This is a genomic window from Lacinutrix sp. MEBiC02595 (assembly GCF_053601555.1).
Genome location: NZ_JBSHNU010000222.1, coordinates 1 through 56,712 on the forward strand (window position 1 = coordinate 1; position 56,712 = coordinate 56,712).

61 protein-coding genes (1 of these 61 only partly in view) are annotated in these 56,712 nt (G+C 32.6%); 35 read left to right on the forward strand and 26 right to left on the reverse strand.

The features are described 5' to 3' along the window. Nucleotides 1-311: 311 nt before the first annotated feature. The gene (locus ACVCZW_RS09810) at nt 312-776 is read right to left on the reverse strand and encodes a DUF1569 domain-containing protein (RefSeq protein ID WP_452232317.1); all 465 of its coding nucleotides are present in this window, start codon (nt 774-776) and stop codon (nt 312-314) included. A 712-nt stretch (nt 777-1,488) separates the two neighbouring features. Continuing rightward, on the reverse strand, nt 1,489-2,805 hold the full coding sequence (gene ahcY, locus ACVCZW_RS09815; protein ID WP_452229204.1) for an adenosylhomocysteinase: 1,317 nt from the start codon (nt 2,803-2,805) through the stop codon (nt 1,489-1,491). A gap of 133 nt (nt 2,806-2,938) precedes the next feature. On the opposite strand from ahcY, the gene ACVCZW_RS09820 reads away from it, so the two are divergent. From ACVCZW_RS09820 to ACVCZW_RS09855, 8 genes are all read left to right on the forward strand, one after another. Then, nucleotides 2,939-3,568, forward strand: a complete 630-nt coding sequence (locus tag ACVCZW_RS09820) for a 4'-phosphopantetheinyl transferase family protein (protein ID WP_452229205.1) — start codon at nt 2,939-2,941, stop codon at nt 3,566-3,568. After that, nucleotides 3,569-4,291 (forward strand): geranylgeranylglyceryl/heptaprenylglyceryl phosphate synthase, encoded by a 723-nt coding sequence (locus tag ACVCZW_RS09825; protein WP_452229206.1) that lies wholly within the window; start codon nt 3,569-3,571, stop codon nt 4,289-4,291. A gap of 6 nt (nt 4,292-4,297) precedes the next feature. Then, the gene (locus ACVCZW_RS09830; protein WP_452229207.1) at nt 4,298-4,558 is read left to right on the forward strand and encodes a hypothetical protein; all 261 of its coding nucleotides are present in this window, start codon (nt 4,298-4,300) and stop codon (nt 4,556-4,558) included. Further along, on the forward strand, nt 4,542-5,174 hold the full coding sequence (gene pnuC, locus ACVCZW_RS09835; protein WP_452229208.1) for a nicotinamide riboside transporter PnuC: 633 nt from the start codon (nt 4,542-4,544) through the stop codon (nt 5,172-5,174). The genes ACVCZW_RS09830 and pnuC overlap by 17 nt, the downstream gene beginning before the upstream one ends. After that, complete coding sequence (locus ACVCZW_RS09840; RefSeq protein WP_452229209.1) at nt 5,135-5,704, forward strand: AAA family ATPase; 570 nt, start codon at nt 5,135-5,137, stop codon at nt 5,702-5,704. Before pnuC ends, ACVCZW_RS09840 begins: the two co-directional genes overlap by 40 nt. Next, nucleotides 5,701-7,257, forward strand: coding sequence for a DUF4301 family protein (locus ACVCZW_RS09845; protein WP_452229210.1), 1,557 nt, complete (start codon nt 5,701-5,703; stop codon nt 7,255-7,257). Before ACVCZW_RS09840 ends, ACVCZW_RS09845 begins: the two co-directional genes overlap by 4 nt. Then, on the forward strand, nt 7,257-7,664 hold the full coding sequence (gene arfB / locus ACVCZW_RS09850) for an alternative ribosome rescue aminoacyl-tRNA hydrolase ArfB (protein ID WP_452229211.1): 408 nt from the start codon (nt 7,257-7,259) through the stop codon (nt 7,662-7,664). The genes ACVCZW_RS09845 and arfB overlap by 1 nt, the downstream gene beginning before the upstream one ends. A 282-nt stretch (nt 7,665-7,946) precedes the next feature. Then, complete coding sequence (locus tag ACVCZW_RS09855) at nt 7,947-10,130, forward strand: TonB-dependent receptor (RefSeq protein ID WP_452232318.1); 2,184 nt, start codon at nt 7,947-7,949, stop codon at nt 10,128-10,130. A 314-nt stretch (nt 10,131-10,444) separates the two neighbouring features. Here ACVCZW_RS09855 and ACVCZW_RS09860 read toward each other — a convergent pair whose 3' ends face one another. Further along, nucleotides 10,445-10,681 carry a hypothetical protein gene (locus tag ACVCZW_RS09860; protein ID WP_452232319.1) on the reverse strand — a complete coding sequence of 79 codons (237 nt, stop codon included), beginning with the start codon at nt 10,679-10,681 and terminating at the stop codon, nt 10,445-10,447. 279 nt (nt 10,682-10,960) lie between these two features. On the opposite strand from ACVCZW_RS09860, the gene ACVCZW_RS09865 reads away from it, so the two are divergent. Beyond that, nucleotides 10,961-11,365, forward strand: a complete 405-nt coding sequence (locus tag ACVCZW_RS09865) for an RDD family protein (protein ID WP_452232320.1) — start codon at nt 10,961-10,963, stop codon at nt 11,363-11,365. Between the two features lie 117 nt (nt 11,366-11,482). On the opposite strand, the gene ACVCZW_RS09870 is transcribed toward ACVCZW_RS09865, so the two are convergent. Next, complete coding sequence (locus ACVCZW_RS09870; RefSeq protein WP_452229214.1) at nt 11,483-11,920, reverse strand: hypothetical protein; 438 nt, start codon at nt 11,918-11,920, stop codon at nt 11,483-11,485. 253 nt (nt 11,921-12,173) lie between these two features. Here ACVCZW_RS09870 and greA point away from each other — a divergent pair, with 253 nt between their 5' ends. Further along, the gene (gene greA / locus ACVCZW_RS09875) at nt 12,174-12,647 is read left to right on the forward strand and encodes a transcription elongation factor GreA (protein ID WP_452229215.1); all 474 of its coding nucleotides are present in this window, start codon (nt 12,174-12,176) and stop codon (nt 12,645-12,647) included. Between the two features lie 125 nt (nt 12,648-12,772). Further along, nucleotides 12,773-13,162, forward strand: a complete 390-nt coding sequence (locus tag ACVCZW_RS09880; RefSeq protein ID WP_452229216.1) for an HIT family protein — start codon at nt 12,773-12,775, stop codon at nt 13,160-13,162. Here the strand turns inward: ACVCZW_RS09880 and ACVCZW_RS09885 are convergent. Both ACVCZW_RS09885 and ACVCZW_RS09890 read right to left on the reverse strand, forming a co-directional pair. Further along, complete coding sequence (locus ACVCZW_RS09885) at nt 13,157-13,501, reverse strand: hypothetical protein (RefSeq protein WP_452232321.1); 345 nt, start codon at nt 13,499-13,501, stop codon at nt 13,157-13,159. The genes ACVCZW_RS09880 and ACVCZW_RS09885 overlap by 6 nt on opposite strands. 2 nt (nt 13,502-13,503) lie before the next feature. Further along, nucleotides 13,504-14,679 carry a sensor histidine kinase gene (locus tag ACVCZW_RS09890; RefSeq protein ID WP_452229218.1) on the reverse strand — a complete coding sequence of 392 codons (1,176 nt, stop codon included), beginning with the start codon at nt 14,677-14,679 and terminating at the stop codon, nt 13,504-13,506. A 157-nt stretch (nt 14,680-14,836) separates the two neighbouring features. Here ACVCZW_RS09890 and ACVCZW_RS09895 point away from each other — a divergent pair, with 157 nt between their 5' ends. The 5 genes from ACVCZW_RS09895 to ppk2 (ACVCZW_RS09915) all read left to right on the forward strand — a co-directional run bounded on the left by ACVCZW_RS09895 (nt 14,837) and on the right by ppk2 (ACVCZW_RS09915) (nt 18,516). Next, nucleotides 14,837-15,691, forward strand: coding sequence for a flavin reductase family protein (locus ACVCZW_RS09895; protein ID WP_452229219.1), 855 nt, complete (start codon nt 14,837-14,839; stop codon nt 15,689-15,691). A gap of 45 nt (nt 15,692-15,736) precedes the next feature. Further along, nucleotides 15,737-16,114, forward strand: a complete 378-nt coding sequence (locus tag ACVCZW_RS09900) for a DUF3127 domain-containing protein (protein WP_452229220.1) — start codon at nt 15,737-15,739, stop codon at nt 16,112-16,114. Between the two features lie 91 nt (nt 16,115-16,205). Then, the gene (gene aat / locus ACVCZW_RS09905; protein WP_452229221.1) at nt 16,206-16,832 is read left to right on the forward strand and encodes a leucyl/phenylalanyl-tRNA--protein transferase; all 627 of its coding nucleotides are present in this window, start codon (nt 16,206-16,208) and stop codon (nt 16,830-16,832) included. A gap of 56 nt (nt 16,833-16,888) precedes the next feature. Beyond that, a complete protein-coding gene (gene ppk2 / locus ACVCZW_RS09910) occupies nt 16,889-17,737 on the forward strand; it encodes a polyphosphate kinase 2 (protein ID WP_452232322.1) in 849 nt (282 codons plus the stop codon). Nucleotides 17,738-17,742: 5 nt separating this feature from the next. Continuing rightward, the gene (gene ppk2 / locus ACVCZW_RS09915; RefSeq protein ID WP_452229223.1) at nt 17,743-18,516 is read left to right on the forward strand and encodes a polyphosphate kinase 2; all 774 of its coding nucleotides are present in this window, start codon (nt 17,743-17,745) and stop codon (nt 18,514-18,516) included. 200 nt (nt 18,517-18,716) lie between these two features. Here the strand turns inward: ppk2 (ACVCZW_RS09915) and ACVCZW_RS09920 are convergent, their stop codons facing one another. Further along, nucleotides 18,717-19,280: a DNA-3-methyladenine glycosylase I gene (locus ACVCZW_RS09920; protein ID WP_452229224.1), complete on the reverse strand. Its 564-nt coding sequence runs from the start codon at nt 19,278-19,280 to the stop codon at nt 18,717-18,719. Between the two features lie 182 nt (nt 19,281-19,462). Here ACVCZW_RS09920 and ACVCZW_RS09925 point away from each other — a divergent pair, with 182 nt between their 5' ends. Then, entirely contained in the window at nt 19,463-20,059 is a 597-nt protein-coding gene (locus tag ACVCZW_RS09925; RefSeq protein WP_452229225.1) for a thioredoxin family protein, read from the forward strand. Nucleotides 20,060-20,230: 171 nt separating this feature from the next. Here the strand turns inward: ACVCZW_RS09925 and ACVCZW_RS09930 are convergent, their stop codons facing one another. The 5 genes from ACVCZW_RS09930 to ACVCZW_RS09950 all read right to left on the reverse strand — a co-directional run bounded on the left by ACVCZW_RS09930 (nt 20,231) and on the right by ACVCZW_RS09950 (nt 23,791). Next, entirely contained in the window at nt 20,231-20,926 is a 696-nt protein-coding gene (locus ACVCZW_RS09930; RefSeq protein WP_452232323.1) for a TonB family protein, read from the reverse strand. 69 nt (nt 20,927-20,995) lie between these two features. Then, nucleotides 20,996-21,688: a tRNA pseudouridine(55) synthase TruB gene (truB, locus tag ACVCZW_RS09935; RefSeq protein ID WP_452229227.1), complete on the reverse strand. Its 693-nt coding sequence runs from the start codon at nt 21,686-21,688 to the stop codon at nt 20,996-20,998. Nucleotide 21,689: 1 nt separating this feature from the next. Further along, on the reverse strand, nt 21,690-22,484 hold the full coding sequence (locus ACVCZW_RS09940) for an undecaprenyl-diphosphate phosphatase (RefSeq protein WP_452229228.1): 795 nt from the start codon (nt 22,482-22,484) through the stop codon (nt 21,690-21,692). A 59-nt stretch (nt 22,485-22,543) separates the two neighbouring features. Continuing rightward, nucleotides 22,544-22,813, reverse strand: a complete 270-nt coding sequence (locus ACVCZW_RS09945) for a DUF3098 domain-containing protein (RefSeq protein ID WP_452229229.1) — start codon at nt 22,811-22,813, stop codon at nt 22,544-22,546. 102 nt (nt 22,814-22,915) lie between these two features. Next, nucleotides 22,916-23,791 (reverse strand): cell division protein FtsX, encoded by an 876-nt coding sequence (locus tag ACVCZW_RS09950; protein ID WP_452229230.1) that lies wholly within the window; start codon nt 23,789-23,791, stop codon nt 22,916-22,918. A 244-nt stretch (nt 23,792-24,035) separates the two neighbouring features. On the opposite strand from ACVCZW_RS09950, the gene ACVCZW_RS09955 reads away from it, so the two are divergent. The 7 genes from ACVCZW_RS09955 (at nt 24,036) to ACVCZW_RS09985 (ending at nt 31,075) form a co-directional block, all read left to right on the forward strand. Continuing rightward, entirely contained in the window at nt 24,036-24,896 is an 861-nt protein-coding gene (locus tag ACVCZW_RS09955; protein ID WP_452229231.1) for a UbiA family prenyltransferase, read from the forward strand. Between the two features lie 178 nt (nt 24,897-25,074). After that, nucleotides 25,075-27,930, forward strand: a complete 2,856-nt coding sequence (gene leuS / locus ACVCZW_RS09960; RefSeq protein WP_452232324.1) for a leucine--tRNA ligase — start codon at nt 25,075-25,077, stop codon at nt 27,928-27,930. A 1-nt stretch (nt 27,931) separates the two neighbouring features. Next, a complete protein-coding gene (locus tag ACVCZW_RS09965; RefSeq protein ID WP_452232325.1) occupies nt 27,932-28,396 on the forward strand; it encodes a hypothetical protein in 465 nt (154 codons plus the stop codon). A 109-nt stretch (nt 28,397-28,505) separates the two neighbouring features. Further along, nucleotides 28,506-29,024 carry a hypothetical protein gene (locus ACVCZW_RS09970; RefSeq protein ID WP_452232326.1) on the forward strand — a complete coding sequence of 173 codons (519 nt, stop codon included), beginning with the start codon at nt 28,506-28,508 and terminating at the stop codon, nt 29,022-29,024. Nucleotides 29,025-29,058: 34 nt separating this feature from the next. Continuing rightward, a complete protein-coding gene (locus tag ACVCZW_RS09975; RefSeq protein ID WP_452229235.1) occupies nt 29,059-29,418 on the forward strand; it encodes a hypothetical protein in 360 nt (119 codons plus the stop codon). A gap of 143 nt (nt 29,419-29,561) precedes the next feature. Beyond that, a complete protein-coding gene (locus ACVCZW_RS09980; RefSeq protein WP_452229236.1) occupies nt 29,562-30,257 on the forward strand; it encodes a zinc metallopeptidase in 696 nt (231 codons plus the stop codon). Between the two features lie 92 nt (nt 30,258-30,349). Beyond that, complete coding sequence (locus ACVCZW_RS09985; RefSeq protein ID WP_452229237.1) at nt 30,350-31,075, forward strand: Bax inhibitor-1/YccA family protein; 726 nt, start codon at nt 30,350-30,352, stop codon at nt 31,073-31,075. Nucleotides 31,076-31,122: 47 nt separating this feature from the next. Here the strand turns inward: ACVCZW_RS09985 and ACVCZW_RS09990 are convergent, their stop codons facing one another. The 4 genes from ACVCZW_RS09990 to ACVCZW_RS10005 are packed head-to-tail and all read right to left on the reverse strand — an operon-like array spanning nt 31,123 to nt 33,659. Beyond that, entirely contained in the window at nt 31,123-31,800 is a 678-nt protein-coding gene (locus ACVCZW_RS09990) for a response regulator (protein ID WP_452229238.1), read from the reverse strand. Continuing rightward, nucleotides 31,793-32,596: a sensor histidine kinase gene (locus tag ACVCZW_RS09995; protein WP_452232327.1), complete on the reverse strand. Its 804-nt coding sequence runs from the start codon at nt 32,594-32,596 to the stop codon at nt 31,793-31,795. The genes ACVCZW_RS09990 and ACVCZW_RS09995 overlap by 8 nt, the downstream gene beginning before the upstream one ends. Then, the gene (locus ACVCZW_RS10000) at nt 32,563-33,222 is read right to left on the reverse strand and encodes a hypothetical protein (protein ID WP_452229240.1); all 660 of its coding nucleotides are present in this window, start codon (nt 33,220-33,222) and stop codon (nt 32,563-32,565) included. The genes ACVCZW_RS09995 and ACVCZW_RS10000 overlap by 34 nt, the downstream gene beginning before the upstream one ends. An 8-nt stretch (nt 33,223-33,230) precedes the next feature. Next, entirely contained in the window at nt 33,231-33,659 is a 429-nt protein-coding gene (locus ACVCZW_RS10005) for a hypothetical protein (protein ID WP_452232328.1), read from the reverse strand. 176 nt (nt 33,660-33,835) lie between these two features. Here ACVCZW_RS10005 and ACVCZW_RS10010 point away from each other — a divergent pair, with 176 nt between their 5' ends. Continuing rightward, on the forward strand, nt 33,836-34,363 hold the full coding sequence (locus tag ACVCZW_RS10010) for a phage tail protein (protein WP_452229242.1): 528 nt from the start codon (nt 33,836-33,838) through the stop codon (nt 34,361-34,363). An 89-nt stretch (nt 34,364-34,452) separates the two neighbouring features. After that, nucleotides 34,453-37,305 (forward strand): T9SS type A sorting domain-containing protein, encoded by a 2,853-nt coding sequence (locus ACVCZW_RS10015; RefSeq protein WP_452232329.1) that lies wholly within the window; start codon nt 34,453-34,455, stop codon nt 37,303-37,305. A 54-nt stretch (nt 37,306-37,359) separates the two neighbouring features. Here ACVCZW_RS10015 and ACVCZW_RS10020 read toward each other — a convergent pair whose 3' ends face one another. Together ACVCZW_RS10020 and ACVCZW_RS10025 are read right to left on the reverse strand one after the other, a co-directional pair. Beyond that, nucleotides 37,360-37,830, reverse strand: coding sequence for an Lrp/AsnC ligand binding domain-containing protein (locus ACVCZW_RS10020; RefSeq protein ID WP_452229244.1), 471 nt, complete (start codon nt 37,828-37,830; stop codon nt 37,360-37,362). A 218-nt stretch (nt 37,831-38,048) separates the two neighbouring features. Beyond that, nucleotides 38,049-39,413 carry a saccharopine dehydrogenase family protein gene (locus ACVCZW_RS10025; protein WP_452232330.1) on the reverse strand — a complete coding sequence of 455 codons (1,365 nt, stop codon included), beginning with the start codon at nt 39,411-39,413 and terminating at the stop codon, nt 38,049-38,051. A gap of 77 nt (nt 39,414-39,490) precedes the next feature. Between ACVCZW_RS10025 and ACVCZW_RS10030 the strand changes: the two genes are divergently transcribed. The 3 genes from ACVCZW_RS10030 (at nt 39,491) to ACVCZW_RS10040 (ending at nt 42,546) form a co-directional block, all read left to right on the forward strand. After that, nucleotides 39,491-39,883, forward strand: coding sequence for a DUF423 domain-containing protein (locus ACVCZW_RS10030; protein ID WP_452229246.1), 393 nt, complete (start codon nt 39,491-39,493; stop codon nt 39,881-39,883). A 63-nt stretch (nt 39,884-39,946) separates the two neighbouring features. Further along, nucleotides 39,947-41,560: a phosphoenolpyruvate carboxykinase (ATP) gene (gene pckA / locus ACVCZW_RS10035; RefSeq protein WP_452229247.1), complete on the forward strand. Its 1,614-nt coding sequence runs from the start codon at nt 39,947-39,949 to the stop codon at nt 41,558-41,560. A 92-nt stretch (nt 41,561-41,652) separates the two neighbouring features. Then, nucleotides 41,653-42,546: a T9SS type A sorting domain-containing protein gene (locus ACVCZW_RS10040; RefSeq protein WP_452232331.1), complete on the forward strand. Its 894-nt coding sequence runs from the start codon at nt 41,653-41,655 to the stop codon at nt 42,544-42,546. Between the two features lie 72 nt (nt 42,547-42,618). Here ACVCZW_RS10040 and ACVCZW_RS10045 read toward each other — a convergent pair whose 3' ends face one another. Both ACVCZW_RS10045 and ACVCZW_RS10050 read right to left on the reverse strand, forming a co-directional pair. Further along, complete coding sequence (locus ACVCZW_RS10045) at nt 42,619-43,368, reverse strand: uroporphyrinogen-III synthase (protein WP_452229249.1); 750 nt, start codon at nt 43,366-43,368, stop codon at nt 42,619-42,621. 23 nt (nt 43,369-43,391) lie between these two features. Further along, nucleotides 43,392-44,042, reverse strand: coding sequence for a DUF4271 domain-containing protein (locus ACVCZW_RS10050; RefSeq protein WP_452229250.1), 651 nt, complete (start codon nt 44,040-44,042; stop codon nt 43,392-43,394). Between the two features lie 107 nt (nt 44,043-44,149). Here ACVCZW_RS10050 and ACVCZW_RS10055 point away from each other — a divergent pair, with 107 nt between their 5' ends. Genes ACVCZW_RS10055 through ACVCZW_RS10065 form a run of 3 tightly spaced genes read left to right on the forward strand, consistent with a single transcriptional unit; the run spans nt 44,150 to nt 46,713 of the window. Next, on the forward strand, nt 44,150-44,872 hold the full coding sequence (locus ACVCZW_RS10055; RefSeq protein WP_452229251.1) for a polyprenol monophosphomannose synthase: 723 nt from the start codon (nt 44,150-44,152) through the stop codon (nt 44,870-44,872). Nucleotides 44,873-44,881: 9 nt separating this feature from the next. Next, nucleotides 44,882-46,228: a dihydroorotase gene (locus tag ACVCZW_RS10060; RefSeq protein WP_452229252.1), complete on the forward strand. Its 1,347-nt coding sequence runs from the start codon at nt 44,882-44,884 to the stop codon at nt 46,226-46,228. Next, nucleotides 46,228-46,713, forward strand: coding sequence for a DUF4296 domain-containing protein (locus ACVCZW_RS10065; protein WP_452229253.1), 486 nt, complete (start codon nt 46,228-46,230; stop codon nt 46,711-46,713). The genes ACVCZW_RS10060 and ACVCZW_RS10065 overlap by 1 nt, the downstream gene beginning before the upstream one ends. A 1-nt stretch (nt 46,714) precedes the next feature. On the opposite strand, the gene ACVCZW_RS10070 is transcribed toward ACVCZW_RS10065, so the two are convergent. After that, on the reverse strand, nt 46,715-47,776 hold the full coding sequence (locus ACVCZW_RS10070; protein WP_452232332.1) for an NAD-dependent epimerase/dehydratase family protein: 1,062 nt from the start codon (nt 47,774-47,776) through the stop codon (nt 46,715-46,717). Between the two features lie 33 nt (nt 47,777-47,809). Here ACVCZW_RS10070 and tyrS point away from each other — a divergent pair, with 33 nt between their 5' ends. After that, nucleotides 47,810-49,117, forward strand: a complete 1,308-nt coding sequence (tyrS, locus tag ACVCZW_RS10075) for a tyrosine--tRNA ligase (protein ID WP_452229255.1) — start codon at nt 47,810-47,812, stop codon at nt 49,115-49,117. A 286-nt stretch (nt 49,118-49,403) separates the two neighbouring features. Here the strand turns inward: tyrS and ACVCZW_RS10080 are convergent, their stop codons facing one another. From ACVCZW_RS10080 to ACVCZW_RS10095, 4 genes are all read right to left on the reverse strand, one after another. Further along, complete coding sequence (locus tag ACVCZW_RS10080; protein ID WP_452229256.1) at nt 49,404-49,844, reverse strand: YHS domain-containing (seleno)protein; 441 nt, start codon at nt 49,842-49,844, stop codon at nt 49,404-49,406. A 51-nt stretch (nt 49,845-49,895) separates the two neighbouring features. Next, nucleotides 49,896-50,876, reverse strand: coding sequence for a LuxE/PaaK family acyltransferase (locus ACVCZW_RS10085; protein ID WP_452232333.1), 981 nt, complete (start codon nt 50,874-50,876; stop codon nt 49,896-49,898). A gap of 127 nt (nt 50,877-51,003) precedes the next feature. Beyond that, on the reverse strand, nt 51,004-51,750 hold the full coding sequence (locus tag ACVCZW_RS10090; protein ID WP_452232334.1) for a T9SS type A sorting domain-containing protein: 747 nt from the start codon (nt 51,748-51,750) through the stop codon (nt 51,004-51,006). Nucleotides 51,751-51,904: 154 nt separating this feature from the next. After that, the gene (locus tag ACVCZW_RS10095) at nt 51,905-53,734 is read right to left on the reverse strand and encodes a T9SS type A sorting domain-containing protein (protein WP_452232335.1); all 1,830 of its coding nucleotides are present in this window, start codon (nt 53,732-53,734) and stop codon (nt 51,905-51,907) included. 260 nt (nt 53,735-53,994) lie between these two features. On the opposite strand from ACVCZW_RS10095, the gene ACVCZW_RS10100 reads away from it, so the two are divergent. Both ACVCZW_RS10100 and ACVCZW_RS10105 read left to right on the forward strand, forming a co-directional pair. Then, nucleotides 53,995-54,678: a response regulator transcription factor gene (locus tag ACVCZW_RS10100; protein ID WP_452229260.1), complete on the forward strand. Its 684-nt coding sequence runs from the start codon at nt 53,995-53,997 to the stop codon at nt 54,676-54,678. After that, nucleotides 54,678-55,721, forward strand: a complete 1,044-nt coding sequence (locus ACVCZW_RS10105; protein ID WP_452229261.1) for a sensor histidine kinase — start codon at nt 54,678-54,680, stop codon at nt 55,719-55,721. The genes ACVCZW_RS10100 and ACVCZW_RS10105 overlap by 1 nt, the downstream gene beginning before the upstream one ends. Here the strand turns inward: ACVCZW_RS10105 and ACVCZW_RS10110 are convergent. Beyond that, a protein-coding gene (locus ACVCZW_RS10110; RefSeq protein WP_452232336.1) for a glycosyltransferase crosses the window boundary here: on the reverse strand, nt 55,704-56,712 show its 3' portion. The gene runs 44 nt beyond the window's last position; 1,009 of the gene's 1,053 nt are visible here — the last part of the coding sequence; its start codon lies beyond the right edge, outside the window; it ends in the stop codon at nt 55,704-55,706. The two genes, ACVCZW_RS10105 and ACVCZW_RS10110, sit on opposite strands and share 18 nt — an antisense overlap.

Sequence of the window (56,712 nt, forward strand, 5' to 3'; positions counted from 1 at the left end):
TTTTATTGAGAGATAAAACTCGGAAGGTTTGTACTAAAATTAGTGAAGCATATCTTTTTTTAACTCCTCTTTCTTAAAATTTCTTAGAAGGAAATTTTAATTCATTCTCCTCTTTAAAAAAAAGAGGAGAGCAGGTAAAAATCAGCTTTTATATTTAGCTATAATATGCTTAGAAATCAATAATGCTCTCGTTTTGAATATAAGTGTATCAAGAAGTGCTCCTTCCTTTAGTTAAAGGAAGGTGGGTTTTATTGTAAAATAAAACTCAGATGGTTTGTAGTAAAATAAGCGAAGCGCATTTTATAAAACGATTACTTCTTCATAATATCCTCTATAATCTTCAAATGATGCGTGGTATGCAATACCAAAAATTTAGAAACTCTTTTTTTGTTTATATGTCCGAATAGCGGATGCTTAAAATAAGCGTTTTTGTCTAAGTCACCTATTATACTAACATTCGTTTTTGCTAGTTGTAATTGGGTAATAAGATCTTCTTTTAAAATGACTTCTGGTGGTTTTACATATTTTGGCGCTTTTGCTTTTCCTCTAGGGAAAAAACCAAGTGCAAAGAATACTTTTCCTAGAAAGCTAAAGTTGTTTTCAAAAGTATTCGGGTCTGATTTTTGAAGCGAGATAACAACGCTATTAATTACTTTTAGGCTGTGATCTATATGCCAAGCGATATCACTTTTAGAAACTTTTGGGTTAGAAATAGTGTGATTTTCTAGATGCGATTCTAAGGTGTTAATGGCAAGATTAATTTTTTCTAAAGGCATGAAGTTGTTATTTATAAATGGGAAGATACTTATTTAATAACTAAAATGTGAAATTAGGTATTGGATGTATGCTGTTTTTAGCAAGATGTTTATTCTTAGTGAGCTCTTTCCTTTAGGTAAAGGAAGGTTTGAATTAAAACAAACGAAGTACATTTTTTTAACTCCTCTTTCTTAAAATTTCTAAAGCGGAAATTTTAATTCATTCTCCTCTTTAAAAGAAAGAGGAGAGCCATTAAAAACTGACTTTTATATTTCGCTATAATGTTCTTAGAAATCAAGAATGCTCCTGTTTTAAGTATAAGTGTATCGAGAAGTGCTCCTTCCTTTAGGTAAAGGAAGGTGGGTTTTATATAATAAAACTCGGATGGTTTGTGGTAAATTAAGCGAAGCGCATTTTTAAGATTTAGAATGTTGCAAACAGATTGCCGTGTCGTTCCTCCTCGCAAAGACCATAAATGATTAGCCCGCAATAAGGATTGTAATGGCATCCTTTTTTGAGGCACGAGAAAAAGATATAGTGTAAAGCCTGGTTGGTTTTGGTTTTTTCGACCAAAAGCTAATTGCCCAACTTCTCGATACATCCCGATAAAAATCGGGACACTCGAAGTGACAGCAAAAAAAAATCCCAAACACGAATGCTTGGGATTTTAGAATTTAATTTCAAAGAATGAGATTGCCACGTCGCTAAAAAGCGCCTCGCAATGACATTTTTTTAGTATCTGTAATGCTCAGGTTTGTAAGGGCCTTCAACCGTTACGCCAATATATTCTGCTTGGTAAGGTTTAAGTTCTGTAAGCTCAACACCAATTTTTGCTAAGTGTAATTTTGCTACTTTTTCGTCCAAAGCTTTTGGTAACATATATACATCGTTTCCGTATGCTTCTTTGTTCGTCCAAAGTTCAATTTGCGCTAAAGTTTGGTTTGTAAAAGAGTTAGACATTACAAAACTAGGATGCCCAGTTGCACAACCTAAGTTTACTAAACGTCCTTCGGCAAGTAAGATGATATCTTTTCCGTCAATGTTATATTTGTCTACTTGAGGCTTGATAGTATCTTTTGTATGCCCATGCTTTTCGTTTAACCATCCTACTTGGATTTCGTTATCAAAGTGACCAATGTTTGCAACAATAACTTTGTCTTTCATTGCTTCAAAATGCTCAGCACGTACTATATCTTTATTTCCAGTAGTTGTGATAATAATATCTGAATTACCAACAACCGTTTCTAATTTCTTTACTTCAAAACCGTCCATTGCAGCTTGTAATGCACAAATTGGATCGATTTCAGTTACGGTTACAATACTTCCTGCACCTTTAAAAGAAGCAGCAGTACCTTTACCAACATCACCATAACCACAAACGGTTACACGTTTTCCTGCTAACATAATATCTGTTGCACGACGAATTGCATCTACTGCAGATTCTTTACAACCGTATTTGTTATCAAATTTAGATTTAGTAACAGAATCGTTAACATTAATAGCTGGCATTGGTAATGTTCCGTTTTTTACTCGCTCATATAATCTGTGAACTCCAGTTGTAGTCTCTTCAGATAAACCGTTGATTCCATCCGCTAATTCTGGGTATTTATCTAAAACCATGTTGGTTAAATCACCACCATCATCTAAAATCATGTTTAACGGTTTTCTGTCTTCACCAAAAAATAAGGTTTGTTCAATACACCAATCAAATTCTTCTTCTGTCATATCTTTCCATGCATACACAGCAGTTCCAGCAGCAGCAACAGCAGCAGCAGCTTGATCTTGTGTAGAGAAAATGTTACAAGAACTCCAAGTAACATCTGCTCCAAGAGCTTGTAAAGTTTCAATTAAAACAGCAGTTTGAATAGTCATGTGTAAACATCCTGCAATACGTGCTCCTTTTAATGGTTGCGTGTTTTTATACTCTTCACGTAAACTCATTAGTCCAGGCATTTCTGCTTCGGCTAAATCCATTTCTTTTCTTCCCCAAGCCGCAAGCGACATATCTTTTACCTTGTTAGGTACGTAAGCAACAGTTTTTGTACTCATATTATTTTTTATCTTGTTTTAAAATTGCACTTGCCTTTGGCTTTATGGCTTAAATAACTAAATTCGCTATATGAAAATTTGCCAAATTCGCTTTAGACGATGCAAAGATAATCAATAACTTTTAGAATATTAAATGCCTATTTATAAAACTCTTACACCAAACTCACAAACTACTGTTAAAATCTGGAAGATTACAGAGTCTTATGAAGATTTACTAGCGCCTATTACGTTGAATCCAGAAAGCATGCAACGGGTTTTAGGGATGAAAAGTGAATTGCATAGACGTGGTTTTTTAAGTGTGCGCCATTTACTTGCTGCTTTTGGTTATACCGATGCCGATTTAATTTATGATCCGAATGGAAAACCACATTTAAAGGATGGTAAGCATATTTCTATTACGCATTCGTTTACGTTTTCGGCAGTGGTAGTTAGTGATACTGTTGTTGGTATTGATGTGGAAAAGCAACGCGATAAAATTGGTGTCATTGCACATAAGTTTTTAGATTATGAAAATCTGTATTTAGATAAAGAGGCTTCCACTTATATAAATAAACTAACCGTTATTTGGTGTATTAAGGAATCGCTTTACAAATTATTTGCTACTCCGGGATTGAGTTTTTTACAGCATACGTTGGTTATTCCGTTTACCGTGGAAGAAGGAAGTACTATTGCTTGGATTGATTACGAAGGGAAAAAACATAGATACCAAACTACATTTTTTGAGTTTGAAGGTTTTACTTGTGCTTATGCATTACCAGCTTAGATGAAGATATATCAAGACATATTAGTTTCTATTGCTAAAGAGGAAAGGGGTTTAGCCGTTTTAATCGATCCGGATAAAACAAAACCGGAGGACTTAGGTCGTTTTATGCAAAGGCTAAACAACTCTATTGCAACGCATATTTTTGTTGGTGGAAGTACTGTGGAAGCATTTGTAACAGAAAACCTAGTTCTAGAATTAAAGAAACACACGCATTTACCTATTGTATTGTTTCCAGGAGATGTATCGCAAATTACCAATCATGCCACTGCTATATTATATCTATCTTTGTTGTCTGGTAGAAATTCGGAATATTTAATTGGAAAACACGTAGCCTCGGTATCTAAATTAAGAGATAGCCATTTAGAAGTGATTCCTACCGGTTATTTGCTAATAGAAAACGGAAAAGAAACAGCTGTACAGCGAGTAACACAAACGCAGCCAATGCCAATTAATAATGTACAAGCTATTGTAGATACTGCAAAAGCTGGAGAATTTCTTGGCATGCAGCTTATCTATTTAGAAGCAGGAAGCGGCGCAGAAAAAGCGATTCCTGCATCTATAATTAGTGCGGTAAAAAAAGATTTAAAAATTCCTTTAATTGTTGGTGGCGGAATACGAAGCAAAGAGCAATTAGATACAGCATACCTCGCTGGAGCAGATTTAGTGGTTATTGGTACTGCTTTTGAAGAAGATGAAACATTCTTTAATGAATTAAAAAAATAAATAAATATGGAAATATCTGTAGATCTTACGCTTTCTCCTTTGCAGGATGATTATGAAAAACATGTAATTAATTTTATAAAAGCCTTACGTGATTCCCCATTTAAGGTTTTAGAGAATCCGTTGAGCACCCAAATATTTGGCGATTATGATGCATTGATGCCTTTTTTAACGCAGGAAATAAAACGTTCTTTTCAAGATGTCGATATTTCTGTATTGACTATGAAAGTGGTTAAAACAAATAGAAGTGATTATGAACCACATTTTTGATTTCTTTTTCGGTCAGTATTATGATTATGAAACATTAGATATTGTATTAGAAATTGTTGCTGTTATCTTTGGATTTCTATCGGTATGGTTTTCGAGAAAAAACAACATTTTGGTATTTCCAACAGGAATGATAAGTACTTGTATTTTTGTGTATTTATTATTTAAATGGCAGCTTTTAGGTGACATGATGATTAACGCCTATTACTTTATAATGAGCGTGTTTGGTTGGTACATTTGGACACGTAAAGTAGATGCTAGCCATATGACGCCAATTTCTAGAACTACCAAAAAAGAACAAAAAATAAGTGTAGCTATATTTTTAGCAACGCTAGTTTTTGTTTTTATTATTTATAAAGCATTTGATAAATGGAATGGTTGGGTCGCTTATGTGGACACTATTACTACAGCCATCTTTTTTGTTGGTATGTGGCTAATGGCAAAACGTAAAATAGAAAACTGGATCTACTGGATTATTGGCGATCTTATTTCTATTCCTTTGTATTTTTATAAAGGATTTACCTTTACAAGTTTTCAATATTTAGGATTTACATTTATAGCAATATTAGGATATATAGCATGGAAAAAAAGCTTAAGCAAGAACCAAGTAGCTGCATAAAAGTCGTTTTATTTGGACCTGAATCTACAGGAAAAACAACTTTGTCAAGGCAATTAGCTAGACATTATCATTCGGTTTGGGCACCAGAATACGCTAGGGAATACCTGCAAGATAAATGGAATAACGAGCGTAAGACTTGTGAAGCAAAAGACTTGTTGCCAATTGCTATCGGACAAATGAAACTAGAAAACGCATTAGCTAAAAAAACGGATTCTGTTTTAATTTGCGACACCGATTTACTGGAAACCAAAGTGTACTCAGAAACGTATTATTCAGGGATTTGTGATCCTATGCTTGAAAAATATGCTTTAGAAAACACGTATGATATATACTTTTTAACGTATATTGATACGCCTTGGGAAGCAGATGATTTAAGGGATAAGCCGGAAGAACGTTTAAGTATGTTTCAAGCTTTTCAAGAAACTTTAATAAAGTATGACAGGCCTTATGTTTTATTGAAAGGCGATAAGAAAACACGTTTAGAAATTGCTGTAAAGCATATTGATAAATTACTAAATAAAAAGAAGTGAAATTTACAGAAAAAGATATCCAACAAATAGAATCTAAAAACCTAACTGTAGAAAAAGTTAATACGCAAATACAACTTTTTAAAACAGGTGTTCCGTTTGTAAATTTAAAAGATGCAGCAAATATTGGTAATGGTATTTTAAAGTTTTCTGAAACAGAGAAGAAGGAAGCAATTCAATTTTTTGAAAATAAAAGAAACCATAAAAGCATACTTAAATTTGTTCCTGCTTCTGGAGCGGCAACTAGAATGTTTAAATTCTTGTTCCAATTTATACAAGAGTATGATGGGAAGGAAGAAAGTGTAAATTCATATATTAATAGAAATAAAGCCTCCGAGTTGTCTTTGTTTCTTGTAGGTGTAGAAAAACTCCCTTTTTATAGTGAAGTTCTAACTAAGGTAAAAGAACGTATTCCTAATTTTAATACCCTTTCGCAGGATAAAAAAAAGCTGGAGTTTATTAAAACGATCTTAGAGACAGACAAACTTAATTATGGTTTTTATCCAAAAGGATTACTTCCTTTTCACCAATACAAAGATCATGTTTCCACAGCTTTTGAAGAGCATTTGTTTGAAGCAGCGCTTTACGCATCCTCTAATAATGAAGCAGATTTACATTTCACTATTTCAGAAATACATAAACATATTTTTGATGAAGAGTTTAAGCGAATAGAGAAGATTGTAGAGGCAAAAACGAAAACTAAATTTAATATTTCATTTTCCTACCAATGTCAATCTACAGATACTATTGCTGTAACGCCAAAAAACGAACCTTTTAGAGAAGATAAGGAAGATTTGTTGTTTAGGCCTTCTGGGCATGGCGCACTTTTAAATAATTTAAACAAGTTAGATGCAGATATTATTTTTATTAAAAACATTGATAATATTGTAGTTTCTAAATATGAAAGCGAAGTGGCCGAATCCAAAAAAATGCTTGGCGGTTTATTAATGAAATTGCAGGAACAAGCATTTGTTTATTTAGAAAAACTGGAAGAAAATAACCTTTCGGAATCGGAATTAATTACCATTGCAGAATTCTTAAAAAATGAACTACATGTTGTAATTAATATAGAGTTTGAAAAATATTCTAAAACGTATCAAATTGAATATTTAAAGGAAAAATTAAATCGTCCTATTCGTGTTTGTGGCATGGTGAAAAATGAGGGAGAACCTGGAGGAGGACCATTTTGGGTGAAAGATGAAAGTGGAAATGTTTCCTTGCAAATTGTAGAATCTGCACAAATTGATAAAAAGAATAAAACCCAAAAGAAAATATTAAAAAATGCAACTCATTTTAATCCTGTAGATCTTGTTTGTGGTATTAAAAATTATAAAGGCGAAAAGTTTGATTTGGACAAATATGTAGATCGAAAAACAGCATTTATTACTATGAAAACGAAAACCGGAAAAGACTTAAAAGCTCTAGAGCTTCCGGGGCTTTGGAATGGTTCTATGGCACATTGGAATACCATTTTTGTGGAAGTTCCACTAATAACTTTTAATCCTGTAAAAACAGTTACAGATTTATTAAAAGCAGCACATCAAATTAATGCGTAATGTTTAGTGAAAAGCAGTTAATTAGCGAGTTAAATTATAAAGCCATACGAAGTTCTGGTGCTGGAGGACAACATGTAAATAAAGTGTCTTCCAAAATAGAACTAACTTTTAATCTGGAAGATTCTCAAGTTTTTAATGACGAGGAAAAAGAGCGTTTAGAACGTAAATTAAATAAGAGACTAACGAAACAGAATGTGCTCATTATTCAATGTGGTGAAAGTAGAAGTCAACATAAAAATAAAAAAATAGCAATACAACGGTTTCTTCAAATACTACGAGAAGGTTTAGTTGTTCCCAAAAAACGCAAACCAACAAGAATACCAAGAGCGGTAAAAATAAGACGCTTAAAATCAAAACGTTCTAATTCGGAAAAGAAAACCAATCGAAAAAAACCAAATATCGATTAAAAAATTATGGATTATTGCTTGTTAATTATTGATTCTTAATTACATTTGCAGCGTTCTCAAAAAAGGGGTGCTTTTTATAGTTAGTAATCATTTCGATTTTTAACTTGTAACGGCTGAGATCATACCCATTGAACCTAGAACAGGTAATGCTGTTTAGGAAAGTCGTAACACATTTGTGTTACTGTGTCATGCTGAGCTTGTCGAAGCATCTCACAAAAAAAATCAATTAATAACAACAAAAGAATAATTACCTCTTTTTATTCGATTATAAACATAATCGTAATGAAAAACCTATTTCTTTTTTTAACACTTTTAGTGTTAACCGTCAGTGCAAACGCACAAGAAAAACCTCAAGACTCTACAAAACTAGAACAACTAGACGAAGTCTTAATTAAAGCCGTTCGCGTGAACGCAACATCACCAATTACACACACCAACGTAAGTAAAGAAGAGCTTGCAAAACGTAATCTAGGACTCGATATTCCTGTTCTATTAAACTTTTTACCATCGGTAGTTACTACCACAGATGCGGGAGCAGGAATTGGTTATACCTACATTCGTGTTCGTGGTATTAATGCACAATCTACCAATATTACTCTTAATGGTATTCCATATAACGATTCGGAATCGTTAGGGACTTTTTGGGTAAATCTTGGTGATTTTGCTTCTTCTGTAGAAAGTCTGCAGTTACAACGTGGTGTTGGTACATCTAGTAATGGTTCTGGTGCTTTTGGAGCTAGTATTAATGTGTTAACAGATGCGGTTTCAGAAGTTGCAAATGGAGAAATTTCTAATTCCTTCGGAAGCTATAATACCAGAAAACACAATGTGAAATTTAGTACAGGAAAACTAAATAACCACTTTGAAATTGCTGGACGTTTATCACAAATAAAATCCGATGGTTATATTGATAGAGCTTCGTCCGATTTAAAATCGTATTTCCTACAAGGTGCTTATGTAGATGATAATCGTTTAATAAAAGCAATCACTTTTAGTGGAAAAGAGGTCACCTACCAATCTTGGAATGGTTTAGAAGATTTAGACCTTTTAAAAGACGATAGAACTTTTAATACTGCAGGAATGTACACCGATGAAGCTGGTAACCCGCGTTTTCATGAAAATGAAGAAGATAATTACCAACAAGATCATTATCAATTACATTACACAGAACGTATTAATAATAACTGGTCTACAAATTTAAGTTTGAATTATACGCATGGTAAAGGTTATTTTGAGCAATATAAGGAAGATCAAGATTTTGAAGATTATGATTTAGAGGAAATTATGGTTGGTAGCGAAACCATTAATACTACAGATTTAATTCGTAGACGTTGGTTAGACAATGATTTCTATGTTGTTAATGCGAATGCGAATTTTAAGAAAAATAAATTAGATATGATTTTTGGAGGATCGTATAGTACGTATTCTGGGGATCATTTCGGAGAAATTATTTGGGCAAGAAATGCAAGTTCTAGCGAAATAAACGATACCTATTATGATGGAAACGGAAAGAAAACGGACGCAAGTTTCTTTACCAAAGCAACGGTTAAGTTGAATGATAAAATCTCGCTTTTTGGTGATTTACAAGTCCGATTAGTAGATTATAGAACGACAGGATTAACTTCGGATAGAGTTGCTTTAAGAGTGGATGAAAACTATAGTTTTTTTAATCCGAAAGCCGGAATTACCTATGAGTTGAATACAAATAACAACATCTATTTTTCGTATGCCAGAGCAAATAGAGAACCAAATAGAGACGATTTTGAAAACAATGAAACCGTGAAGCCAGAACAGTTAAATGATTTCGAATTAGGCTTTAGACACCAATCGGAAGTGTTTAGTATTAATACCAACTTGTATTATATGTTATATAATGAGCAGTTGGTTTTAACAGGAAATAGAGATAATGTTGGTAATCCAATACGTGCCAATAGTGGCGATAGTTACCGATTAGGTTTAGAGATTGAAGCTGCTGTAAAACCGCTAGAATGGTTAACGATACAACCATCTATTACAGTAAGTTCTAATAAAAATAAAAGCACGGTTGTTTCTAGAGATGGTAGTTTAGCAGATTTAGGAAAAACAAATATTTCCTTATCGCCAGAAGTTGTGCTATCTAACGCATTGGTATTCAATCCAATGAATAATCTTAATCTTTCTTTGTTAACCAAGTATGTTGGTGAACAGTTTATGGGAAACACAGATAGTGAAGCATCTAAATTAGATAGCTATTTTGTAAATGATATTAATGTGTCTTATAAATTAGATACCAATGCATTTGTAAAATCTATTACTTTTTCTGCTTTAGTAAATAATATCTTTAATGAAAAGTATATATCCAACGGGTATTACTACACATATGATGATACTTGGTCTGCACCAGATGCAACGACTACGATGGAAGGAGCAGGTTATTATCCGCAAGCAACCAGAAATTTTTTAGTTGGTGCTACACTGAGGTTTTAAAATCTAAGAATATCATTAGTATTCAGAACTTGTTTCCGAATCTAAAACAAAACGTTCCAGTATTTATACTGGAGCGTTTTTTTAGTTAAGCGGTTTCGTTTATCTTGTTTTTGAATTTATTTTGAGGAAGAAAAACGATTTCCATTTTTGAAGCGGTATACTTATTCCTAAAAACGGAAAATCATAAGTACTTCTGTTAGACAAAAAAAAGCCATTCTAATGAAAGAATGGCTTTCCAATTAATTAACACTTTAATTAATTTTAAAATTCCCAAGGCTAAGATACAAATAATATAGAATATTTTCTATATAAAATTATATTTTTTTATAATTTAATTTTAGGTAAGAAAAAACTGTTTCCTTTTTTTTAGGGGAAGATGGATTTCCATTGCTAAAAACAGAAAGACGGAAGGATTTATTTTGGTTTGAATAGCATCGGTAAAATTGTAATCCATCCAAAAATAAAAAACCTCCTTCTTTTTTTTGGAAACGAAAAGACAGAAAGTTTTTTACCACAAAAAATACTGTTTCATCTAAATAGTTAGTTTTCAATTTATTAATGTTTTAGTTAATTGAAAAATTAACTAGTCTAAGACATAAAATAATATAGAGTATTTTCTATATAATGTTAGTTTTATTGCTTTTTTATTATTAGGTTTGATAAGTCAATGGTTTAAAAGAATTGCCAAAGCAGATACAAATTAAGAATTCTTCAGAGGTATTGCATGAAAACTATCGCATAAAAGTTAAAGATGGGCTATACCATATAGATGTGAAAACTGGAGAAATTCTAGATTTAGAGTATATGGTTTCACCTAAATAATAATAACTATGAAGAATATTTATTTAAAGAGATTTTTGGCTTTTTTGATTGATTTTATTATTGTCAGTTTTATTTATCATATACTTGATGATATGCTTTCGCTATCCTTTGAAATAACGGAATTAACTTTATTTGAAACCAAAATAAAGCTGCGTTTTAGTTTTATGATTTTAACGTTTTATATTTATATCCTATTGTTTGATGTTTTTAATAAAGGGATAACGTTTGGGAAAATGATTTTTAATTTATCTATAGATAATACGGATAGTGATAATCTTGAAGTAGTAGATTTATTAAAAAGATCATTGCTAAAAATACTCACCATAATTATTTTACCAATATCTATTCTTTTGTATCTATTTAAAAATAAGTATCTCTTACAAGATAAATACTCGCCTTTAAAGGTTGTTTAAATGGATAAGAAAGAATACAAGTTAAATCTGGTTAAGTAGAAAAGTACTAAAGGAATAATTTAGTACTTTTTGCTTAAAAAAGGATTATGCAATTGTTGGGGTTCTTTAAAATTTGCACTAATTGTTATAGACCCTAATAATATTACCGCTTACTTCTACAAAATAAGGTTTTAAACCGTATTGCCCTGTTGTACTTCCGTTTGGTTGTCCTGTTAAAATGTCATACACATTCTCGTCATCACAACCACAAGTTGCTAATACGCCTTCTACTGTTAAAACAGAGCAAGATTGGTAGTAATGGTTTGGATCGCTTAATTCAAAAGCAGTATAAGAGCTTCCGGAATAGTAAACTACAATACCACTTAACCCAAAACCATAGACTACTGCATGATTACCTGGAAATTTTAAACTATTGTACTGCGGAAAACTTGTGTTTATTGTGGTTCCAGTATCAAAATTTTGATCTGGTAAATATTCGTTAGTGTTGTCGTTATCGTTTTTGCTACAAGCAATTAGCATAAAGCCTGTTATAGCAGTTAAAAGTAACTTTTTCATTAGGTGTTTTTTTGTTTAGCAAGGTACAAAAAATGTACTTTGAATTAAATATTTTGTATCTTTCCTCAAGGCATTTAAAATTTTAAAATACTTGTTTGAGCTAAAGTTCTTTTAAGTACAATTTTCCATATGTAATTAAAAATTTTGTACTTTTGTAGTACAATCTCGTGTATGCGAGATTTTTTTATGCGGAACACTTACGCAGATATTGCTTAAGAAGATTTCAGCATCTTTTATATTAAACGACGAAGTTATGAGTAAAGTATCTTATTATACAGCAGAAGGATTAAAAAGATTAAGAGCAGAGCTTAAGCAGCTTAAAGATGTGGAGCGCGTTAAGGCTTCTAGAGCAATTGCAGAAGCAAGAGATAAAGGAGATCTAAGTGAAAATGCAGAATACGACGCTGCAAAAGAAGCGCAAGGTATGCTGGAAATGCGTATCTCTAAATTAGAAGATCAACTTGCTGGAGCACGTGTTATTGATGAGTCGCAAATGGATAATTCTAAAATTTTAGTGCTTTCTAAAGTGAAAATAAAAAACCAAACCAATGGCATGGAAATGTTATATACTTTGGTTGCAGATGGTGAAGCAGATTTGGCTGCCGGAAAAATATCAGTAAACTCGCCTATTGGTAAAGGTTTATTAGGTAAAGTGGTTGGCGATGTTGCCGAAATACAAGTGCCAAGTGGTATTATGAAGTTTGATATTATAGAAATTTCTAGATAAATAATTTCTTTTTTATTTCCACAAAGGTGGAAATCTTTCAAGCAAATTTTTTAGATTCCTATTTTTAACAGAAAACAATTCGGTTTTAAATAGGAATTTTTATATTTACATATAAACCTTTTTTTATGGCTTCTATATTTACAAAAATTGTTCAAGGTGAAATACCTTGTTATAAGGTTGCGGAGACGGATGATTTTTTAGCATTTTTAGATGTGAACCCGAATGCTAAAGGACATACACTTTGTATACCTAAAAAGGAAGTAGATAAAATCTTTGATCTTGATGAAGAAACATATACTGCTTTAATGCAATTTTCGCGTAAAGTGGCCATTGCTTTAGAACAAGCTGTGGATTGTAAACGCGTTGGTGTTTCTGTAATTGGTTTAGAAGTACCACATGTGCATGTGCATTTAATTCCGTTGCATACTATGAAAGATGCAACCTTCCAGCAGAAAACAAAACTAACTACAGAAGAGTTTCAAGATATAGCAAAGGCTATTCAATCGTATTTATAAAAATACTGCTAGTAAAATTCCAGAAAAAACGAATACTACAAATAGCGAAATAAGTAACCAAGCTTTCTTTTTTAGTTTGGTAGACGCTGTTTTGGGTGTGAATGCTTTTTGTTGGTACGCAAAAACACGCTCTATATCTTCGGTCCACATTACAGGAAAAATATCTGTATTACAGGTTTTACAATGTATGGCTTCCGTGGTTTCGTTGGTAATAGATTTATAGAGTGATGTTTCTATAAATTTTTGCTTAAAGGTTAATTGTAAGCCATTGGTGTTATAGCATTCTGGACAATTATTGTTTAAGGCTACTTCCTTTATTGTAATTAGTTTTTTATCCATATTTAAATGCTTTTTAATGCAATTTGCATGGTAGTACCTTTGCCAATTTCAGAACGTAAAACTTTAATTTTACCATCATGAAACTCTTCAATAATACGTTTTGCTAAGGATAGTCCTAAGCCCCAACCTCTCTTTTTTGTAGTATAACCGGGTTCAAAAACAGCTTTGAATTGGTTTTTAGCTAAACCTTTTCCAGAATCTGTAATCTGAATACTGATATTATTTTCTAATTGTAAGATTTCAATTTTAAGTTTCCCTTTTCCTTTCATGGCATCAATACCATTTTTCACAAGGTTTTCAATAGTCCAACTATATAGCTGCTTGTTTAAATTTACGAAAATTTTATTTTCTGGCACTATTATCTCGAAATCAATTAGTTTAGATAGTCTGGTTTTGAGATAATCTGTTGTCGCTAGCGTTTCTTCTACAATATCTGTTTTCTCTAATTTTGGCAAAGAGCCTATTTTACTAAAACGTTCTGTAATGGTTTGTAATCTGCTAATGTCTTTTTCAATTTCTTGAATGTACTCCGGATTGACATTTTCTATTTTTAAAATTTCTGCCCAACCAATTAGAGAAGATAAAGGCGTGCCAATTTGATGTGCGGTTTCTTTTGCCATTCCGGACCATAATTTATTTTCGATGGCTGTTTTATTACTTCTGTAAAAAAAGTAAACTACGGCGCCAAATAAAATAATTATTAACAATAACGCTAAAGGATAATACTTTAGTTTGTTTAGTAAAGGAGAGTTCGCATAATAAAGTGTTTGGTTCACTTCTTTAATATTTATAGGTGTATTCTCTTCGCTAAATGCATGTATTAGTTTGCTTAAATTCTTTTTTACATAAGCCGAATCTGCTTTGGTACCTTTTCCTATATTACTAAAAGAATAAATGGAAGAATCTTTATTTATAACAATAATTGGCGTGGTATTATTGCTCGATAAAATTTTAAAAATTAAATCGGTATTTACATCAATGTTTTCATCAATAGCATTCTCATCAATTACTTTAAATAATTCGTTTTGAGCAAAAGTCCAATTTTCCATTTTAATCCGCTCTTCTGTTTTAAATTTCTGAAAGAAAAGATACGTATTCATTAAAATAAGAGAAATAATAGCAAAGGATGCTATTACAATAACCCATCGAATTAGATTTCTGTTTTTTGAAAAACCCATAATTTAGTTTGAAAATATTTTTAACGGCTATCGGAACTTGTTTCCGGATTGAAATTTTAAATATAATGCAATTCTGTTAATATTATTGTGTAGTTGTTAGTAAATAGGTTTTTTGTTGCGCATCAAAAGCCTTAGTTTTGTAGAAATTATTGTGAACATGTTATCATTCGAACCAAAAGAACTTACTACAGGAAAATTGCATGGGTATTTACTCAGTGCAGTTGCGCCAAGGCCTATTGCTTTCGCAAGTACTATAGATGCTGATGGCAATCCAAATTTATCTCCTTTTAGTTTTTTTAATGTGTTTAGTGCAAATCCACCAATATTAATATTTTCGCCAGCTCGAAGAGTCCGAGATAATACCACAAAGCATACGCTTGAAAATGTAGAGGCTATAAAAGAAGTCGTTATTAATGTGGTGAATTATGATTTGGTGCACCAAATGTCTTTAAGTAGTACCGAATACGCAAAAGGTGTAAATGAGTTTGAAAAAGCTGGATTAACGATGTTAACATCAGACATCGTAAAACCTTTTCGTGTTGCAGAATCTCCAATACAAATGGAGTGTAAAGTAACCGAAATTGTAAAGTTAGGAACCGAAGGAGGCGCTGGAAATTTAGTGATTTGCGAAGTGGTAAAACTTCATGTTTCAGAAGCTGTTTTAAATGAAGACCAATCTATTAATCAAGAATTATTAGATTTGGTAGCAAGAGCAGGAGGAAGTTATTACAGTCGTGCAAAAACTGGTTTTTTCGAAATACCGAAACCACTTTCCTCTTTGGGAATTGGTCTAGATAATGTACCTGAAGAAATTAAAAATAGTACGATTTTAACAGGAAATGATTTAGGCATGTTAGGTAATGTTGAAAACTTACCGGAAGAAAAAAGCATTCAGGCTTTTAAAAATGAACATAATTTAAGTTCTTTACCCACGGAAATAAAACATAAAAAGGCAAAAGATTTTTTAAGTTTTAATGATGTAGAAAGCGCTTGGAAAATGTTATTATCGTAACTTTGCGATATCAAATTAGACGAATATTTAATAATTATATAGAAGATGGAAGTACAAGGAAAAGTAAAAATGATTGGAGAAACTCAAACTTTTGGAAGTAATGGGTTTAGAAAGAGAGAATTAGTAGTAACAACAGACGAGCAATATCCACAACATATACTAGTAGAGTTTGTGCAAGATAAAACAGATCTTTTAAACAACTACAAAGCAGGACAAGCTGTAAAAGTAAACATCAACTTAAGAGGTAGAGAATGGGTTAATCCTCAAGGAGAAACTAAGTATTTCAACTCTATTCAAGGTTGGAGAATTGAAGCTGCACAAGGAGAAAGTGCTTCAGGCGAAATGCCTCCAGTGCCACCAGCAGAAGCTTTTGAGCCGGCAGCAAATGTAAATGAAGAAGATCACGACGATTTACCTTTCTAAAAGTCTTTTTAGGTTCCCGTTTTGACGGAAATCTTAAAAAATATGCCTCGAGAACTTAATTGTTGTCGAGGTTTTTTATTTTTACAAAACCATGCAATATTTAACTAGTAAAATAGAATTTCCAAATGTTCAAGAAGCAGACGAAGAAGGTTTGCTTGCCATTGGAGGCGATTTAAGTGTAGAAAGACTTTTGCTAGCATACAAAAGTGGCATTTTTCCTTGGTTTAATGAAGGAGATCCTGTTTTGTGGTGGTCTCCAGATCCTCGATTTGTTTTGTTTCCAGAAAAGCTTAAAGTTTCAAAAAGCATGAAACAAGTACTAAGAAAATCAGATTTTACAGTTACTATTAATCAAGATTTTTTGAGTGTTATTAAAGCGTGTTCTATAGCAAAACGCGAAGGACAATCGGGAACATGGATTACAGATTCTATGGTGCAAGCGTACTTAAAATTACACGAATTAGGCTATGCGAAATCGGTGGAGGTTTGGCAAAATGAGGAACTCGTTGGAGGGCTTTATGGTTTAGATTTAAACAATGGTATTTTTTGTGGAGAAAGCATGTTTGCAAAAGTAAGTAATGCCAGTAAAGTTGCTTTTATAAGCTTTATACAAAACACCAATTATAAACTCATAGATTGCCAAGTATACACAAACCACTTGCAAAGTTTAGGAGCTGAAGATATCTCTAGAGAAGATTTTTTATTTTTCTTAAAGTGATAAAAATCATGTTGTTTGTAATAGATTTTTCTGAAATTAGTGATTAATAAAATATTATGCTAACACAAGAAGATTTTCAACAAAGTAATAACCCAACAGATTTTAAAGAATTACTTCGGAAATCATTATCCGAAGAAGAATATAGAAATCTCATGTATTCTGTTGATTACGAAAACCAATTATTACAACTACAAGCCGAATTAGTAGATTTACAACAATGGGTTGCAAAATATAATAAGCGCGTTTGTGTTATTTTTGAAGGTAGAGATGCTGCCGGAAAAGGTGGTACAATAAGAAGATTTACAGAACATCTCAATCCTCGTTCTATGCGAGTTTCAGCACTTACCAAACCTACAGATGTAGAGCGTGGTCAATGGTATTTTAGAAGATATATTAAGGAATTGCCAAATCCTGGTGAACTCGTTTTTTTTGATAGAAGTTGGTATAATCGTGCCGTTGTAGAACCCGTTATGGGGTTTTGCTCTGAAGAAGAATATAACAAGTTTATGGTTCAGGTTACCGAGTTTGAACATATGCTTTATGAAGACGGTGTAGATATTATAAAATTTTGGTTTTCTATTTCTAAAGAAGAACAAGAAAGAAGATTTGCTTCCAGATTAGAAAATCCATTAAAGCAATGGAAATTTAGTGAAGTGGATAAAGAAGGACAAAAACTTTGGAATAAATACACACATTACAAAGAAGAAATGTTTGGTAAAACACATACTTCATTTAGTCCATGGATAATTTTAAAAACTAATAATAAAAAGGAAGCACGCCTAGAGAGTATTCGTCATGTATTATCCAAATTTGATTATGATGGAAAAGGGAATTCTGGAACCACCACACTTCCAGATCCAAACGTTGTACAACGCTATCACAGAATGATTAAACAAATAGATTAAAGAGGATGAAAATATCGGATAAAAGCTTAAAAAAATTAAATAGTAAAAAGGGGTTGAAATATTTTTTACTGGATGAGAATATGACAGCAATGAAAGCTGTTCGATTGTTGAATTATGAAAGTAGGCTTAAAAAGTTACAAGTAGAACTCCGGAAATTACAAGAATACGTCGAAAATAACGGAGAAAAAGTAGTAATTATTTTTGAAGGACGTGATGCCGCAGGAAAAGGTGGCGCCATCCGGAGAATTACGGAACACTTAAATCCTCGTGAATTTAAAGTCGTAGCCTTGCCAAAACCAACAGAAGAAGAACTGGGAGAATGGTACTTTCAACGGTATATAAACAATCTTCCTAGAAAAGGAAAAATAGTGTTTTTTGATAGAAGTTGGTATAATCGAGCAGTTGTAGAACCGGTGAATGGTTTTTGTACCAAAGAAGAATATGACATTTTTATGAATCAGGTTAACGATTTTGAACGTATGCTTATTGAATCGGGAACACGAGTTATAAAGTTTTATTTTTCGATTTCAAAAAATGAACAAGCCAAGCGCTTTGCAGATATTAAATCTAGTCCAATTAAAAAATGGAAATTTAGTAAAGTAGATCAAAAAGCATTAGAACTTTGGGATTCGTATACGGATTATAAAAACCTGATGTTTGAAAAAACAAACACAGAAATCTCTCCATGGATTATCATAAAAGCAAATAGGAAAAGTTTGGCTAGAATTGAAGCCATGCAAAAAGTGCTAGAGTTAATTCCGTATAAAACCAAAAAATAAAGATTGTAAGGTAAGCAATGTTTTAAAAGTGAAATTCCAATAGTGAAATTTAAAATTATACTATAGTACTTCGTTACTTCGAGTGATTTCGAAGTATGAGAAATTGTATCGAGAAGTAAAGTTATTCCAATATATGTGCTCGATACTAAATTCTTGAAAATAGAATTTCACTCCGTCTTATGATGGTTTTATCCAATTAGCTAAACTTCTTCATATCTAAAACATCCAATTTCATGATCGTTTATCATGCCAGTTGCTTGCATATATGCATACATCACTGTAGAACCAACAAATTTGAAACCTCGTTTTTTTAAGTCTTTACTAATAGCATCGCTAATTGCGGTATTTGCAGGAGCGTCTTTGTAGTTTTTATGTTTGTTTTTTATTGGTTTGCCATCTACAAAAGCCCAAATATATTTTGAGAAGCTTCCAAACTCTTTTTGAATTTCCATAAATAGTTTTGCGTTGCTAATCGTGCTTCTTACTTTTAATTTATTCCTAATAATGCCTTTGTTTAAAAGTAATTCTTGCACTTTATCTTCGTTGTATTTTGCGATTTTTTTATAATCAAACTGATCAAAAGCATCATGAAAATTTTCCCGTTTTCGTAAAATAGTAATCCAACTTAAACCAGCTTGAAAGGTTTCTAAAATTAGAAATTCAAAAATAGTTTCGTCGTCATAAACAGGAACGCCCCATTCGTGATCGTGATATGCTTCGTATAAATCATCTCCAACACACCAACCACATCTATGTTTTGTCATAATCGTATATTTTTAGAAATCCATTCCAACATTTAACGTAAAAGATTTAAAAACAAATAACCATTTTAGTCATATGTGTTTTACGGACTGTAAGTTTTTGTTATAAAGATAGACATAGATATGATAAAAATCATAATTTATAAATACATATACATGTATTTTTACTTCTAGAAATAAAGAATATGAACAATATAATTAAAGACAGTTTAGCAAAAAGTATTAGCTATTCAGAATACACCACATTAGTTAATGATTTAGTGGAAAATAAGGATACTACAGGAACAGATAAATCTGAAAATCTTGTAGAATATACCATGCTTAATGCCAAACGAATGAAACGTTGGGATAAAACGTTGAAAGTGAACGAAGCTGTTAAAGAACAAATTGAAAAAATAGATAAAAAAATTACTTGGTTAGTACTTACCGAAAGCTGGTGTGGTGATGCTGCTCATGTAGTTCCTGTAATGCAAAAAGTAGCAGAACTAAATCCTAATATTAATGTGAAAGTGGTATTGCGTGATGAAAACGAAGCATTAATGAATAGCTTTTTAACCAATGGCGGAAAGTCTATACCTAAATTAATTATGGTAGATGAAACTTCTGGTGAAGTGATAAATACTTTTGGACCAAGACCAAGTGGTGCTACGCAATTGGTAAACGATTATAAAGAGAAGCATGGTATGTTAACTCCAGAGTTTAAAGAAGATTTACAACGTTGGTATAATAAGGATAAAGGACAAAATGCAGTGGATGATTTGGTGGCGTTGTTAGGTGAGTAGTAAAAAATCGCTTTGCTTTTTTTGTTTTCAAACGCTCGGAATTTTCTGGGGAAAACCGACCTCTCTTTAGATAAAGAGCGGAGCGTATATGAGAAGGTTTATTTTTAAGTATCCTGCGAGGTTTTTAAAACCTTGTAGGTGTTACTTTTAGGTGTGAAAAACGGGCGTTATTTATTTCCCTTCAAAATAAAAAGTAATCGTCCCAATTTGAGCGCCATCTGAAGTATTACGATTAAATCTAGCTTTTTCAGCATACTCTAAAGCATGCTCAATAAGGCAGCTGTTGGAAGAACTGGAAGCATTATTATAAGATGTACTTGTAACTTTTCCAGAAGTGTTTACCGTAATATTTACTACTATTTTACCGCTTGCCTGGCATAAATAAATAGGTGTTGGTAAGTATCTGTGTTTTCTATTTACTAAAGAATAACTAACGGAACTTTTGGCGTTATTGTTTTCATCTAGTTGCTTTTTAAGAATGTCATTTACTTTACTAAAAGATTTTAATTCTTCTTTCTCTACAGTGGAAGGTTTTTCTTTGGCCTCTTTTTTACTACTAGCTCCATAATCCGAATGACTTAAATCAGGTCTAACATAATCTTCTGGAGGAGCAATTCTTCTTTGCACAGAAGCCTGATTTTTACTTTTTTCATTTTGGTTGTATGCTTGGTTGGTTTCCGCTTTAGTCGCTTTTTCTTGTGCTTCTAATTCGGTTTCTGTGATTTCCCTTGCAGGCTCTATTTCGTAGAAGGTTTCAGCAACTTCTTCATTATGTTTTAAAATATGAAAATTAAACATACCCAATATTATCGTTCCTGAGATAAGAAACGTAATAGACATCGCTTTATGTTTATTATTGAATTGCATGTAGGTTAATAACGTGTTTTATTACGTGGTGGCACTTAAAGATACGTTAAAAATGAAAAATTAGATTTTTTAAGAATCTAATGCTTCAATAAAAGCTTCGATGGTAACTGCATTATCTACATTATAATCACCAATTTTTGTTCTTCTTAAAACGGAAAGATGTCCTCCCGAATTTAAAGCTTTTCCAAAGTCGTGTGCTAAAGATCGAATGTAAGTTCCTTTACTGCAAACTACTCTAAAATCTACTTCGTTATTCTCAAAACGCGTAATTTCAAAAGTCTCAATAGTAATTTTTCTAGACGGTATTTCTACTTCTTCGCCAGCTCTTGCGTATTCATATAAACGTTTTCCATCTTTTTTTAATGCGGAAAAAATTGGAGGAAATTGATCTATCTCACCTGTGAATTGATTCGTGGTTTCTACTACTAAATCCTTTGTAATATGATCTGTAGGGAAGGTTTCGTTTATTTCAGATTCTAAGTCGTAGGAAGGCGTTGTTCCTCCTAAAACAATAGTTCCTGTGTATTCTTTAATCTGCCCTTGAAATGTATCAATTTGCTTGGTCATTTTCCCTGTGCAAATAATCAGTAATCCAGTAGCTAAAGGATCTAAAGTTCCTGCATGACCAACTTTAATTTTTTTAATGTTGAAGGTCTGTCTAATTTCCCAACGTAGTTTATTTACCACTTGAAAAGAGGTCCAGTTTAAAGGTTTATCTATTAATAAAACTTGTCCGGTTTTGTAGTCTTCTTCGATTAGCATATTAGTTTAAAAGTGAAAAAATTATAGCGATAACACCAACAATTGCGCAATAAATGGCAAAATAAGAAAGCTTGCTTTTCTTTACTAAAGAAATCATCCAAGTACAGGCAAATAACCCAGCAATAAAAGCGGCAATAAACCCTGCGGAAAGCGATGTTAAGTTATGCGTTTCATTAATTAAATCCCCACTTAAAAGATCTTTAGCAATTTTTCCGAAGATTAAAGGAACAACCATTAAAAAGGAAAAACGTGCGGCTTTCGTTTTATCATTTCCTAATAAAACAGAAGTAGAAATAGTTGCACCAGAGCGTGAAATTCCTGGTAGCATGGCAATTGCCTGAGAAATACCGATTATAAAAGCATTTTTAAAAGTCACTTTTTTATTGGTGTCTTTTGCTTTATCTGCTAAAAATAGTAAAGCTGCTGTTACTAGTAGCATACATCCAACAAGTAAAATGTTACCTCCAAATAAAGCTTCAAGTTGTTCTTCAAAAAACAAACCTACTACAACGGCAGGAAGCATAGAAAGAGCAATTTTAGATACAAATTGTAAATCTTCGTTCCACTCGAATTTGAAAACACCTTTAAGTAAACTAAGGATGTCCTTTCTAAAAACAACAATGGTGCTTAAAGCAGTTGCAAAGTGTAAAACGACGGTAAAGAGTAGGCTTTCTTCTGGAACCGAATTGTCGCCAAGTATGGCTTTACCAAGTTCTAAATGGCCACTGGAGGATACAGGAAGAAACTCTGTTAATCCTTGTATTATTCCTAAAATAATGGAGTCTATAACATTCATGTTGGCAAAAGTATTAAAATACTATTACCAAATGTTATTTTGGACTTGTAATTTGAAGGTTAAACGTTTGTTTTTTTACTTTTATTTGGATTTAAGAGAATCGCGTAAATTTGAAATCCAAATCCAATAAGCACTAAAGTTGGTGCCAATCTAATTCTTCTCCAGCTAAAAATTTCAGGATTAAAAACGTTGGGATCATCGCTTCCTCCGCCAGACATTAAAATAAAACCTAGCGCAATACAAGCTAAACCAATAAACATGAATTTATAGTTTTTTCTTCCGAAGATAAATTCACTTGTGTTCTGTTCTTTACGTTTTTGTTCTCCCATTTTATTTAAATTCTGTAATCGTATTCGGTTTTACTTGCGCAAAGTAACGGTTTTATTTAAAATTTTTAAGTTAAGAGAATCTAAAATTATTCCTTTTCCTAATTAATACAACTGATCTGTTTTCAAATTCAAGAAACGTTGTGTGGCAAAAAAAGTGGAAAACCATGTGATTATAATTCCTAAAAGAAAAATACCAGCAAATAAAGCACCAATTAAAATAGGATTGCGCATTAAATCTAATTCTGGGAACGTTAGGTTTAAATAATATAAAACAACTGCCATTCCTAATAAGGCTATGATTGCTCCAATAATTCCTAATTGCACACTTTTCCAAACAAAAGGTCTACGAATAAAACGTTTGGTAGCACCTACCATTTGCATGGTTTTTATGGTAAAGCGTTTTGCATAAACCGCTAAACGAATGGAGCTGTTAATTAATAGCACTGCGATTAAGGTGAAAATCCCACTAAGTATTAAAACCCAAAAGCTTATTTTTTTAACGTTGTTATTCATTAAAGTCACCAAATCATTATCATAACGTACTTCGTCTACAAAGTTTTTGTTTAATGCTTCTTTAGCTATTTCTTCTAAATGTTCAGACGTTACGTAATCTGCTTTTAAATGCACATCAATAGAGTTTTGTAAAGGATTGTAGCCTAAAAACTCCATGAAATCCTCGCCGTTTTCGGCTTTCATAGATGCTGCAGCTTGTTCTTTGGTTACGTAATCTGTAGATTTCACGTAATCTGCCAAAGCCAAACTCTTCTCCAATTGCTTGGTTTCTACCTCTTTTGCACTATCTTTTAAATAAATAGTTACCACTACTTGCTCTTTAAAATGATCGGAAACCTTTTTAGCATTAAGAATAAGCAAACCTAACAGTCCTAATAAAAATAGGACTAAAGCAATACTTAATACAACCGAAAAGTAAGAGGATATTAGTTTACGTTTCTGGTATTTTTCAAAAGATGCGCTCATAAAAAGGATTTGTTAATGATGTAAAAATAATAAAGAAAATGAAAAGAAACTTTAAAAGATGCAAGTCTTTTATTTTCCAATAAAAATGTCTTTACCAATATTTCGAGAATCTCATAAATTGAAGCTTAATTTTAATAATTAAGCAACTAGTTTCTATACTGTAATTATTATAACGTTTAAACTTTTAATAGTGTTGTAATACCTTTAACTTTGGTGTACAAGTAATTCTGTAATTCCTACGTATTTGATTCACGATTTAAAAATTTCTCGTCCTGGTTTGTGGTTTCCCACCATATGGATTTATTTAGTTCCTTTTAGTTTGGAGTCCGATTTTTGGTACGATACTAATTTTTGGATTGGTTTGCTATTTGTTACTTTTCCTTTGAATTATTTGGTATACGGCTTGAATGATTATAACGATTATCTTTCCGATGAAATCAACGAGAGAAAAGGAAACTTCCTGTTTGGAGCAAGATCAACAAAACAACAATTAGCTTCCATTATTAAAAAAGTAGTGCTCATAGTATCTCCTTTTGTTATCTATTTCACTATTGTTTCCGGGTTTAAAATGCTGCTATTATTGTTATTTATGATAGTAATAAATATAGTGTATAATTTTAAACCTTTCCGCATAAAAGAGCGTCCGCCTTTTGAAATTTGTATTCAAATGGGTTATGTTTTTACTGCTTTTTTTAGTGTGCAACTTAATGGTTTACAAGATTTACCTTGGCAAACTATTGTATACCTAACTTTGTTTGCCTTTCAAGCACATATTGCAGGAGAAATCATGGATATTGAACCAGATTTACAAGCAGGAAAGAAAACTACAGCCACCGTTATAGGAAGAAAAAACACAAAACTAGTAATGTTATTTCTATTATTGGTTGAAACATTTATTCTTTCCTATTGGTTTGAAGACTATATTTTAGCAGGATTTTTAGCGATTTTCTCCTTGTGGCTAGTTTTGGATACTTTTGTGTTTTTTAAAGAAAAACCATATACGCTTTCGCAAATGAAACTCTTCGGAATTGCAATGAATGTCTCTGCAATTTTATCCATGATTTGGATATTATATTCTGGAAAACTGATGCAACCCGTATTTTGATTACGCTTCCTTTTACAGTCTTAGAATAAACCGTAAATTTGCGCTTTAAAAAAAGTAGTTGGGCACTAGTAATACGTAATTAGTAGCTTCGCTTTTTCAAATTTAAATTATCTTTTGCTTATTAATACTGTTGTCTCTTGGAGTGCAGTCGAAAGGTAAAAATGAAAAGACATATAAAATGCAATACCATTTCAACGAGATTGAAGCCAAATGGCAAAAATATTGGGCAGAAAACCAAACGTTTAAAGCCTCAAATACTAGTGATAAACCAAAATATTATGTTTTAGATATGTTTCCTTATCCGTCAGGAGCAGGATTACATGTTGGTCATCCATTAGGGTATATCGCAAGTGATATTTATGCGCGTTACAAACGTCATAAAGGGTTTAATGTTTTGCATCCACAAGGGTATGATAGTTTTGGTTTGCCTGCAGAGCAGTATGCTATTCAAACAGGTCAACATCCTGCAGTTACCACAGAAACGAATATAAAAACCTATAGACGACAGTTAGATCAAATTGGTTTTTCTTTCGATTGGTCTCGTGAAGTGCGTACCTCAAGTCCAGAATATTACAAATGGACGCAATGGATTTTTATTCAGCTTTTTGACTCTTGGTACAATAATGAAAGTGATAAAGCGGAAGAAATTTTAAGTTTAATTGCTGTTTTTGCTTCGGAAGGAAATGCAAATGTTAACGCAGTTTGTGATGATAATATCGAAGTGTTTTCCGCGGAAGCATGGAATAATTTTAGCCAAAAAGAACAAGAAGAAATTCTTCTTAAATATAGATTAACCTATTTAGCAGAAACCGAAGTGAACTGGTGTCCTGCTTTAGGAACGGTTTTAGCAAATGACGAAATAGTAAATGGGGTTTCCGAACGTGGTGGACATCCTGTACTGCGTAAAAAAATGACGCAATGGTCGATGCGAATTTCGGCGTATGCAGAGCGTTTATTACAAGGACTAGATACTATCGATTGGACAGATTCTTTAAAAGAAAGTCAAAGAAACTGGATAGGCAAATCGGTTGGAGCATCGGTAACTTTCAATGTCATTGCGAGTGAAACGAAGCAATCTGTTACTTCAGAAAAAGCAGTTATAGAGGTTTTCACAACAAGACCAGATACTATTTTCGGAGTTAGTTTTATGACTTTAGCTCCAGAGCATGAATTGGTATCTAAAATCACAACGCCAGAGCAAAAAGCAGCAGTAGAGGCTTATATATTAGCAACTGCAAAACGTAGCGAACGCGATAGAATGGCAGATGTGAAAACCATTTCTGGTGTATTTACAGGAGCGTATGCGGAACACCCTTTTAGTAAAGAGCCAATTCCTGTTTGGATTGGAGATTACGTTTTAGCGGGTTACGGAACAGGAGCAGTCATGTCTGTGCCTTGTGGAGATCAAAGGGATTACGACTTTGCAAAACATTTTAATATTGAAATTCCTAATATTTTTGAAGGTGTCGATATTTCTAAAGAAGCGTATGCGTCGAAAGACAGTATAAAGATTGCTAATAGTGATTTCCTTAACGGAATGAACTATAAAAAAGCATCCAAACGTGCTATTTACGATTTGGAGCAATTAGGACAAGGAGAAGGGAAAACAAACTATAGATTGCGTGATGCCGTATTTTCTAGACAAAGATATTGGGGAGAACCATTTCCAGTATATTATGTAAATGGAATGCCACAAATGATTGATAAAGCGCATTTACCAATCACATTGCCAGAAGTAGAAAAATATTTACCAACCGAAGAAGGCGAACCACCTTTAGGTCGTGCAGATGTTTGGGCTTGGGACGTAAAACAGTGTTCAGTAGTCAGTAATCAGTTAATTGACCATAAAACAGTATTCCCATTAGAACTAAACACGATGCCAGGTTGGGCAGGAAGTTCTTGGTATTTCTTTAGTTATATGGAAGAAAAAGCCAAAAGAGGCGAAGACTTTGCTAGTGAAGATGCACTTAACTACTGGGAAAATGTTGATTTATATATTGGAGGAAGCGAGCACGCTACCGGACATTTATTATACTCTCGTTTTTGGGTGAAGTTTTTAAAGGATAGAGAATTTGTAAAAGTAGAGGAGCCTTTTAAAAAGTTGATTAACCAAGGAATGATTTTGGGGACTAGTGCTTTTATTTATCGTGAAGATGGAACGAACACATACCTTTCTCAAGGTTTAATTAAAGATAAAAAAGTAGCTCCAATCCACGTAAAAGTACAATACGTGAATGCATCGGATGAATTAGATATTGAAAGTTTAAAGAATGATGCGGAGTTTGGAGCAGATTATAAAAATGCGGAATTCCTTTTAGAAAATGGCGTTTACAAAGTAGGTCGCGAAGTTGAAAAAATGTCGAAGTCCAAATACAATGTTGTTAGTCCAGATGCGATTTGCGAACAATATGGAGCAGATAGTCTTCGTTTATACGAAATGTTTCTTGGTCCTTTAGAGCAAGCAAAACCTTGGAATACAGCAGGAATTACAGGAGTGCATGGTTTCTTGAAAAAACTATGGAAATTATATGTTGGTGAAAACGGATTAAACGTGAATGATGCAGCGCCAACAAAAGACAACTTAAAGACATTACATAAAACCATAAAGAAAGTAGAAGAAGATATCGAGAATTTCTCTTTTAATACTTCGGTTTCTACTTTTATGATCGCGGTTAATGAACTTACTGCGCAAAAATGTACGAGCAAAGATGTGTTAGAACCTTTATTGGCTTTAGTTTCTCCGTATGCACCGCATATAGCTGAAGAATTATATAGTCAGTTAGGTAATGAAGGATCGATATCTACTGTGGCTTTTCCTAAATTTGATGCTAGTCATTTAGTAGAAAGTAGTAAGAATTATCCGATTTCTTTTAATGGTAAAATGCGTTTCACTATCGAACTACCAATGGATTTGAGTAAAGACGAAATTGAAAAAGCAGTAATGACCAATGAAAAAACGATTGCGCAATTAGAAGGGAGAACTCCTAAAAAAGTTATTGTAGTTCCTGGTAAAATTGTAAATATTGTAGGGTAATATGAAATTTAGATTCGTATGTTTTATTTTTTTGTTCGCTTTTATAGGATGTTCTAATGATGATAATGTGGAACCGGATTCTTATATATTTGAAAATATTATTGGTTCATGGGCATATGACACGATAAAAATTAATGGCACTTTATATTCTTATGATCATACCGAAGGATGTACTAAGGATTTGTTTCAGTTTTATTTTGAAGAAGGAAAAGAGTTTGATTTCGAAGAAGATGTAGTTTTAAACTGTGGTAGTTGTGCTCCTTGTGCTTTAAGTAGTACAAATTTAAGATGGCATTTACAGGCGGATATTATTGATCTTTATTTTGGAGAACAACTTGTGACTAGTTTGAAAGTACTAGAAGTAGACGAAACCTTAATAAGATATAGACGTTTTTATGATTATGATCAAGATGGAACAATAGATGAAATAGAAGTGGTTGGTATACCATATGATCCATATGATTAACACATTATTATAATTTAATATTAATACAATAGTCTAAATAATATACATTTAATGGATTCTTTCGAAAGAGAGAATCCATTTTTTTATACTTTAGAATAAAATAATAATTATGAAACGGCTTCAATTACTCCTTGCTTTACTTCTTTGTTTTTCCGCGAAAGCGCAAGACAAGGTTTTTCCAGAAGATTATTTCGGCATTTATAAAGGCGATTTAGAAATCACTAATGCTAAAGGAAAACAAAGTATTGGTATGGAATTCCATTTAATGGCTTCCGATTCGGTAGATACCTATATCTATAAAATTGTTTATATTATGGATGGGAAAAGAAACGATCGTAATTATACGTTAAAGGCAATAAATAAAGAAAAAGGTGCGTTTGCTGTGGATGAAAATAATGGGGTATTATTATCTGCAAAATATATAGATAATACGCTGTATAGTGTATTTGAAGTGCAAAAGAACTTACTAATTACCACCGAACGATTTTACGCCGATAAAATGATTTTTGAGATTGTATTTTCTGGTAAAAATCTCGAAGAAAAAAGTGGCGGCGTGAGTGAAGAAATCCCCGAGGTTATTAGTTATCCCGTAACAGTAACACAAAAGGCAACTCTTATCAAGCAATAAACTGGTATTAAACTAAATTTTATAGAATAATTATATGGGCTTAAAACTAAAGAGAAATGATAAAATTGGATTGTTTTTCTTTGTCGCTTTTGTGCTTAGTACCACGTTAACATGGCTTTTTGAAGAACGATTTAATGAACAACAATGGAGAAGTGAACGTACTACACGATATAAGTTGGCAGCCGATATTATGGAAAGTGAATTACTAATTGGTAAAACCAAAAAAGAGGTTATTGCATTATTAGGGCCAGCATCACCTTCTACACTAACAGGAAGCGAACACCTGCTGTATGCTTTAGGAAAACCACCTAGTTTTTTGGAATCAAAAGCAGAAAAACTTGTTATTATTTTTGAAAATAGTTTTGCAATAGAGGTCATTCATTTGCAAGAATAACTTTTTTAGGTAAGAAATAAAACAAGAAATAAAAGGTGAGTAGTTACATTTCTTTTCATTAAAAACTGACAAAATTTCTTAACGAATATTTGGCTTATTTTTTGCTATACTAATAGTATATTTAAACACTAAAACGAAAATAAATGATTGGATATTATATATTAATAGGAGCAATAGCGCTTGTAAGTTGGTTGGTAAGTAGCCAATTAAAGAAAAAATTTAAAAAATACGCACAGGTACATTTACGTAATGGATTAACTGGTAGAGAGATTGCCGAAAAAATGCTTGCAGATCATGGTATTACAGATGTAGAAGTTATTTCTACTGCAGGACAATTAACAGATCATTACAATCCGAAAAATAAAACAGTAAACTTAAGTGAAGTGGTTTACAATCACGCCAATGCGGCTGCAGCAGCGGTTGCCGCACATGAATGTGGTCACGCCGTACAGCATGCGCAAGCATATAGTGCACTCGGTATGCGATCTGCCTTAGTACCAATAGTTAGTGTGACTTCTGGTATGTCACAATGGTTGGTTATTGGAGGATTAATTCTTGGTGGAGCAGCAGGAATGGGAATGGGGTATTGGGTTGCCGTTGCTGGTTTAGTATTTATGGGCTTTGCTACTTTGTTTAGCTTTATTACTTTACCTGTAGAATATGATGCAAGTAACAGAGCTTTAGCTTGGTTGAAAAATAAAAACATGTTAACACAGGAAGAATATGCAGGATCTGAAGATGCCCTTAAATGGGCTGCTAGAACCTATTTAGTTGCAGCAATTGGTGCGTTAGCTTCCTTGTTATATTGGGCACTTCAAGTGTTTGGTGGAAGAGATTAATAAAAACATATAGAGTAAGAAAAAAGAGACGTTAATTTATTTTAATGTCTCTTTTTTTTATTACTTTTCAAATTAATATAAAACAAACATTTATGGAAAATCAAAATATAAATCCTTTTCAAGAGGAAGAACCTAAAGTACTTGTTGTTACATTAGAGCAAGTAGATCGTGTTGCTTTTTTTAAACAAACCTATGCACATGTTGCTGGTGGTGTTTTAGTGTTTATTCTTTTTGAATATTTATTATTGCAAAGTGAGGCTATTGTGAATTTTGCGTTATCCATGACCGATGGTTTTAAATGGCTAATCATGCTAGGAGGCTTTATGTTTATTACTAATTATGTGGAAAAAATGGCTTTAAAAACGCCAGATAAAAACAAGCAATATTTAGCGTTTGCAGTATACATTTTGGCCGAAGCATTTATTTTTGTTCCAATGATTTATATTGCAGCTTTTTATATGGACTCTGGTCCTGAAATATTACAGCAAGCCGCAATTGTAACCTTATCTTTATTTAGTGGTTTAACTGCCGTAGTTTTTGTAACGAAAAAAGATTTTTCGTTTTTAAAAACAGGCTTAACAATTGGCTTTTTTATTGCAATAGGATTAATAGTAGCAGGAACGCTTTTTGGGTTTAACCTAGGCCTGTGGTTTTCTGTAGGTATGTGTTTATTGGCTGGTGGTTCTATTTTATACCAAACCTCTAACTTAGTAAATAAATATACAGAAGATGATTATATACCAGCAGCATTAGGCTTATTTGCTTCTTTAATGTTATTATTTTGGTATGTATTACAAATTTTTATGTCGAGAGATTAAGTCTTAAATATAATAATAAAAGCTCCTTTTAAAGGAGCTTTTATTATTTAAAAACTAGTATTATCTAAAGAAACAAGTTTGTTTTTTAAAGCGTAAATAACTAGACCAGCAACATTTTTAGATTCTGTTTTAAGTAGTAAGTTGTTACGATGACCTTCTACAGTTCTTGGACTTATAAAAAGTTTTTCGCCAATATCAACAGTTGTATATTGTTTGCAAATAAGTTCTAAAACTTCAATTTCTCGTTTGGTGAAATAATTAGTGTCAAACGTAGATTTTATTTTTTTGTCTTTAGGGTTGGTAATACTTTCATGAACATATTGCATGACCTTTCCATCGTAATAAAAGCCTTTTTCATAAACCTCTTCAATGGTTTTAATCATTAAGGCAGGTGTACTGTTTTTTGCTAAATAGGCAACAGCACCAATCGAAATCATATTTAAAATAAAAGGTTTGCTAAAATAACTAGTAAGTGCAATTACTTTAATTTCTGGAAATTCTTTATGAATAATTTTAGTGACTTCCACGCCATTTAAATTGGGCATTTTAAGGTCGGTAACTACAATTTCTGGCAGTATTTTGGCGTCCCGTAATTGTTGTATTAGCTCTTCGCCGTCTTTAGCGTCAAAAAGAATGTTAATGCGTTCTTCGTTACCCAAAATGGCTTTTAATCCTTGAAGGAATAAAAGTTCATCATCTGCTAATGCTATATTTATTTTATCCATGGTATTTGCATTGTATTATAAAAAGGCTACCATTGTTTTCTGTACTTTCCATTTTAAGCGATCCGTTTAAAATTTTAACGCGGCTATTTATGTTTTGTAACCCAATGCCACTTTTTTTACTAATTTCTTTAACATTAAAACCAACACCATTATCTTGATAACGTATTTTAAAGCCAGTGGTATTTTGTTCCATATAAATGGCTAATTCATTGGCTTTTCCATGTCTTATAGAGTTGTTCATTAATTCCTGAATAATTCTAAATACATGTAATTGGTTGGTTCTAGTTAATTTACTTAAATTTTCAATGTTATGCTCTATTTCTAATGTAGTATTAACCGAAAAGTCATCAAATAATTCTTCTAAAGCAACTTTAAGTCCAAATTCATCTAAAATAGGAGGCATTAAATCATGTGCAATTTTTCTTGAACTCTCTAGAGTTGTAGCTGTTATTTCAAGTATTTGGTTTAACGAAGCTTTCTGTTTATCATTAATAGATTTATCTGTTAAAAGCACATTGGTAGACAAGCTAATTATATTGAGCTTAGAACTAATGGCATCATGCAGGTCTTGCGCAATACGTTTGCGTTCTATTTCTTGAATAGCAATAGAAGTTTGTAATATTTTTTGCTGATTTTCTAACTTCATAGCAGATTTTTCAAGTTCTTTTTGTACTATTTTTTGCCTGGAATAATGAAAAAACAGAATTAACCCAGTAGTAATTAAAACTAAGAATATGATTCCGTAAACCAGGGTTTGAATAATTAATTTTCCGTTTTCCATAAGCTCTTCCTCCATTCTATTAAAATTAGTATTAAATAGCCTACATAAAACACTTTATTCAGGAGCCATACATTAATAGATAATGATCTGTCAACAGCAGAAACCATTAAATTACCTAAGATAAAAATCAGTGTACTAACCGATAAATAAATAAGAACAGCGGCATTTATGTACATGAATTTTCCAGTTTTACCTAAGGAGTTATACAAGTGAATAATGGAGTATACCACCAAAGGAAATGAGCTTATAAGGATTTCTAATAAGTTGAATCTATTAAATAATGATATATTATTAAAATATTGAATACTTAAAATTAAAGCAACTAGAATAAAAATTAGATTCACCCAATTTTGTTGTTTTTTAGTAAAAAACTCTCTATAAAATAAGGAGAGGAAAATAAACTGAAAAATAAAATAGAAGTGGGATAAAAACAAATTGTCTTTTTTCAAACCTAGACTTCCCTGAATATTAATTAAAATAATACTACCAACTAATACGCAAAAGGTGAGCGCTAAATAGATGCTATAATATTTTATCGCTTTATTTTTTTTGTCTTTTAAATAGCTATATGTATATAATGTTGCGTTTATAAAAAGTAATATAATGCTAAGGTTTTGTAAAACACCATCAATTAATTTCATTTCCTTTTTTAAGGTTTGTATAAAGGACTAGTGGGATCACAATTATCTGGGCATGGAGTAGTAAAATCGTATACACCACTTCCTTTAATAGCTTCCTCTTTTTCTTCTGTTGTTTCGGGACATACTTTATCTATTACTAAATCTTTATGTATTCCTTTTTTATCTTTTAATGTGCCTACAAGAAGTAATTTTTCAGTTAAAGCGGAAGGTTTCTCGTTCGCAGGACGTTCAATTGCCATATAAGCACGAACGCTGGAATCTGTTAAATCCTTTTTAATGAAATAGTTACCATCCGATTTTTTGGTTAAAACGGCCATCTCTATTAGGCAATCTATAAGATCAACGGCAGGAATTAGAAATGCTTTAGCATGAGATTTATTCTCTTCTTGCCATTTTTTTACCCAGTCTTTTGCGTCACAGATTTTAATTGTACTCATAATTTAAGGTTTATTTATTAATAGACTTTAAAGCTACAAGATATTTTTATTAAAACAGATAAAAATAAAAAAACAGGTATTTCTACTCGGTTTTTATATCAAGTAAATTCGCTTATGCATAAGCGCTTAATAATCAGTACTTTTGATTTATTATTAACCAATTAAATAAATATATTATGGATCCATTTATGGCACAAATTATTTTGTTCGGAGGCACTTTTGCACCACGTGGGTGGGCATATTGCGACGGACAATTATTATCAATTTCGCAGTACAGCGCTTTATTTTCTTTAATAGGGACTACTTATGGGGGAAATGGAAGAACAACATTTGCTTTACCCGATTTAAGAGGTAGAGTTCCTGTACATGCTGGGACAGGTCCAGGGCTACCAACTATAAAGTTGGGGGAAAAAGGAGGTGAAGCAACTGTGATACTTAAAACGACCGAAATGCCTATGCATAATCATGTTGCAATTACTCGCGCTGTGAGCCCAATTCCTAGAGGAGGTGGAGCAGTAGCAAATCCGGAAAACGCTTACAATGCAGATGGTGGTGTTTATGCAGCGGGAGCAAATGCACAAATGGCTGCAGATGCTACAGTTGTCGGGGATGCTGGTGGTAGTCATCCACATAACAATATGCAGCCTTATACCAGTATAAATTATATTATAGCATTACAAGGTGTTTTTCCATCTAGAAGCTAAAAATATAATATAATCAAACTGAATTAAAGGATGCTGCCAAATTGTTTTTTGTCGGTATCCTTATGCTATTAATTTTAAATATGTTTATTATGAAAAAAGAATACAATTTAAAAAAAGCAATCTTCAAAAGTATTCCTGTTTTTTGTCTTTTGCTATTGTTTAGTTATTCTGTAAACGCTCAGAATATAAATTTTACTATTGATATGGCGCAAGATGATGGCGTAAGTATTACGGAAACACTAATAGTAGGATCTGATACGTATGTGTTGCTAATTGATGTTCCTGATTCAGGAGCTGAGACTTTATTTGAATTAAGTAGTGGTGATTGGGGGTTTTATTATGGTAGTGGCGGGGATAATGTAAATACATTTACTCTTACACTTACTAAGAATGGGATTTCTACAAATTTTAAATTAAATGGAATCGATTATGATACGGTAGAGGATGGATTTATATCCATTTTAAATCCAGATAATGCAGAGATTTCAGGGAGTCAACAATATCTAGTGGGTTTTGGTGCAATTAATATAACGAATCCAGCTAATGCTGCAGATATTAGTGGTTTTAAGATTATTCAACCGGATGTTTCTGATAATACCGATTTTGTATTCCATAATATTAATGTGGATATAATACAAGCTTGTGTTCCTCCTGCGGGAACAGCAACTTTTGTTAGTCAAAATTGCGGAGCAGGAACATTTATGGCTAATGTAAATGTAACGGATTTAGGAGGTGGCACGCCATCTATTTTTGATGGTACAACAGCTACCACAGTTCCTGCAACAGGTGTTTACAATTTTGGACCTTACCCAACAGGCACGCCAATAAATTTTACTTTACAACATGGAGGTGATACGGATTGTGATGTAGATTTAGGCTCCATATCAGATACGTGTCCGCCACCTTGTTTAGCTCCAATAGGAACAGCGGCCTTGAGTTCTCAAGATTGTGTAGCTGAAACATTTTTTATTGAAGTAGATGTAACAAATTTAGGAAGTGGAGGAAATCCAGTAATATTTGATGGTATTTCATCTATACCTATTACAGCTACAGGAATTACTATACTAGGACCTTATTCAAGAGGAACAGTAATACCAATTATTTTACAACACGGCAGTGACATTACTTGTGATGCAGATTTAGGAATGGTTTCTTCTACATGTGATGAAATTATTTTCACTATAAATACCGCTGTCGATGATGATGTAGCGGGTGTTATAACAGAAACAATTGTTAAAGATGGAGATACTTATGTGTTAACAGTAGATCATCCTGGTAGTGAAACACTAGATAAACTTACTTCAGATTGGGTTTTTTATCTTGGTTCTAGTGGCGCAAATACAATAGAGCCATTTGTTTTAAATATAACAAAAAATGGATTTCCAACTAATTTCACTTTAAAAGGGATAGAGTATAATACTGGAGAAGCGGGTATAATAACTCTTACAAACCAAGATGACGCTGAAATAGCTAACCCTATATTATACCCTACGGGCTCTGGAACAATAAGTATTTCTAATACAACAAATGCTTCAAATATTTCAAGTTTTAATATTGTGCCTAATGATGCGGATGATTTAATTGATTTCGGATTTGATAATATTAAAGTAGATATTTTGGATACTTGTGTGGCAGGAGTTGCAACAGCAATTTTAGGAATTCAAGACTGTTTAACTAGAGAGTTTTTTGTAGCTGTAGATGTTGCCAGTTTAGGTAATGGAAGTCCAGCGATATTTGATGGTACAATAAGTACTCCAATTACTACAACAGGAACGATGAATTTTGGGCCTTATGCGTCTGGAGCATCCGTAAACTTTACATTACAACATGGAAATGATGTTACCTGCGATGTCGATTTGGGAGCTGTAACCTTTACGTGTCCAGTACCTGCTAATGATTTATGCACAGGAGCTATTGCTGTAACATGCGGTGAAACGGTTACTGGTTCAACAATTAACGCGACAGATAGTGGAGATAACCCTTCTAATGATGTGTTTTATTCGTTTACCGATACCGTACTGCAGGATGTTGTTTTATCTCTTTGTAATTCTACTTATGATACATTTATTAGAGTATTTGATGATTGTCCACAATCTAATCAAATTGCATTTAACGATGTTTCCAATGATTGTCCTAGTGGTCAATCTGTAGTTACTTTTACTGCGCAACCAAACATAACATATTATATTATGTTAGAAGGTAATGACATGGATGCTGGTGAATATGAGATGATCGTAAACTGTATTCCAAATGAACCAGCTCCAGGAAATGACTTATGCGCAAACCCAACAGCACTTATACTTGCTGCAACATTAACAGGAGAAACTACAGCGGGAGCAACCGATAGCTCAACAGGTGAAGATGATGATACAAGTTGTAACCCATATACATTTAAAGCCGATGTTTGGTACACTTTTGTAGCGCCATTATCTGGAGAGGTTACTATAGAAACAACAACTTCGGGTACATCTACAGCGGCTAGTATTGCTTTATACCCAAATTGTGGGCAATTAGATGCTGAAGCATTAGGGTGTGATATTGGAGATGCTACAGGAGCAAGTCTAGTTGTTACAGGTTTAACTTCTGGTGTCACTTATTATATTAGAGCATGGAGTGATGGTGTTGCCGGATTAAGCAGACGACGTCTAGAAGGTACTTTTGATATCATCGCATTTGATCCAACGGCATTAGCAATAACCGATTTGGATAACGATACTTCATTTAGTTATTATCCGAATCCAGTAAATGCAACGCTAATATTGAATGCTAATAGAGAAATATCTAATGTGAAGGTCTTTAATATGATAGGGCAAGAAGTATATAATAAAATAACAAATAGTTTAGAATTGGATGTCGACATGTCTAATTTACAAACCGGTGCTTATTTTGTTAGCGTAACTATTGGTGATGTAACCAAGACCATACGCGTGATAAAAGAATAGCTAATTAGTAAAAATAGTTTTAAAAAAGCTCCTAAAGTAATTTAGGAGCTTTTTTTATATCTTAATTTGTCGGTCAATTTGTTGGTCTAAAGAGATGAAGGTTTCTGTTCTTGATACGCCTTCAATAGATTGAATGTCTTTGTTTAAAACATGCATAAGGTGTTCATTGTCTTTACAAAGAATCTTAATAAAAATACTCCAGTTTCCTGTGGTGTAATGACATTCTAAAACTTCAGGTATTTTTTTAAGTTGTTTTACCGCTTCAGGATTGCTCATGGCTTTGTCAAGATATACACCAATATAAGCCATGGTAGTATAGCCCAATACTTTTGGGTTTATTATAAATTTTGAACCTGCTATTAATCCAGATTTTTCTAGTTTACGAAGTCGTTGATGAATAGCTGCACCAGAAATACCAACACCTCTAGCAATTTCAAGAATTGGTGTTCTTGCATCTTCCATTAAAGCGCGTAGTATTTTCTTGTCTATACCATCTATAAGAATGTTGTTATCTATCGTTTTCATTACAATTTGTTTGTATTTCCGTAAAAACGAAAAATTGTTTCATATTAAAACATAAATGTACAGAAATGATTTGGAACTGAAATAAGATTTCGCGTTAAGGATTGAAGTGGCATCCTTTTTTGAGGTACGAGAAAAAGATATAACGGAAAGCCTGACATTTTTTTCCTGCAAGGTTTTAGAAACCTTGCAGGTTTAAAAAATGAAACGCCATAAAAATTTTAAACGTGTAAAGGATTGTAGCCTAGATACGGCACTTCTTTTTCGTGAAAAACAATACCGTACTCTTCTAATTCTTTTAATATTGTTGTGTACACCTCTTTATTAATTGGGATTTGTACACCTGGAGTTGTGATTTTTTCGTTTAGAATGGCTAGTGTTGCTATTGCTACTGGTAAGCCAACGGTTTTTGCCATTGCGGTATAGGTTTGGTCTTCACCAATGGTTACCATGGTTGCATCTATTTGGTGTTTTTTACCATCTAATTCGTACCCAAACTTGTGGTACATAACAATCATATCTTTATCGTCTGGATCTAATGTCCAGCTATCCATTAATATTTTTTGTAGAATTTGTGCAGGAGTTGCTTTTTTAAGCGCTACCATTTTAGTTTTACTAAAAAGGTCTAACTCTAGATATTTATCCCAAACCACATCATCTTGGTCTATTTTAAGTGCGTGTCTAAATTTTAGCTCTACAGAATCTGTAGGACTATATGGTAAAAACGCATTTACAAAATCACGATAGCTCATGTTTTCGCTATCGTCTATGGTGTAGCTATCATCTGTCATACCTAATTGCACAAATACATTCCATGCTCTAGAAAAGCCAACGCGTCTAATAGTACCTCTGTAAAGCGTTTTTATAGTATCTAAACCATAAACACTTTGGTATTTTAGGGAATCTCTATTGGCATACCCTTCAAATTTACCATAGCCTTCTACTTCTAAAAATTCGGTACGTCTAAAAAGTCTATTGTATGGTATGTATTTATAGGTATCTTCTTGTAGAAATTTTCCGGCGCCACCTTGACCTGCTAATACTACGTTTCTAGGATTCCATGTAAATTTGTAGTTCCATAAATTATTATCACTTTCTGGAGCAACTAGTCCGCCAGTAAAAGATTCGAATAAAATCATTTCGCCGCCTTTTTCTCTGATTTTATCAATGACTTGCATGGCGCTCATATGATCAACTCCTGGATCGACGCCAATTTCATTCATAAAAACAAGCCCTTTGTCTTTTGCAGCTTTATCTAATGCTTGCATTTCTGGACTTATATAAGAAGCAGTAACCATATTTTTATTAAAAGTAATGCAGTCTTTGGCAACTTCTATATGAAATCTAGCAGGTAGCATAGAGACTACAATATCTGCGTTTTGTATGGCTTCTTGACGGGAATTTTTATCAAAAACATCTAATAAAATAGCTTGGGCATTTTCATGATCCCCAATTAGTTTTTTAGCGTGTGTAAAGTTTATATCGCCAACTATAATTAATAAGTCTTCTGTATTTGATTTGTCTAATAAATATTTAATAAGGTAAGAGGATGATTTTCCGGAACCAATGACTAAAATCTTTCGCATAATGAGAATTGTTGAGTAATTTTGTAGTTACGAATGTAATAAATACTGTGGCTAAATTAAACGAAATACATAATTATATGAACAAAAAATTATTAATTACCGGTGCTGTTTTTGGTGTAATAGGAATTATACTAGGTGCATTTGCTGCGCATGGCTTAAAAGAATTAATTTCGGAAGCGTCTCTACAGTCTTTTGAAACTGGTGTGCGTTACCAAATGTATCATGCCTTTTTACTTATAATATTGGGAAGTGTACAAGTGATACCAGAAAAAGCCAAAAAGACTATTTTTATACTAATAGTGGTAGGTGTTTTGTTTTTTTCAGGATCCATTTATGGTTTAGCAACAAATGCACTAACCAGTGTTGATTTTACTAAAATTGCATTAATTACACCTTTGGGAGGCCTTTTGTTAATTATGGTTTGGGTTATAATGTTGATAAACTTTTTAAAACTAAAGGCGGATAATTAAGGTTTTAGATGGCTACTTTAAAATAAAGTTTTAATTTTGCATCTTAAACAACACAATTAAAATATGGTTAATCATACTCAAGTAACGAAAACGATTTCGTTAGAACAATATGGAATCAAAAATGCAAAAGTTAATTATCAACTTTCACCAGGGCAGCTTCATGATATTACTGTTGAAAAAAAACAAGGTGTTACGGCTTCGTCAGGAGCGCTAGCAGTAAATACAGGAGAGTTTACTGGTAGGTCACCAAAAGATAGGTTTATAGTTAAAGATGATGTCACTAAAGACAGGGTATGGTGGGGAAACATTAATATTCCTTTTGATTCAGACAAATTTGAAAAGCTATATAATAAGGTAGTAGACTATTTATCTAACAAAGAAATTTTTGTAAGAGATAGTTATGCTTGTGCAGATAAAGATTACAAATTAAATATTAGAGTAATAAATGAGCATCCTTGGACGAACATGTTTGCTTATAATATGTTTTTACGCCCAACGGAAGAAGAGCTAAAAGACTTCACTCCAGAATGGACTATAGTAAATGCTCCAGGTTTTATGGCAGATCCAGAAGTAGATGGAACACGTCAACATAACTTTGCTATTTTAGATTTTACTAGAAAAATCGCTTTAATTGGTGGAACTGGTTATACCGGAGAAATTAAAAAAGGAATTTTTTCTGCATTAAACTTTATACTTCCAGTATTTAAAAATACATTACCAATGCACTGTAGTGCAAACGTAGGTAAAGATGGAGATACTTCTATTTTCTTTGGTCTTTCTGGTACTGGAAAAACAACATTATCTACAGATCCAGATAGAAGTTTAATTGGTGATGATGAACATGGTTGGACTGCTGATAATTCGGTGTTTAATTTTGAAGGAGGTTGCTATGCTAAAGTCATTAACTTATCTCAAGAACAAGAACCTGAAATTTATGCTGCAATTAAAAGAGGAGCTATTTTAGAAAATGTAATAATGGATGATAAGGGAGTGGTAGACTTTGCTGATACTTCTATAACACAAAATACAAGAGTTAGTTACCCTATTTATCATATTGAAAATATACAAAAACCTTCTATAGGTAAAAACCCAAAAAATATATTCTTTTTAACAGCAGATGCTTTTGGTGTGTTGCCTCCAATTTCGAAGTTAACTCCTGGGCAAGCTGCATACCATTTTATTTCTGGTTATACTGCTAAAGTTGCAGGAACAGAAGCAGGAATTGATGAACCATTACCAAGTTTTTCTGCTTGTTTTGGAGCGCCTTTTATGCCGTTACATCCAACAAAGTATGCCGAAATGTTAAGTCAGAAAATGAAAGATTCTGGAGTTAATGTTTGGTTGGTAAATACCGGTTGGACTGGTGGTCCTTACGGCGTTGGATCTAGAATGAAATTAAAATATACTAGAGCAATGATTACTGCTGCTATGGATGGAAGTTTAGAAGCTGCAAATAAAGATAGTTATCATGTACATTCTGTTTTTGGATTGAAACAACCAAGAACCTGTCCTAATGTGCCAACCGAAGTGTTAAGTCCGAGAAGTACTTGGAATAATGACGAAGGGTATTACAAGACAGCTTATAAATTATCGGACTCTTTTAGAGCTAACTTTAAACAGTTTGAAGCCAATGCAAATCAGGAGATTATGGATGGAGCTCCAAATGTGGAGAAATAAATAGGTGAACTACGGTAATATTTGTTGAAGAGTAATAGTAGTGTTTTTTTTATAACTTAACTTTATACCTATAAATTATAAAGCTATTAATTATGAAAAAAACACTACTTTTTTTGGCTACTGTTGTAGCCATGCAAATTGAAATTCAGGCACAGTCAACTGCTGTGCCAAATGCCGATTTTGAACAATTTCTAATCGCAACTACTACTATTAATGGACCATTAGATGGTTTTATTTTAAACAGTGAAGCAGCAGCAGTTACTGGAACGCTTAATTTAGGTGGATCTCCACCTTATAATGCTATTAATGATTTCGCAGGTATTGAAGCATTAACAGGTATTACAGGTTTGGTTATTACGTATAACGCCGCGGTAACAAGTTTAGATGTTTCTGCTAATTCAAGTTTAACATCTCTGGACACGGAAGGGTGTACTTCTTTGAGTAGTATTATAACAGGAGCAAACACCACTTTAAGTCAAGTGCTTATTCCAGGATCTCCAGTTACAAGTTTAGACTTGTCGGGAAATACTAGTTTAACTGAAGTGGATGTAAGACAAACCGGTTTAGTTACTTTAGATATGCGAAACGGTAACAATGTTAATGTAACGGCATTTGATTCTCGTTTTACTCCAACACTTACTTGTGTTTTTGTGGATGATAAAAATGCAGCATATTTATCTACTTGGATGACTGGTAGTGGAACTTTTGTGGATAATGAAGCAGAATGCAATACACTTTCGGTTGCAAGTGAAGGAGGATTAGCGTTTGATATGTTTCCAAATCCTGCTAAAAACAGAATCTATGTGGCATCTAACTTACAAGAATCTCAGATTCAGGTGTATGACATTACAGGGAAGTTAGTCTTAAAAACGAAAATGCAGTTTGGTGAGAATGCTTTAGATATTAGTGCAATGGCTCCAGGAGTTTATTTAGCAAGAATATTAGCAGACGGTAAATCGCAAACTAAAAAATTAATAATTCAGTAAATGAATTAAAGTATGAACCAAAAAAAATCGCAACATGTACATGTTGCGATTTTTTTTTGGACTAGTTTTAAACTATTTCCCTTTATTTATTTTGTTGATGTACTTTTCTAAAGCCATCGTCATAGAAGGTGTTTCTGGCGTTGGTGCCGAGATGTCTACACGCAGTCCATGCTCTTCTACCGCTTTAATAGTAGTGTTACCAAAAACAGCTATTCTAGTATCATTTTGTTTAAAGTCTGGAAAATTCTTGAATAAAGAATCTATTCCTGAAGGACTAAAGAATACTAAGATGTCATAAAATACGTCCTCTAAATCAGATAAATCACTGATTACTGTTTTGTAAAAAACAGCCTGTTTCCAATCCACGGCTAAACCATTTAGTATTTCAGGAACTTCTGGTTTCAGTTTATCTGTAGTTGGTAATAAGAATTTTTCGTCTTTATATTTTTTTATGGTTGGAGATAACTCTGAAAAAGTTCGCTTACCAACATAAATTTTACGTTTTCTATATACTACGTATTTTTGTAAATAGTAAGCTACAGCTTCCGACTGGCAGAAGTATTTCATGCTATCAGGTACTTTAAAACGCATTTCGTCTGCAACTCTAAAAAAGTGGTCTACAGCGTTTCTGCTTGTTAAAATAATAGCAGTGTAATTGCTTAAATCTATTTTTTGTAATCTGATTTCTTTTGCAGGAACTCCTTCTACATGAATAAAAGGTCTAAAGTCTATCTTCACTTTTTGCTTTTCTTGCAAATCAAAATAAGGCGAATTTTCTATTTTAGGTTCTGGTTGAGATACTAAAATGGTTTTGACTTTCATATAATAGCTAGCTTTTTTAAACCTTACTTGTAATCTATAAATAACTTATATAATACGAGATAAGGCGAAATTTCAAGAGTGCAAAGATACAAAATAAAATACAACAAATTGGATTTTATCAAACTTTGATAGGTCTTGTAGGAAGCAGCTATACTAATGCAATTAATTAGTAAAAAAACAAGACCAAGAATTTGTAGTATAATAGGTGACGGTGTGACGCTAAATAATAAAATGAAGTTAACGGGTATGAGCAGTAAACCAATAAAGTTTTTATAGCTCATTTTTTGAAATACATAAAAATCTAAAATGGTTTCTACATCAAATAAGCTTCCTAATAAGCGTTCTATAGATGTTTTTGCCAATATTATTACTGCAATTCCTATAAATACTTTAATTAAAAAAGTGGGGATGTCTTCAATTTCTCCAACAAAACTTTGGTACATCAAAACACTAAAAATAGAACTAGAGATTAATAAGTTTATAAAAAGTAAGGCATCAAAACCGTCAATGGCTTTTATCTCTCTAGAGTATACTTTTAAATATCTAAAATTACCTAGTATATAAACAAAATCATTAAAGCGTTTTGTAAACAGCACTTTTGCAGTGGCAACTAAAACTAGACAAAGTACTAGTAATATGGTGAAAATTTCATTAGATATAATTTCGCGAAGCATACGGTAAAATTATTATAAATAATCCTATTCTTCTTCCATTTTTTAAGGAAAATTTAAAAAAAAGTAATTTTTAAATAGCTTACATTTGCTAAAATTAAATGCCTTTTATGCAAGACGCTATTGTCATCATACCAACATACAACGAAATAGAAAATATTGAGGCTATTATTAAAGCGGTGTTTTCTCTTGAAAAAGCATTTGATGTTTTGGTGGTTGATGATAATTCTCCAGATTTAACAGCGCTAAAAGTTAAGGAACTGCAAGCGCAATTTCCGGAGCGTTTACATCTAGAGGTGCGAAAAGAGAAATCTGGATTAGGTACCGCATACATTCATGGTTTTAAATGGAGTTTGGCAAGAACGTATCGTTATATTTTTGAAATGGATGCAGATTTTTCGCATAATCCAAAAGATTTAATTCGCTTATACCATGCATGCCATATAGATGGAGTAGATTTGGCTATTGGTTCCCGTTATGTAAAAGGTGTAAATGTGGTAAACTGGCCAATGAGTAGAGTTTTACTCTCTTATTTAGCTTCCAAATACGTGCGTTTTGTCACTAGAATGAAAATTCATGATACTACCGCTGGATTTATTTGCTATAAAAGGGAAGTGTTAGAAGCATTTGATTTAAATACCATAAAGTTTACAGGATATGCGTTTCAGATAGAAATGAAATTTAAAGCATATTGTAAAAAGTTTAAAATAAAAGAAATTCCAGTTATTTTTACAGATAGAACAAAAGGAGAATCTAAATTAAGTTCAGGAATCATTTCTGAGGCTATTTTTGGTGTCATCTCTATGAAATGTAAAAGTCTATTTATAAAGTAAAATTAAGACATGCAATACAAACAAACACTTATTAAGAACGCAAAGATTGTGAATGAAGGAACTATCTTTCATGGTGATATTCTTATTGAAGGCGAATACATTAAAGAGATAAGTGAATCCATTAGTGCGAAATCTGCAGATGTTCACATTTTTGATGCAGAAGGTAATTACCTGCTTCCTGGTGTTATTGATGATCAAGTACATTTTAGAGAACCAGGATTAACGCAGAAGGCAAATATAGAAACGGAATCTAAAGCTGCAATTGCTGGAGGAATTACGTCTTTTATAGAAATGCCTAATACCAATCCGCAAACCACAACCATAGAAAAACTTAACGAAAAATTTGAGATAGCCAGAAAAACGTCGTCTGCTAATTATTCTTTTATGTTTGGTGGTACTAATGATAACCTGGAAGAAATTTTAAAAGTAGATCCGAAACAGGTTGCGGCATTAAAATTATTTTTAGGTTCGTCTACAGGAAATATGTTGGTAGATAATCCTGAAGTTTTAGAAAAAATATTTTCTAGCACAAAACTACTTATTGCTGTGCATTGTGAAGATGAAGCAACGATTAAAAAAAATCTTGCGAAATATGTTGAAGAATTTGGTGAAGACATACCAATAAAACATCATCCAGATATTAGAAGTGAAGAGGCTTGTTATATCTCATCGTCTAAAGCAATAGAACTTGCAAAAAAAACAGGAGCTAGACTACACGTTTTTCATCTTTCTACAGCGAAAGAGACGAGTTTGTTTTCGAATAAAATTCCGTTGAAAGATAAAAAAATTACTGCTGAGGTTTGTGTGCATCACTTGTGGTTTACAGACGAAGATTATGATGCTAAGGGAACTTTTATCAAATGGAATCCTGCGGTGAAATCGCAAAAAGATAAAGATGGTTTATGGAAAGCATTGTTAGACGATAGAATAGATGTTATAGCAACAGATCATGCACCACATACTTTAGAAGAAAAGAATAATGTGTACACCAAAGCACCTTCTGGAGGTCCGTTAGTACAGCATGCGCTTCCTGCAATGTTAGAAATGCATCACAAAGGGAAAATCACGTTAGAGAAACTAGTAGAGAAAATGTGTCATAATCCTGCTATATTATTTCAAGTAGAAAAACGTGGATATATAAAAGAAGGTTACTTTGCAGATTTAGTAATAGTAGATTTAAGTAATCCTTGGACCGTTAAAAAAGATAATATTTTATACAAATGCGGTTGGTCTCCTTTTGAAGGTACTACCTTTAAATCTAGAATTACACACACCTTTGTAAATGGAAGTTTAGCGTATAAAAACTTTAAGTTTTATGATGTTAAAGCTGCTAAACAATTAACTTTTAACAGATAATGAGAAACGTATTATATACATGCTTTGTGTTGCTATTAGTATCTTGTTTTAATCAGAATAAGCCTAAAAAACCAGATAATCTTATTTCTAAAGATAAAATGGTTCGTGTAATTGTGGATATGTCTGTGTATAGTTCTGCCAAAGGAGTGAATAAAAAAGTGCTTGAAGAAAAGGGTGTTAAATTACAAGAATATATTTATGAAAAGCATAACATAGATAGTGCGCAATTTGCTGCTAGTAATTATTACTACACGTACAACCCGGAAACATACGAAGACATCTACAAGCAAGTTAGAGATAGTTTAACCAAACTGAAAGCGGAGTACACTGCCTTGGACAAAATAGAAACTAAGGAAAAGAAAAGAAAAGATTCTCTAAAACGCACTAAATTAAAACTAATGCCTGAAAAAGGTGCCTCTTTAAAAGACTCGGTAACGAGTGCTGCGTTTAATAAAAACAAAAAGGCACTATTAAAAAAGAATTAAATTATTGTTCTTTTAAAAATAAATTAGAAACCGTTTCTATACTTTTTTCTAACGGTATAAATTTAAAGTCTAAAGCATTTATAATTTTTTGGTTACTATAATTGGTAATCGTTAAAGCCGTTTTAGCATTTTGTTTTGTTAAGCTTCTTGGTTTTCCTGTTAAAAAACTTTTTAACCAATCTGTTCGCCAAGCCATTTCAAGCATTAAGGAAGTAGCTCTTTTTTTTGGCGCTTTTACTTTTAAATGTTTAGCGGCAATTTCTGTAAAATGTTGAAAGCTTATATTTTTAGCGACTATAACAAAACGTTGGTTAATAATATTACTTTGCATTAGCTGTAACATAGCCGTTACAACATCTTTTACATCTACATATCCAGTAGTTCCAGTAACGTAATAAGGGAATTTGTTATGCGCTTTTTTAAAGAGTAAACCACTACCGCTGTTCCAGAAACCAGCACCTATAATAATCCCAGGATTTACAATTACAGCATCTAATCCTTCTTGGGTGCCACGCCAAACTTCCATTTCTGCACCATATTTTGTAATGCTATAAACACTATTATCAGCTTCCGGATTCCAAAACGTTTCTTCGTCTATAAAACTATTGTCTTCATGGTTTCCTAGAGTAGCAATAGAACTTACATAGCACAATTTTTTAATATTTTTTGCAAGACATAAATTAACAATATTTGCAGTGCCTTCAATATTCGTTTTTCTAAGTTTATGGTAGTCTTTGGGATTAAAAGAAATAAGAGCAGCACAATGATATACCTGTGTGATATCTTGAAATACATCTATTAAAACAGGAATGTCTAATATATCGGCTTCTATCCATTCGATCTTATTAAAAACAGTACTAACATCTTCCGTGAAATAAGAAAATACTTTTTTTACGGTCTGTAGTTTTTCTTCACTTCTATAGATAGCGCGAACCTTTTGATTGTTCTTAACCAATTCATAAAGCAAATGTGATCCTACTAGACCTGTTCCTCCTGTAACTAAAACCATAAAACAAAAATAGTCTTTTTTGTTATTCTCTTTCCTCTTTTGAAGGATAAACATATCTTTGCTAGACTTTAGAATAATATACAAGAAATGAACTATAATATAGTAGAAGAATTAACGTGGAGAGGAATGGTACATGATATCATGCCCGGAACAGAAGAGCAATTAAATAAAGAGATGACAACGGCTTATATTGGTTTTGACCCAACGTCAGATTCATTACATATTGGTAGTTTAGTTCCAATTATTTTATTAATGCATTTAGAAAAAGCAGGACATAAGCCAATTGCGTTGGTTGGTGGAGCAACAGGAATGATTGGAGATCCTTCTGGTAAAAGCGATGAACGTAATTTACTAGACGAAGCGACTTTAAATCATAATGTTGCAGGAATTAAAAAGGTGTTATCTCGTTTTCTTAACTTTTCTTCGGAAGAAAAAAATGCACCAATTTTAGTGAATAACTACGATTGGATGAAAACATTTAGTTTTATAGACTTTGCGCGTGATGTTGGTAAACGAATTACCGTGAACTACATGATGGCAAAAGATTCTGTAAAGAAACGTTTGTCTGGTGAAGAAGGAAACGTTGGTATGTCTTTTACAGAGTTTACCTACCAGTTAATTCAAGGATATGATTTTTACCACTTATACAAACAGCACAATTGTTTGTTGCAAATGGGAGGAAGTGACCAATGGGGAAACATTACTACTGGAACAGAGTTAGTAAGACGTATGAATGTTGGCCAAGAAGCGAAAGCGTTCGCCATGACATGCCCTTTAATAACCAAAGCCGATGGTTCTAAATTTGGTAAAAGTGAAGGAGGAAACATTTGGTTAGATACCGATAAAACTTCGGTATACAAGTTTTACCAATTTTGGTTAAATAGTAGTGATGAAGATGCCGAAAAGTATATTAAAATATTTACCTTTTTAGATAAAGATACTGTGGAAGCTTTAATTGTGGAACATAAAGAAATGCCGCACGTTCGTTTATTACAAAAGCGTTTAGCAGAAGAAGTAACCACATTAGTACATTCTAAATCTGATTTTGAAAATGCCGAAAAAGCATCCAACATCTTATTTAGTAAGTCTTTTAAAGAAGATATAAATACCTTAGATGAAAACACTTTTTTAGATGTGTTTGAAGGTGTGCCTCTAGCAGAAGTTGCTAAGCAAGAAATTGAAGAAGGTTTAGATATGATTGCTGCATTGGCTGCACAAACGAACTTTTTAGCATCGAATGGAGAAGCACGAAGAGCTTTAAAAGAAAACTCGGTTGCGGTTAACAAAGAAAAGGTTAAAGAAGACTATAAGATTACTAGTGAAGACTTAATTAATGGTACTTATGTCGTTATTAATAAAGGAAAACGTAATACCTATATTATAAAAGCTATTTAGGTTTTTGTTAATTATGCTCCTTCCTTTAGTTAAAGGAAGGTGGATTTAGATAAAATCAAATTTCGGATGGTTTGTGGAAAAAGAGCGAAGCTTTTTTTAATTACTATTATAATAGGCAACAAACCCGTATTCGAATGTTTTTTATCAAAATATAGAAGACTTATAGAATAAAAGAAGCCTGACTATTTTCATAATCAGGCTTTAAAAACTAACCAATTTACTAAAAACTAATTTTTCTTTTTCTTAGCATTTAAATAGTCGGTGTTATTTCTAAATACTTACAGAATTAGTGTTTTATTTTTTCCCAATTTTCATCTGCCTTTATTTTTAATTCGTTAGGATTTTCTGCATGCCAAAGATCCAAGGTGTTAGTTCCCCAAGCATTATAGAAAAGATATAATTTACCATCGCGAATTTCATAGGTTTCTGGATCGATACTTACTTTTTGCGACTTTACTCCAACAGCATACGCACAATAACCACCATATTGCGGCATATATTTTTCCGGATTTTTAATAAACGTATTTAAGTTTTCTTGGGTAGTAAAAAGGTAAGTTACGGTATCCTGAGTTGTTGCGTATTTTTTATTTCCTTCTACTGCTTCGTTGTTAAAGTATGCAACGACATCATAACCTGCAGCAGCTTTTCCTTTTTTTGTGTTATAATCTATTTCTTGTGCGAATATAGTTCCTGTTGTGATAAAAAATAAAAAGATAAGCGTTCTCATAAGTTGTTTTTCTATGAGTCGTTTTAATGGAATACTAATTACATAAGGGAATTACAATACCATCAGGTTACAGCCTCTTATGTCGCTATTATCAAACCTTCCTAGTATTTCAAAAGAACCATCGCTGCTTACTTTTGCTAAATCTTGGGTTGCTATAAAAGAACAGGAATTTATATTTGCTAAATCGATTACGTTTAGTCCTCCAGTTTTTCCAGGCGTTTGAATGGATAAGGCATCTTCGGTGTCACGTGTTAAAACTTGCATCCAATTAGGACAATTAAAAACGCCATTTCCGGTAGAATATGCCTGACTTAATAATTCGGTCATACCATATTCACTATGTATCTTTTGCACGCCAAAGCCTTGTTTTAAAATGTCGTGTAATTCTTCACGTATTAATTCTTTTCGTCTTCCTTTCATACCACCAGTTTCCATAATAATGGTGTTTTTTAATGCAAAGGAATGGTTTTCTACTAAATCTAATAATGCAAAGGAAACACCAATAAGTAATACTTTTTCACCTTGTTTATCTAAGGTTTCTAATTTGCTTTTTAAAGCGGAAAGATTATCTAAATAAAAGCCGCTTTCGGGTTTGTTAGACTTTTTAATCATATCATTAACCATATAGACTAGCGAAGAACCTTCCCGTTCTAAGTAGTTAGGTAATAAAGCAAGAATGGTGTAATCCTTAATGTCACCATAAAAGTGTTTAAAACCGCTTCGGAAGCTTTCCTCATAAATAGAAACATTAGTCACTTGATGTTTGCTAGTTACGCTTCCTGTGGTACCACTACTTGTAAATGTTTCTTCAATTTCTTCCGAAGCACTTAATATAGCATGTGTTTTAAAAAATGAAATTGGTAAAAACGGAATCTCTTCAATACGTTTCACATCGCTAGGATGGATATATAATAAATCGCAAAAAGAACGATATACAGCATTGTTTTCAAACTGAAATTTAAAAACTTGTAATGCTACAGTTTCAAAATCTGTCTGACTTTTAATGTTGAAAATGTCTTTTGTGTTTATCATGACTATTTTGTCAGTTCAAGTGATTTTTAGTTGTTGAAATACTAAAAATTATATCGAGAACAAAAGTAGGTAAAATAAAAAAGCGTCACTCTATGAGCAACGCTTTTTATATGATGTAAAATAGAAATTATTTAATCACTAATTTTTTAGTAGTGCTATTTCCATTTTGAGCAATTCTTAAAATGTAAACTCCAGCGTTTAAGCTAGAAACATTTAAAGTTTGGTTTGTAACGTTTTTTACTAATACTTGTTTTCCTAAAACGTCAAAAACAGAAACGTTTACCGCTTCGTTGTTGTTTATTTTAATGTTTACCGTTCCATTTGTTACTGGGTTAGGGAATACAGAGAAAGTTGCAGCTTCATTTTGGTTTACAGAAAGAGTTGCGCTTTTAACTAAAACTACATTATCAATTAAAACACCATCTCCTGATGTGCTTTTAACAGAAAAAATAACTTCTAAATTTCCAGCGAGTGGAGTAAACACGTAAGTCATTTGTGTCCATGTTGCAGAACTTAAAGAGGTATAAGAAGTATACCCAGAATAATTTCCATCATGAAAAGCATTTCTAATTTGTCCGTTTCCTTTTACATAATAAGTTAAAGTATATTCTTCGTTAGTAGAAGTTATTGCTTCATTAGTAAAACGTTTGTGGCTACTACCAGCAGATAAAGCAACAGAAGAACTGCCATCCTGTGCATCCATAGATTGTGTTACAGCAGATAATGCGATACTAGATTTAGAACCATGCCAATTTGTTGGTACGTCTGTAGAACCTGTTCCTGTCCAAGTTTCAAAACTAGTGTTAGTAAGTTCATTTTGACCAAAAGAAATAGTGGTTACAATAGTAAATAATAATAAGTAGATTTTTTTCATAATATATTAATTGTTTTTAGGGGTAATACGGCAAATAGTATGCCATTTAGTTATGTGATATAAAATAACCTCTCTGGTTATTTGGTCAAATATATTGCAAAAAAAAAGGCTGGTAAAAAATTACCAGCCTTTTAACAATAACTTAATATTGGCGTTATTTTATCACTAATTTTTTAGTGGTAACATTCCCATTTTGAGAAAGTTTTAAAATATAAACACCACTTGTTAAAGTAGCAACATTTAAAACATTGTTGTTTACTGTTTGGCTAATTACTTGTTTACCAAGAATATCAAAAACAGTAACAGCAATACCTTCGTTAGATTTGCTTGAAATGTTTACTAAACCGTTTGTAACAGGGTTAGGATATACATTAAATTGGTTTGCTTTAAAAGAATTAACAGATAAAGAGAAATCATTAGCAGCACCAGGAGTACCTAAGTCACCATTTCCAAGATCATTAGTAGCTATGCCCCAATTTGCACCATTATCATTATCTGTAGCATTTAAAGCTGTGATAGATAATTCCATAGCTGCACCAGAAGGATCCGGGAAAGTGGAACCATTATCCCAAATAACAGAATCAATATCTGAGCCAGAACATTCTAATATTAAACCATCCGTTCCGTTACCTAATGAAATATCATTAGCGTAGTTGTAGTCTAAAGCTGGAGCAGTAGTTGCTACATTACCAATTACAATGTATCCCATTGCAGGAACTATAAGAGAACTTCCAATAGTATGAACTTCTAAAGCAGAAGCTTCATCTTTAATTATCCAACCAATCATATCTATAGGAGTTCCAGTAGTATTATATACTTCAAAGTACTCTCCTGCAGGATCAGAGGCAGCAGCAGGATTTTGCATAACTTCAGTGATTATTATAGCTCCAGTACTAGGACAAGTAGCAGAAGGTACACAAGTAGGACTTCCAATTGTAGTGTCTAAATTACAGCTACTATTTCCAGAATCACCTGTAATAGTAACTTCTAAGTCTACACCTTCTGTTATTCCATTAATCGTTATAGTTCCAGCAGCCATTGTGCTTGGGTTGTCACCACCAACAGTACCTTCATTAACCATAATAGTATATGTAGAAGTGTTTCCTCCTGTAAATGCTAAAGTTGCATTATACGTATCTGTTCCAGCGGTTTCTGCAACACAAGTAGCCGTTTCAGCACCTAGTTCTAAAGTACAAGGAAATGCTACCGAAAAATGTACTGTTGCATTTACTGCAGGAATTATAGGATTGTTAGAATTATCTACTAATTCCATAAATACAGTAAAAGATTCTCCATCAGCAATAGCTATAGGTTGGTCTGTAGTGTCATATTTAAATTCATTAAAAGTACCAGAAGGAGTTGTTAGTGTTTGACGAATATGTCCGTCACCTGTACCATTAGCTACGTTAAAATTTTGAACATCAATAGAAACATCTACATTAGTAGTTCCTGAAGGAAATACAGCATTATCTGAAGGGCTAGTAATTGCTATAAATGGATCTGAAGAGATTCCTGTAAGGATAAGATTTCTTAATCTAACACCTCTTTCAGCAACACCATTGTTTGATATTTTAATCTGTACTTGGCTAGTAACACTGTTTAAAGTAAACGTTCCACCATCGATATAAGAAGATCCAGTTGTTACAGTAGATAATTCTGTTTGTGTGAAACTTGTTCCGCCATCAAAAGAAATTTCAATTTTAGCTGGGTTATAATCACCACCTCCATAAGAAGCAACATCTAAACTGAATTCTGCAGATGCATAAGCAGAAAGATCATAAACAGCGGTAAGGATTTCATCTGAAGGATCTCCAGATTCTACTAAATAGTAAGACCCTTTGTCAATTGATTGTGCAGTTACATTATTAGTATCAGACCATCCGGCAGAAGGATAAGCACCACCACCACCAGCGTTAAATACTTCAATTTGCCCAAAAGAAGCCGTTGCAATCAAAGTAAATAATAAAAAGTAAATTTTTTTCATAATTATGTTGTTTATAGTTAAGAAAACAAATATAGGGAGAAATCTGATTTTATCTATAGGAATTTTAAATATTCACAGTAATGTAACATTAGCTATCTACTTATATGTTAGATTTATAAAATACAATATCTATTTGAATGCCTGTCTGGTTGTTATGTTAATCCTTATGTTACTATATTGTTATTTGTATGTAAATTGCTGTTCTTGTTTCCGATTAATTTTATCTTTACATTATCTTAAACTTTAGTTTAAATAAGCAAATGAAGAAGAAAGACATTAAAATATTATTGGTAGATGATGAACCAGACATTTTAGAAATAGTTGGTTACAATCTAACTGCCGAAGGATATCAAGTTATAACTGCAGAAAATGGTTTGCAAGCAGTGAAAAAGGCTAGAAAAGAAAAGCCTCAACTTATTATTCTAGATGTAATGATGCCAGAAATGGATGGTATTGAAGCATGTGAACAAATTAGAAAAATAGAAAGCTTAAACAATACGATTATTACTTTTCTAACCGCAAGAGGTGAAGATTACTCTCAAGTTGCTGGTTTTGATGCTGGAGCAGATGATTATATCACAAAGCCAATAAAACCAAAAGTTTTAGTGAGTAAAGTAAAAGCTTTGTTACGCCGTTTTAAAGAGGTAGATGCAAGTGAAAGTATTGTGAAAATTGGTAGTTTGATTATTAACAGGGAAGAATATAAAATAGAACTTAAAGGAGTAGAAATCATTTTGCCCAGAAAAGAGTTTGAATTACTATCTTTACTAGCATCCAAGCCTGGTAAAGTTTTTAAACGTGAAGATATTCTGGATAAAGTTTGGGGAAATGAAGTCGTTGTTGGTGGAAGAACCATAGATGTGCACATTAGAAAACTTAGAGAGAAAATTGGCGATGATTACTTTAAGACCGTTAAAGGTGTTGGTTATAAGTTTGTAGAATAATGCAAAGAAAATTAAAGAAAACGTACAAATTTGCTTTTAAAACAGCATTGTACATCACTGTTTTTTTAACGCTCTTGATGAGTGTTTTTTTGTATAAATTTTATCTTCTAGATTGGATTCAAATTGTCTTCATAGCTTTAACTTGTTTTGTTTCTTCTTTTATAATTATTCAATATCGTGTAGAACAATTTATTTATAAACGTGTAAAAAAGGTGTATGATGATCTTACGCTTTTAGAATCTTCTACTTTAAAAAAAGAAAGGATTACCACAGATATGGCAACGCTTACAAGAGAAATTGATAAGTATGCTAAAGACAGAAAACTAGAGCTAGAACTTCTAAAAGTACGTGAAGAGTACCGAAAAGAGTATCTAGGTAATGTGTCGCACGAACTTAAAACCCCATTGTTTACCGTGCAAGGTTATATCCTTACTTTATTGGATGGTGCTGTAAAAGATAAAAATGTACGTGACAAATATTTAAGTAATGCCAATAAAGGAGTAGAAAGGCTAATCTATATTGTTCGGGATTTAGATATGATTACCAAATTAGAAATTGGGGATTTAAGTTTAAATATCGAGGCATTTGATATTGTAGCTTTAGTGCAAAGTGTTTTTGAGCTATTTGAAATGAAAGCATCAAAAAAGCATATCACCTTAACTTTTGATATGGATTATAAAGAACCAATTTTAGTAAAGGGAGATAAAGAGCGCATAGAGCAAGTACTTACAAATCTTATAGTGAATTCTATTAAATACGGAAGCCAACAAGGTACCACAGAAGTTAGTATTGAAAACCTTATTAAAAACAAGGTTATTGTTCGGGTAACAGATAATGGAGAAGGTATTGAGAAAAAACACATACCAAGATTATTTGAACGTTTTTACCGAGTAGATAAAAGTGGTTCGCGTAAAGAAGGCGGTTCTGGACTAGGCTTAGCAATAGTAAAACATATTATTGAAGCGCATGACGAAAAAATTTACATAGAAAGTGAATTTGAAGTAGGGAGTGAGTTTTCTTTCACACTAGAAAAGGTCGAATAATTTTTTATAATTCACTTCGTAATCAAAATGCTTTAAACCAGAATAAGTAGCTGTATTTTGTAGTTTGCTAATGGTGAAATCTTCCTGTTTGCAACTAGGTACAATGCCTAAAGTGTCCAGTCTTTCTGCTAAATATTCTTGTTCAAACTGACCAGGAGTTGGTATAAAAAAAGCTTCTTTTTCTAATTTTGCTAAATCCATTATGGTAGTATATCCAGAACGTGATAAAACCAAAGCACTTTCATTTATAGTTTGTTCTAGCAAAGCACTAGTCATAAAATTATAAAGAATTATATTGTCTTTTTTTATTTTAGTTTGTATCGGTTCAATAACGCCTTTAACAAAAACAATACTTCCTTTAAAACCTTTTAATTCTTCAAATAGTTTTTCTTCTAAAAACGTTCGTTGCGGTTCCGGACCAGATAATATAACTAATAAATCGGTTTTTATTATTGCTTCCTTTTTTTGGAATCTACTTAAAGGTCCTAAGTATTTTATTGGTAATTCCGTGATGTCCACATGACCAAGTTTTCCGCTTAAATTAGGTTCTCCTAAATTATCAGGAACCCAACAAACATCAAACTGTTGCATTACTTTTTGATGCATTTTAGTACTTAACCACGTCGTGCTTCCGCTTAAAACCTGTAGTTGATGACTTATAAAAACACAAGGCACTTTTTTGTTATGCAAGCCAAGTCTATTATCGCTTATAATTCCGGTAATATTATGTGCTTCAATAATTGTTTTAATTGCTTTCTTTTCTGCTTTAATTGCTTTTAAAACTTTAGGGGAATCTTTTAATAATTTCCATTTAAATAGTTTTGCATTTTTAGCATATGCAATATGGTATGAAGGTAGTTCTAGCGCTTCCAAATTCGGAAATTCCTTTTTTAATAATTGCAGAGCAGTACCATCGCTAGCCAAAACAACTTCAAAATCATGTAATATTAGCGCACGAATAATGGGTATGCAACGTGTAGCATGACCAAGT

Coding starts and splice junctions, on each gene's coding strand:
- ACVCZW_RS09810 (WP_452232317.1), bottom strand. CDS start 776: ATGCCTTTAGAAAAAATTAATCTTGCCATTAACACCTTAGAATCGCAT.
- ahcY (WP_452229204.1), bottom strand. CDS start 2,805: ATGAGTACAAAAACTGTTGCTTACGTACCTAACAAGGTAAAAGATATG.
- ACVCZW_RS09820 (WP_452229205.1), top strand. CDS start 2,939: ATGCCTATTTATAAAACTCTTACACCAAACTCACAAACTACTGTTAAA.
- ACVCZW_RS09825 (WP_452229206.1), top strand. CDS start 3,569: ATGAAGATATATCAAGACATATTAGTTTCTATTGCTAAAGAGGAAAGG.
- ACVCZW_RS09830 (WP_452229207.1), top strand. CDS start 4,298: ATGGAAATATCTGTAGATCTTACGCTTTCTCCTTTGCAGGATGATTAT.
- pnuC (WP_452229208.1), top strand. CDS start 4,542: ATGAACCACATTTTTGATTTCTTTTTCGGTCAGTATTATGATTATGAA.
- ACVCZW_RS09840 (WP_452229209.1), top strand. CDS start 5,135: ATGGAAAAAAAGCTTAAGCAAGAACCAAGTAGCTGCATAAAAGTCGTT.
- arfB (WP_452229211.1), top strand. CDS start 7,257: ATGTTTAGTGAAAAGCAGTTAATTAGCGAGTTAAATTATAAAGCCATA.
- ACVCZW_RS09855 (WP_452232318.1), top strand. CDS start 7,947: ATGAAAAACCTATTTCTTTTTTTAACACTTTTAGTGTTAACCGTCAGT.
- ACVCZW_RS09865 (WP_452232320.1), top strand. CDS start 10,961: ATGAAGAATATTTATTTAAAGAGATTTTTGGCTTTTTTGATTGATTTT.
- ACVCZW_RS09870 (WP_452229214.1), bottom strand. CDS start 11,920: ATGAAAAAGTTACTTTTAACTGCTATAACAGGCTTTATGCTAATTGCT.
- greA (WP_452229215.1), top strand. CDS start 12,174: ATGAGTAAAGTATCTTATTATACAGCAGAAGGATTAAAAAGATTAAGA.
- ACVCZW_RS09880 (WP_452229216.1), top strand. CDS start 12,773: ATGGCTTCTATATTTACAAAAATTGTTCAAGGTGAAATACCTTGTTAT.
- ACVCZW_RS09885 (WP_452232321.1), bottom strand. CDS start 13,501: ATGGATAAAAAACTAATTACAATAAAGGAAGTAGCCTTAAACAATAAT.
- ACVCZW_RS09890 (WP_452229218.1), bottom strand. CDS start 14,679: ATGGGTTTTTCAAAAAACAGAAATCTAATTCGATGGGTTATTGTAATA.
- ACVCZW_RS09895 (WP_452229219.1), top strand. CDS start 14,837: ATGTTATCATTCGAACCAAAAGAACTTACTACAGGAAAATTGCATGGG.
- ACVCZW_RS09900 (WP_452229220.1), top strand. CDS start 15,737: ATGGAAGTACAAGGAAAAGTAAAAATGATTGGAGAAACTCAAACTTTT.
- aat (WP_452229221.1), top strand. CDS start 16,206: ATGCAATATTTAACTAGTAAAATAGAATTTCCAAATGTTCAAGAAGCA.
- ppk2 (WP_452232322.1), top strand. CDS start 16,889: ATGCTAACACAAGAAGATTTTCAACAAAGTAATAACCCAACAGATTTT.
- ppk2 (WP_452229223.1), top strand. CDS start 17,743: ATGAAAATATCGGATAAAAGCTTAAAAAAATTAAATAGTAAAAAGGGG.
- ACVCZW_RS09920 (WP_452229224.1), bottom strand. CDS start 19,280: ATGACAAAACATAGATGTGGTTGGTGTGTTGGAGATGATTTATACGAA.
- ACVCZW_RS09925 (WP_452229225.1), top strand. CDS start 19,463: ATGAACAATATAATTAAAGACAGTTTAGCAAAAAGTATTAGCTATTCA.
- ACVCZW_RS09930 (WP_452232323.1), bottom strand. CDS start 20,926: ATGCAATTCAATAATAAACATAAAGCGATGTCTATTACGTTTCTTATC.
- truB (WP_452229227.1), bottom strand. CDS start 21,688: ATGCTAATCGAAGAAGACTACAAAACCGGACAAGTTTTATTAATAGAT.
- ACVCZW_RS09940 (WP_452229228.1), bottom strand. CDS start 22,484: ATGAATGTTATAGACTCCATTATTTTAGGAATAATACAAGGATTAACA.
- ACVCZW_RS09945 (WP_452229229.1), bottom strand. CDS start 22,813: ATGGGAGAACAAAAACGTAAAGAACAGAACACAAGTGAATTTATCTTC.
- ACVCZW_RS09950 (WP_452229230.1), bottom strand. CDS start 23,791: ATGAGCGCATCTTTTGAAAAATACCAGAAACGTAAACTAATATCCTCT.
- leuS (WP_452232324.1), top strand. CDS start 25,075: ATGCAATACCATTTCAACGAGATTGAAGCCAAATGGCAAAAATATTGG.
- ACVCZW_RS09965 (WP_452232325.1), top strand. CDS start 27,932: ATGAAATTTAGATTCGTATGTTTTATTTTTTTGTTCGCTTTTATAGGA.
- ACVCZW_RS09970 (WP_452232326.1), top strand. CDS start 28,506: ATGAAACGGCTTCAATTACTCCTTGCTTTACTTCTTTGTTTTTCCGCG.
- ACVCZW_RS09975 (WP_452229235.1), top strand. CDS start 29,059: ATGGGCTTAAAACTAAAGAGAAATGATAAAATTGGATTGTTTTTCTTT.
- ACVCZW_RS09980 (WP_452229236.1), top strand. CDS start 29,562: ATGATTGGATATTATATATTAATAGGAGCAATAGCGCTTGTAAGTTGG.
- ACVCZW_RS09985 (WP_452229237.1), top strand. CDS start 30,350: ATGGAAAATCAAAATATAAATCCTTTTCAAGAGGAAGAACCTAAAGTA.
- ACVCZW_RS09990 (WP_452229238.1), bottom strand. CDS start 31,800: ATGGATAAAATAAATATAGCATTAGCAGATGATGAACTTTTATTCCTT.
- ACVCZW_RS09995 (WP_452232327.1), bottom strand. CDS start 32,596: ATGGAGGAAGAGCTTATGGAAAACGGAAAATTAATTATTCAAACCCTG.
- ACVCZW_RS10000 (WP_452229240.1), bottom strand. CDS start 33,222: ATGAAATTAATTGATGGTGTTTTACAAAACCTTAGCATTATATTACTT.
- ACVCZW_RS10005 (WP_452232328.1), bottom strand. CDS start 33,659: ATGAGTACAATTAAAATCTGTGACGCAAAAGACTGGGTAAAAAAATGG.
- ACVCZW_RS10010 (WP_452229242.1), top strand. CDS start 33,836: ATGGATCCATTTATGGCACAAATTATTTTGTTCGGAGGCACTTTTGCA.
- ACVCZW_RS10015 (WP_452232329.1), top strand. CDS start 34,453: ATGAAAAAAGAATACAATTTAAAAAAAGCAATCTTCAAAAGTATTCCT.
- ACVCZW_RS10020 (WP_452229244.1), bottom strand. CDS start 37,830: ATGAAAACGATAGATAACAACATTCTTATAGATGGTATAGACAAGAAA.
- ACVCZW_RS10025 (WP_452232330.1), bottom strand. CDS start 39,413: ATGCGAAAGATTTTAGTCATTGGTTCCGGAAAATCATCCTCTTACCTT.
- ACVCZW_RS10030 (WP_452229246.1), top strand. CDS start 39,491: ATGAACAAAAAATTATTAATTACCGGTGCTGTTTTTGGTGTAATAGGA.
- pckA (WP_452229247.1), top strand. CDS start 39,947: ATGGTTAATCATACTCAAGTAACGAAAACGATTTCGTTAGAACAATAT.
- ACVCZW_RS10040 (WP_452232331.1), top strand. CDS start 41,653: ATGAAAAAAACACTACTTTTTTTGGCTACTGTTGTAGCCATGCAAATT.
- ACVCZW_RS10045 (WP_452229249.1), bottom strand. CDS start 43,368: ATGAAAGTCAAAACCATTTTAGTATCTCAACCAGAACCTAAAATAGAA.
- ACVCZW_RS10050 (WP_452229250.1), bottom strand. CDS start 44,042: ATGCTTCGCGAAATTATATCTAATGAAATTTTCACCATATTACTAGTA.
- ACVCZW_RS10055 (WP_452229251.1), top strand. CDS start 44,150: ATGCAAGACGCTATTGTCATCATACCAACATACAACGAAATAGAAAAT.
- ACVCZW_RS10060 (WP_452229252.1), top strand. CDS start 44,882: ATGCAATACAAACAAACACTTATTAAGAACGCAAAGATTGTGAATGAA.
- ACVCZW_RS10065 (WP_452229253.1), top strand. CDS start 46,228: ATGAGAAACGTATTATATACATGCTTTGTGTTGCTATTAGTATCTTGT.
- ACVCZW_RS10070 (WP_452232332.1), bottom strand. CDS start 47,776: ATGTTTATCCTTCAAAAGAGGAAAGAGAATAACAAAAAAGACTATTTT.
- tyrS (WP_452229255.1), top strand. CDS start 47,810: ATGAACTATAATATAGTAGAAGAATTAACGTGGAGAGGAATGGTACAT.
- ACVCZW_RS10080 (WP_452229256.1), bottom strand. CDS start 49,844: ATGAGAACGCTTATCTTTTTATTTTTTATCACAACAGGAACTATATTC.
- ACVCZW_RS10085 (WP_452232333.1), bottom strand. CDS start 50,876: ATGATAAACACAAAAGACATTTTCAACATTAAAAGTCAGACAGATTTT.
- ACVCZW_RS10090 (WP_452232334.1), bottom strand. CDS start 51,750: ATGAAAAAAATCTACTTATTATTATTTACTATTGTAACCACTATTTCT.
- ACVCZW_RS10095 (WP_452232335.1), bottom strand. CDS start 53,734: ATGAAAAAAATTTACTTTTTATTATTTACTTTGATTGCAACGGCTTCT.
- ACVCZW_RS10100 (WP_452229260.1), top strand. CDS start 53,995: ATGAAGAAGAAAGACATTAAAATATTATTGGTAGATGATGAACCAGAC.
- ACVCZW_RS10105 (WP_452229261.1), top strand. CDS start 54,678: ATGCAAAGAAAATTAAAGAAAACGTACAAATTTGCTTTTAAAACAGCA.